This window comes from Kitasatospora sp. NPDC051984 (assembly GCF_044593455.1).
In the GTDB taxonomy this organism is placed as follows: domain Bacteria; phylum Actinomycetota; class Actinomycetes; order Streptomycetales; family Streptomycetaceae; genus Kitasatospora.
In genome coordinates this window covers 1-43916 of the sequence record NZ_JBIUCB010000038.1, presented here as the reverse complement: position 1 = coordinate 43916, position 43916 = coordinate 1, and the positions used below count along the sequence as shown (strand labels likewise).

Below are 43916 nucleotides of genomic sequence, written 5' to 3'. Positions count from 1 at the left end.
ACGGACACCACAGCCTCGCCGCAGTGACCCGCAACGGACCGAGCCCCGGTACCGCGACCCGCACGAAGCGGGTGGCGACACCGGGGCTCTCGCGTCCGGGCCGCCGCCCGCAGCGGAAGAACCGACCAGGACGGTCACCACAGCCTCGCCGCAGTGACCCGCAACGGACCGAGCCCCGGTACCGCGACCCGCACGAAGCGGGTGGCGACACCGGGGCTCTCGCGTCCGGGCCACCGACCGCGGCGGAAGAACGGACCAGGACCGTCACCACAGCCTCGCCGCAGTGACCCGCAACGGACCGAGCCCCGGCACCGCGACCCGCACGAAGCGGGTGGCGGCACCGGGGCTCTCGCGTCCGGGCCGGGATCAGTTGTGCGGGACGACCGCGACCGGCGCCTGGGCGTGGTGGATCACCGCGTGGGCGACCGGGCCGAGGTGGGCGCCGAGGCGGTGGCGGCGCCGGCGGCCGACCACCACGAGCGCGGCATCGCCGGAGGCGTCCACCACCGCGCCGGCGCCGCTGCCGATCCGGCTGTCCTCGACCACCTCGACGTCCGGGTACTTGGCGCGCCACGCGCCGAGCGCCTCGCGGAGCAGCCCGGCTTCCAGGGCGCGGAACTGCTCGGTCTCGAACTGCGGCGTCACCCAGCCCGCGTAGCCCCACACCGGCGGCGGGGTCCAGCCGTGGACGGCGCGCAGCACGGCGCCGCGGGCGGCGGCCTGCTGGAAGGCGAAGTCGACGACCTCGGCCGCCGGCTCCCGGGTGTCGACGGCGAGGACCACCTCGGCCCTGCGGCCGGCGCCGTCCGCCCGCTCGGCCCGGACCAGGACCACGGGCACCTCGCACCGGGCCGCGACCCCGAGGCCGATCGAGCCCACCAGCAGGCCCTCGAAGCCGCCGAGGCCCAGCGAGCCGAGCACGAGCAGCTCGGACTCGGCGGCGGCGGCGGCGGCGACCAACGACGCGACGGGTGCGTCGTCCGTCAGGAGACCGGTGCGCACCTCCAGCCCGGGGTGCGTCGCGCGCACCTGCTCGGCGGCGTCGGCGAGCATTCGTTCGGTCAGGGCCCGTACTTCCGCCGGCTGGCCGGGGGCGGCGTGGATGTCGTCCTCGAAGGTCCAGGCGTGGACGATGCGCAGCGCGTGGCCTTGGCGCACCGCTTCGTCGGCCGCCCACCGCGCCGCCGCGATGCTCTCGGCCGAGCCGTCGGTGCCGGCCAGGATGTACCTGCTCATGGAAGTGTCCTGCTCTCCGTCATTCGACAAGCCCCGGCGTCACCGCTCGGGATCGGGTACCAGCCTCGCCGAGGACGGCCCGGGGTTCCAGGGCCTGCCGGGCGCCGCGGGCGGGGCCCAAGGTCCCGGGATGCGCGGAGGCGTACCTCGGACGTCCCGGTGTCGGCGCGGCGCCGGCGGAGCGCGGCGGTGGCCCCGCCGTCCGCAGGACCTTCGGCTTCGCTTGTTGCCCCGGCAGGCCCCAGCGCACGCCGGTCCGGGGCGGTGGAATGGTGGCAGCACGAGTCCCGGACGGCAAGGTCGGTGCCCGTCTCGTGTTCGACCTGCGCGGCCTGCCCGCGCTCCAGGCACCACCCACCGAGGAGAAGGACGTGGACAGGATGAACGGCACAGGGAGGCCGCGCCTCGTGGTCGCGGCGGACGACCGGGATCCGTCCCGGGCCGCCCTGTGGCAGGCCGCAGCCGCCGATGGCCCGTCCGGCGCGGCCTCGTGACCGGGTCCGGAACTCGGCGGGAGCTCCGCCCGTCCGCGGCGCGGCCCGGCCCCGCCGCCGACCGGTCCGCGGGGGCGGCCGGGGTGCCCGTCGGCGAGGCCGCCGCCCAGGACGTCGCGCAGGTGCTGAGCCGGCTGGCCGCCACCCCGGCCGGCCTGACCGGGGCCGAGGCCGAACGCCGGCTCGCGGCGGGCGGCCCCAACGCGGTGCGCACACACCAGGTCAAGGCCCTGGCGGTGCTCGGCCGCCAGCTGCGCAGCGCCCTGCTGCTCCTGCTGCTGGCCGCCGCGCTGGTGTCCTTCTTCTTCGGTGAGCGCACCGATGCGGTGGTCATCGGCGTCATCCTGCTGCTGAGCGTCGTGCTGGGCTTCACCAACGAGTACCGGGCCGAGCGGGCCGCCCAGGCGCTGCACTCCCGGGTGCGGCACACCGCGGTCGTCCTGCGCGACGGCCACGAGCAGGACGTGGACGTCACCGCTCTGGTACCCGGCGACGTGGTCCGGCTGGCGCTCGGCCAGATCGTCCCGGCCGATGTCCGGTTGCTGGAGTGCACCGGGCTGCAGTGCGACGAGGGCGTTCTCACGGGCGAGTCCGCGCCGGTGGCCAAGGGCCTGGCGCGGGTGGAGGAGGGGGCCGAGCTGGCGGAGCTGTCGTCGTGTGCGCTGATGGGCACGGTGGTGCACGCGGGAAGCGGCACGGGGGCGGTCGTCGCCACCGGCGGCCGCGCCGCGTTCGGGCGGATCGCGCTCGGCCTCGGCGAACGGCAGCCGGAGACGGCGTTCCAGGTGGGCCTGCGCCGTTTCTCGATGCTCCTGCTGAGGGTCGCCGCGGTCCTCACCACCGGCATCTTCGTGGTCAACACGGTGCTGCACCGGCCGCTGCTGGAAGCGCTGCTGTTCTCGCTGGCGATCGCCGTCGGGATCACCCCGCAGCTGCTGCCGGCCGTGGTCAGCACCAGCCTGGCGGCCGGCTCCCGCCGCCTCGCGGCCCGGGACGTCCTGGTCAAGCGCCTGGTGTGCATCGAGGACCTCGGCGACCTGGACGTCCTGGTGACCGACAAGACCGGCACCCTCACCGAGGGCCGGATCACCTTCGAGAGCGCCCTCGATCCGGCCGGGACCGCCCGCGACGAGGTGCTGCTGCTCGGCCTGCTCGCCACCGAGGGGGACCTCGACGGCGACCACCTGGGGGACAACCCGCTGGACACCGCGCTGTGGCAGGCCCCCGGAGCCGCCCGGCTGGCAGCCGGGCACCGGCGGCTCGCCGCCCTCCCCTTCGACCACGAGCGCCAGCTCTCCTCCGCCCTCGTCCGGCGGCCCGACGGCAGCCCGGTGCTCGTCACCAAGGGCGCGCCGGAGCAGGTGCTGGCCAGGTGCGTGGACGTCCCCGCGACGGCCGCGCCCGTCCTGGACGGGCTGTTCGCCGCCGGTGACCGGGTCGTGGCGGTGGCCGCCAGGCCGGCCGGGGAGCTGCGCACGATCACGGGGGCCGACGAGACCGGGCTGCGGCTGGCCGGGTTCCTGGTCTTCCGCGACCCGCCCAAGCAGGATGCTGCGGAGTCGCTGCGCCGCCTCGCCGGCCTCGGCATCACCGTCAAGATCTGCACCGGCGACAACCCGGTCGTGGCCGAGAAGGTCTGCGCCGACCTGGGCCTGCCCGCCGGCGCCACGCTCACCGGCCGGGACATCGGCGCCCTGGACGACGAGCGGCTGGCCGCGGCCGCCGCAGACGCCACCGTGTTCGCCCGGGTGTCTCCGGAGGACAAGGCCCGGGTGGTGCGCGCGCTGCGCGGCAGCGGCCGGTCGGTGGGCTTCCTCGGCGACGGCGTCAACGACGCGCTGGCGCTGCATGCCGCCGACATCGGCATCTCGGTGGACAGCGCCACCGACGTGGCCAAGGACGCCGCGGACGCCGTCCTGCTGAAGAAGGACCTGGGGGTGCTCGCCGAGGGGGTCGCCGAGGGCAGGCGGATCTTCGCCAACACCATCAAGTACGTGCTGATGGGGACGTCCAGCAACTTCGGCAACATGTTCAGCGCGGCCGGGGCCTCGCTGGCGCTGTCGTTCCTGCCGATGCTGCCCTCGCAGATCCTGCTCAACAACCTGCTCTACGACACCGGCCAGCTCACCATCCCCACCGACCGGGTCGACGAGGAGCAGCTGCGCGCGCCCGCGCACTGGGACATCTCGTTCATCCGCCGCTTCATGCTGTGGTTCGGTCCGGCCAGCTCGCTCTTCGACTTCCTGACGTTCTGGGTGATGCTCGGTGTGTTCCACGCGGACGCGGCGCTGTTCCGCTCCGGCTGGTTCGTGGAGTCCCTCGCCACCCAGACCCTGGTGATCTTCGCCATCCGCACCCGGCGGATCCCGTTCCTGCGGAGCCGCCCGAGCATTCCGCTGCTGGTGGCCTCGCTGGGGGTGGTGGCGGTGGGCGTGGCGCTGCCGTTCTCGCCGGCCGCCGCGACGCTCGGCTTCACTCCCCTCCCGCCGGCCTTCTTCCTGGCCCTGGCCGGGATGGTGGTCACCTATCTGGTGCTGATCGAAGGCGTCAAGCGGTGGTTCTTCTCCCGCCCCGTCACCCCCGTGGCCGCGCTGCCCGCACCCCGCCGGCGGCAGCGCGAGCACCGCATCCACCGCCGGGCCGGGCGCTTCAGCCACCCCGGTCCGCTGCACTGAACCCGGCGCGGCGCGCCGCCCGGCGGGGCTGTACGGCCCCGCCGGGCGGCGTGTGCGTCGCGGACGGGCGGGGTCAGCCGGCCGCGGCGAGGCCGTACTGCCAGAGGCTGTTGACGCGGCTGCGCTCGGTGGCGTTCGGGTACGGGTTGGTGCACGAGGTGCCGGGGCCGCCGCCGGACATCAGCTCGCTGCACGGGCCGGAGTAGTGGTCGGGCAGGCCGAGCACGTGGCCGGTCTCGTGGGCGGTGACGCGCACCGAGCTGTACTGCCGGTTCTGCGCGTAGTCGAGGAAGATGTAGCCGCTGCCGTGGCCGTCGGTGGAGGCGTAGGAGCCGCGGGAGTCGTTGCCCTCGTAGTAGCGGAAGTCGGCGTTGGTGCCGGAGCGGAGCTGGACGTTGCTGACCGAGGAGTTCCAGATCTGCGCGGCCTGGGATATGACGGTGCGGAAGGTCGGGGCCGAGCTGGCGTCGTAGGTGACGGTGACGGCCATCAGGTAGGGGTTGGCGGCCTGCTTGGCCCGGGCCGACTTCATCACTGCCTCGTAGAACGCCTTGTTGTTGGCGTCCTCGGAGGACTTGGCGGCGATGCCCGCGGACGGGGTGTAGCCCTGGGTGGTGGTGGCCGCGGCGGCGGGCACGGCGGCGGTGCCGGCCGCGAGGACCAGTCCGAGGGCGGCGGCGAGCACGGTCATGGAGCGGTTCATGTGGGGACTCCATTTCGCGGGTCCCGGGGCCGTGGGGAGGGCGTGTCCGGGACGCGGTGACGAGTTGTTGCACCGAGCTTGGGGCAGGGCGGGCGGGGCGCGGAGATGGCAACCGGCGATAGGCGGGGGCAATACCCTTGCGGGGCCCTTGATTTGACGCTCCATGAGCGGAGCTTGACATGCCCTTGGCAGGCCGTGGACGCCTGGCTATGCTCCCGTGATGGAGCTCGACGTCCGACACCTGCGGGTGCTGTGCGCGATCGCGGACACCGGCAGCGTCCGAAAGGCCGCCCGTCGACTCGGCATGGCCCAGCCGTCGCTGACCACCCAACTGCACCGCATCGAACGGGCCATCGGCGGACGGCTGTTCACCCGCGAACAGACCGGCAGCCGCCCCACCGCCCTCGGCCACTCGGTGCTCTCCCGCGCCCGACCCGTGATCACCGGGATGGACGCCCTGGTCGCCGCCGCCCGCGCCGAAGCCGCCGGACCGGGCCGCCGCCGACTGCGGATCGGCAGCGTCGGCAGCCGCGCGGTCGCCGCCTGGCTGCGCCGCATCCACGACCGGCTCCCCGAGACCGACACCACCATCCACATCGACATCTCGGCGATCGCCCTGATCCACCTGGTCGCCGTCGAACAGCTCGACATCGCCTTCGTCCACGAGAGCGAGGGCTTTCCGCTACAGGTGCCGCCCGGCACCGAGCAGCGGGTGCTGGTCGCCCGCGAGCCCCAGTTCGTCGCCCTCGCCGAGACCCACCCCGCCGCCGGCCGGCCGGTCGTCACCCTCGCCGACCTCGCCCACGACACCTGGATGGTCGACCCGACCGCCGACCACGAATACGCCGCCCTGCGCCGGGTCTTCGCCGAGGCCGGACTCGACCCGCGCGTCGTCCAGGTCCGCGACAACGCCACCGCCGCCGAACTCGTCGCCTCCGGCGAAGCCGTCCGCCCCTGCCAGCCCACCTCACCGCCCGGACCCGGCACCGTCCTGCGCCCCGTCCACGGCGACCCCCTCGCCGTCCGGCTCCTCCTCACCTGGCGCCCCGACACCGTCGGCGGCCCCGCGCTCGACGGCCTCTGGATCGACCTCTGCCACGCCTACCTCGACCTGGCCAGCATCAACCCCGCCTACCGCGCCTGGCTCCGCCACCACAACCGCTCCCTGCACACCCTCCTCGCCCCGACAGCCTGATATCCGCGCCCGGCCGGGCCGGGGATCGGAGTGCGGGTCGGCGTGCGTCAGGCGAGGGCGCAGTCGAGCAGGCGACCGCACTCGGTGCCGACCAGCAACCGGCCGGGCCCGGTGACGGTGAGGGCTGTCGGCACCAGCGGGGCCCCGCGCAGGGTGAGGCGGACCCACTCGCGCAGGGTGCCGTCGGCCAGCGAGAGCGCCAGCAGATCGCCGTTCTCGTAGCCGGCGTACCCGGTCGTGTCGTCGGTGTCGAGGACGACGGCCGGTCGATCGGTGCGGAACACCCAGCGCGTTGCACCGTCGGTCGGGTCGCGGCGCGCCACGTAGCAGTCGCCGGGGCGGCGTCCTTCCCGGCGCCACCGCGCGCCGGCCTGCAGCAGATCGCCGCCGGGGAGTTCCACGCCCGGGCCGCCGTCGTGGTCCTCGCCGGGTGCGAGGGCGAGCGGGAACAGCGGGTGCGGCGGGGCCCAGACCGGCTCGAGCAACGTCCCCGGTTCACCGACCGGAGGTGACCCCGAGACGAACGGTTCCTCCGCGCCGGGCAGCGGGACAGGGGCCGTCGCGCCCACCCACCGCCCGCTCTCCCCACCGGGGCCCTCAGGTACGCGGAAAGTGGTGGTGAGCGTCCCGCCACCGCGCCGGACCCGGAGGCCGCCGCGCGGAACGAGGACCGGGAGCCCGTCGGGGCCGAGGTGCAGGCCGGCCGGGGCGGACAGCCGCACCCGGGCGGTCCGGGTGCCGTTCGACAGGTCGATTCGGCTGACCGAGTCGGGAACACCCGACACCTGCCACGGACCGGCATGCACCCACGCCGACCGCTGGTCGGGCGCCACCGCGAGCTGCATGCCGCCGCAGGCGATCACCGGGACCGACCAGGACAGCTCGCCGGACGGCAGCCGGCACTCCAGCAACACGCCGTCCAAGGAGGCCAACAGCCGCCCGTCGTCCAGCAGTTCGACCTCATGGACCAGGCTCCTGAGGTCGCGCCCGGGGCCGTACCGATCGAGCACCGCCGCCGGGTCCGGTGGCCGGTGCGCCGCCAGCGGGCGGGTCCTCGAGTTGCCCAGTTCCGCACCGCGCACCGAACGCGCCTCCAAGGCACGCCAATCGGTCCGGTGGAGGTCCACCAGGTGCTCCACCTGCGGTACCCGCGAATCCTTCATGACCGGCTCCAGGTACAGGCGCAGCGACTGCCCGTCCGACCACTCCACCTCGCGCACGGTGCGCCCGTTCGGATCGCGGAACGCCGACACGGCCGGCCCGGATTCGAGGTCCAGCAACAGGAGTTCACCCCTGTTGAGAAGCCCCCCGTCGTACTGGCCGGTGCCGACCGCGAGCAGCGGCAGCTCCGGATGGAACGCCAGCGCGTTGACGGGAAACCGCGAGCGCAGCACCGCGACGCACGTCAGATCGGAGGTGCGGTACACAGCCATGGGCGCGGGCCGACCGTGCCGGACGTAGCCGGCCACCGCGAGCAGGCCGCGCCGCTCGTCCACCACCGCCACCCGAGGCGTGCCGACCTCGGCGAACGGGCGGTCGGCGAGAACACGGTCGATGCGCAGGGCCACGGGGCTGATCGTCGCAGGCGCCGGACGGTTCGTCAGCCCATTATCAACTCGCCTGTCACCGCGGGTCCCGCCGCCCGCGACCGCCTCCAGCCGGCCGCCTGCCTGTCAGCGGGCCGGGGTGACGTCGGGGGCGCGTCGGGCACTCGGCGGCCGGTTGACGGCCGTCGGGCAGAACCTCGTCTTTCGTCCTGTGCAGCGCCATGCCCGGTGTCGTGGGGGGGGGGGGGGGGCGCGGGGGGGGGGGGGGGGGCGGCGGCCGCCCCCCCCCCCCGCCCCCCCGCGCCCGCCCCCCCCCCCCCCCCGGCGGCCCCCCCCCCCCCCCCCCCCCCCCCCCCCCCCGACGAGGATTACGGCAGGTTCCAGCGCTGGTTGGCGCCACCGTTGCAGGTCCAGACGATCAGTTGGGTGCCGTCGGTGGTGCTGGCGGCGGGGTCGTCCAGGCACAGGGCGGACTGGACGCCCTTGAGGCTGCCGTCGGGCTGCGGGGTCCACTGCTGATTGGTGCCGCCGTGGCAGGTCCACAGGTCGACCGGGGTGCCGGGCACGGTGCCCTGGCCGACCACGTCCAGGCACTTGCCGCCGAACAGGAGCCGGCCGTTGTCCCAGGTCCAGGTCTGGGCCGGGTCGGCGGTGTCGCAGGTCCGGATCATGGCCTTGGTGCCGTCGGTCGTGGAGCCGCCGGCGGCGTCGAGGCACTTGCCGGGGACGCCGGAGGTGACCGGGCCGGTGAAGGGGCCGCCGCCGGTGCCGGGGGTGAGGGCGAAGGAGTCGAACTGCTGGGTCTGGTAGCCGGTCACGGCCAGGCCGGCCATACCGGAGGTGAACGCGTGGTCGGTGGCGGTGCCGACGGTCTGCCCGTCGATCGCGGCGGTCAGCGTCGAGCCCTGCATGGTGAGGGCGAGGTGGTGCCAGGCGTTCAGACCGGGCGCGGGGACGGTGCCGGAGGCCAGGGTGGTGGAGTTCCAGGACAGGTCGGTGCGCAGGATCTCCCAGGCGCCGGTGTCACTGAGCCGCAGGTGATAGGCGTTCAGGCCGTTGTTGTTGCGGGCCTGCTGGTTGACCCGGCCGAGCACCTCGGTGGAGCCCGGCTGCTCGAACAGGGTGTCGGCGCCGACCGTGTAGTTCACCCAGCTGGTGTCGCCCACGATGCTGTAAGGCATGTTGTTCGGCTCGTCGGTCCAGCGGATCGGCGAGGTGGGGGCCATCTGGCGCAGGCACGCCCCGGTGCGGCCGCCGCCGCAGGGGCCGGTCCGGAAGGCGCCGTTCATGTCGGAGAAGTACTTCGGCGAGGTGGTCGCGGCCGGCCGGTCGAAGTCGTCCGTGTAGGGCAGGTTCAGTGGTGCGGCCGCCGGCGCGGTGGCGGTGCCCTTGCCCTGGCCGGTGGTGGTGGTCACGGTGTAGATGTGGCCGGGCTGCAGGGTGAGGGTGTACGTCCCGTGGGAGGGGAGGACGTCCTTCTGCTGGACGAAGTCGTCGGAGGTGTCGGTGGTCGACAGGTCGGTCGACCACACGTGCACCCGGCCGGTGGACAGGCCGCCGGTGATCGTGAGGGCGACGGTCTGCGCGGCGGTGGCGTCCATGGTCTCGAGCACGGTGGAGTAGTCGGCGCCGTTCGGTGACTTCAGGGTGACGTAGCTGCCGTTGGCCCGGTTGCCGCCGAGGTAGCCGCTGGCCGGGTCGAGGTACGTCCAGCCCGGCTTGGCGAACTGGGTGGTGTGTGCGGTGGCCCAAGTGGTCTGGCCGACCGAGTAGTTGCCGGACCAGGGCTGCGCCGCCAGTGACAGGCCGTCGGTGGAGAAGAACAGGTTCTGGTAGAGCGCGGCGACGACCGGCCAGTTCATGAAGGAGGTCATCCGGCCGTCGATGTAGTCGCGGTTGATCGCGCGCGCCACCGCCGGGGCTCCGGCGTTGTAGTCCTGCGAGCCGCTCTCGCTGGCCCAGATCGGCTTGCCCAGGGACTGTGCGGCCGCCGTGCTGTTGCAGGTGGACATCGAACCCAGGTAGCCGCACGGGTAGTGCATGCCGATGACGTCGATCGCGGAGTTCAGCGCCGGGTCGGCGGCCATCGCGGTGGCGAGGTTCCAGTCGTAGCTGTCCGCGCCGACCACCTTGGTGCCGGCGTGGCCGTTGGCGAGCAGCGCAGCCTTGAGCTTCTTGTACCAGGCGGCGTCGTACTCGCGCTCGTTCCAGCCGCCGAGGTAGTCGATCGGCAGGTGGTGCTGCGCGGCGCAGCCGAACCAGCCCATCAGGTAGTCGACCATGTCCTGGGACCAGAAGTACGGCTTGCCGGGCGCGGGGTTGGCGGGGTCGTCGACGCCGATCCAGCCGGGCGCGCCCCAGGCCAGGCCGTAGAGCTTGATGTCGGGGTTGCGGGCCTTGGCCTGCTCGGCCAGCCACCACTCGTAGCCCTGGTTGCAGTCGACCGCGCCCCGGGTGTGCTGGTAGCTGGGCTCCGCGCCGTCGGTGGAGTTGGTGTCGCCGCCGATCTCGATCTTCAGCGACTGGAGGGAGGCGCCGTACCCGGGCTTGAAGAGGTAGTCGAGGAGCTGGCTGCGCTGCGGCTCGGGGTAGTCGATCAGCAGGCGGGAGTTGCCGCCGCCGCCGGAGGCGGCGCCGATGCCGTCGAAGACCCGGCCGGACTTGCCGCCGTCCACGGTGATCGACGTTCCGGGGGCGGGGGCCTGGGCGGCGAGGGCGGGGGCGGTTGCCTGGGCCGCGACGAGCGCGCCGGACAGCAGGAGGGAGGCGGCGACGGCCGCCTTTCTGAGTGCGCGTCGGGAGACGGCCAGGACGTGGGGGGATCCGCGCATGGGTGGGCGCCCTTCGTGAGTACTCACAAACAAACGGACTCGAGCAGAACCGAACAGTAGGGCGGTGGTCGGCGTCGGTCAACGAGGCGCTCTGCGGATTTTTCCGGACAACTCCCGGGCTCGGCCGGATCGGCATCCGGTGGAATCGTCCTGAGCCTGGCGGCGGCACTCTGCGGAGCGGAGCGGATTACTCCGGGCGCGCCCGTGCGCGCGGGCGCGCGATGCGGCCCCTTCCACCCTAGATGGGCACTGAGCTGCGCATCCACCCTTCGAGGAAAGGATCCGGGTACTCAGTAAAAAGGTCCTCATTTCGTAGGTAGTGAATTGTCCGGAGACTTCTGCGAGGCCACTCTGTAACGGATGGATATCGCCCGCGATTCGAACGTTTGCGGCCTCTTGACGGGCGGGTGAACCGATGGTTTTCCTGTGATTCACCACGTTTGAAAGTGGTGAACTCTGATCGGTTGTGTTGCATCCGGTCGGCCTCCCTCAGCCACCCTGGAGCCGCTCCATGTCCCCCGCCCGTTCCCGCCTGCTCGCCTTCACCTCGCTCGGCATCACCGCCGCCCTCGGCCTCACCGCCTGCTCCACCGGCCAGGAGTCGACCTCCGGAGCCGCCCCGATCGCCCCGGTCAGCGGGAAGGTCTCGATCACGTACCTGCAGAAGCAGGGCGACCAGGAGTACTTCGTCGGTGAGGCGGGCGGCGCGAAGGCGAAGGCCGCCGAGCTCGGGGTCGACCTGAAGGTGGTCAACCTCGGCAACGACGCCAACAAGACCGTCAGCGAGGTGCAGGCCGCGATCGCGCAGAAGAGCAACGGCCTGATCGTCGTCGTCCCGGACCCGGCGGTCGGCCCGCAGGTCGTGCAGACCGCCAAGGACGGCAAGGTCGCGCTGCTCACCTCCGACGACCAGATCTGCACCACCGGCCCCGCCCCGGCCTCCTGCGGCAAGGACCAGCTGGTGCCGCGGATCGGCTTCTCCGGCGAGCAGATGGGCGGCGAGGTCGGCAAGCGCGCCGCCGAGGAGTACCGGAAGGCCGGCTGGAACCCGGCCGACACCCGGATCATCTCCGCCTGGAAGCAGGACGTCACGGTCTGCGGCGACCGGGTCAAGGCCGCCAAGGCCGCCTTCAACTCGACCGTCCAGGGCGTCCAGAACATCGACGTCGCCACCGACAACACTCCCACCGGCGCCCAGGACAAGGTCGCCGCCACCGTCACCGCCAACCCCGGCGTCAAGCACTGGGTGGTCTGGGGCTGCAACGACGAGAACGTCCAGGGCGCCGTCACCGCCCTGCAGAACGCCAACGTCAGCCCCGACGACATCGACGGCGTCGGCCTCGGCGCCTACCTCGCCTGCAAGGACTGGAAGTCCGGCAAGCCGTCCGGCATGAAGGCCGCGCTCTTCATCAACGGCAAGGACGTCGGCGCACTCGCCGTCCAGACCATGTACGACAAGCTCAAGAACGGCAAGGAGATGCCCGCCGAGGCGTTCGCCCCGACCAAGATGGTCGACGCCGCCACCTGGCAGACCGCCGGCGTCTCCTGCGGCTGACCCCCCGGCCCGGGCCGGCGCGGCGGACCTCCGCACCTGGCGCCGCACCGGCCCGTACCACGCTGCCCGCAGGGGCACCCCGCACTTGGAACTGCCTGATCCGCAACGCCAGTTGAGGCCACGATGACCACACCCAGCCGCTCGCCCGCCGCACCCGCCGGCCTGACCGCCGAGAACATCGGCAAGAACTTCGGCGCCGTCCAGGCGCTGAACGGCATCGACCTGGACTTCCCGCCCGGCCGGGTCACCGCCCTGATGGGCGAGAACGGCGCCGGAAAGTCCACCCTGCTGCGCATCCTGACGGGCGATCACCGGCCCAGCGAGGGCCGGGTGCTGCTGGACGGCGAGCCGCTCGAACTGAACTCGCCGACCGACGCCCGCCGCGCCGGAATCCGGATCATCCCGCAGGAACCCGAGATCGTCCCGCACGTGTCGGTCGCCGAGAACGTCTACGCCGGATCCCTGCCGCGCCGGGCCGGCCGCCGACTGGACCGCGCCGAACTGCGCCGCCGGATCACCGCCGACCTGGAGCGCCTGGGCTTTGCCAAGGTCCTCGACCCCGACCTCCTCGGCTCCGAACTCACCCCGGCCCAGCGGCAGTTGGTCGAGATCCTGCGCGCCCTCACCGGCCGCACCCCGCCCCGGGCGATCGCCTTCGACGAACCCACCTCCTCGCTGTCCGAACACGAGGTGGACGCGCTGTTCGCGCTCATCCGGCGGCTGCGCGAGGACGGCATCGCCGTCATCTACGTCTCGCACCGGATGAAGGAGATCTTCCAACTCGCCGACCGCATCGCCGTCCTGCGCGACGGCACGCTGGCCGGCGTGGTCGAGGCCGCCGACACCGACGAGAGCGAACTGGTCCGGCTGATGGTCGGCCGCGACCTGTCCGCGCTGTTCGTCCGGCAGAACGTCGCCACCGACCGGGTGGTGCTCGACGTGGACCGCCTGTGCACCGACGACGTCCAGGACGTCTCCCTCACCGTGCACGCCGGCGAGGTCGTCGCCCTGGCCGGCCTGATCGGCGCCGGGCGCTCCGAACTCGCCCTCGCCCTGGCCGGCGACGCCCCGATCCACTCCGGCACGGTCAGCCTCTCCGGCCAGGAGGTGCGCCTGAGCAGCCCGCGGGCCGCGATCCGGGCCGGCATCGGCCTCGCCCCCGAGGAGCGCAAGGCCCAGGCGCTGTTCCTGCACCGCACCATCCGCGACAACACCTCGCTGGTCAGCCTGGACAGGCTGCGCCGCCGACGCTTCGTCAAGACCCGTGCGGAGAAGGAACTCGCCCAGCGCTATGCCGACCGGCTGCGGGTGCGCGCCCCCTCGATCGAGACCGAGGTCCGCACCCTGTCCGGCGGCAACCAGCAGAAGGTGGTGCTGGCCCGCTGGCTGGCCCGACGACCCGACCTGCTGATCCTGGACGAACCCACCCGCGGCGTGGACATCGGCGCCAAGGCCGAGATCTACCGGATCATCGCGGACCTCGCCCGCGAGGGCGTCGCGGTGCTGGTCATCTCCTCCGAACTCCCCGAGGTCCTCGGCCTCGCCGACCGCGTCGTCGTCATGCAGAACGGCCGGGTGACCGGCCGGCTGACCCGCGACGAAGCCTCCGAGGAGGCCATCCTCGCCCTCGCCATGGCCGAGGACCTGTCCACCGACGACCCGACCGACGTCCCCGCCAACACCGGAGCAACCGCATGACCACCAGCACCGCCCCCACCACCGCACCGCAGCAGCGCACCGGCGGCGCGCGTGCGCTCCTCGGCGCCGTCGGCGGGCAGAACCTCAGCCTGATCGGCGCGCTCGTCGCCGTCGTCGCGCTGTTCGGCTCGCTCAACGCCAACTTCCTCGGCTGGGACAACATCCAGGTGATCGCCGAGGCCGCCACCATCGCCGGCCTGCTGGCCGTCGTGCAGACCGTCGTCATCATCTGCGGCGGCCTGGACATCTCGGTCGGCTCGCAGGCCGGCCTCGCCTCCGTGGTCTCCGCGATGGTGTTCACCGCCGCCGGCTCCAGCGCCCCCGCCGGCATCGGCGCCGCGCTCGCGCTCGGCGCGGCCGTCGGCCTGCTCAACGGCGCGGTGATCATCTACGGCCGGGTCAACCCGACCATCGCCACCCTGGCCGGCCTCGCCGCGTACAAGGGCGTGGCCCAACTCGTCTCCGACGGACGGGCGCAGGGCTACGTGCTCGGCGACCCGGTGTTCGTCTTCCTCAGCCGCGGCAAGATCGCCGGCCTGCCGACCATGGTGTGGATCCTGATCCTGGTCGCCGCCGCCGTCCACGTGCTGCTCACGTACACCGACATCGGCCGCAACATCTACGCCATCGGCGGCAACGACACCGCCGCCCGGCTGGCCGGCATCAACCTCAACAAGTACCTGATCGCGGCCTACGCGCTCAGCGGCGCCGTCGCCGCCCTCGCCGGCGTGCTGCTCACCGCCCGCACCGGAAGCGGCCAGCCGGTCTCCGGCAGCGAGGGCCTGGAACTCCAGTCCATCACCGCCGCCGCCCTCGGCGGCTGCGCCCTCAAGGGCGGCAAAGGCAGCATCGGCGGCACCCTGCTGGCCGTCGCCCTGCTCGGCGCCCTGCAGAACGGACTCACCGTCCAGGGCATCAACACCTTCTGGCAGAACGTCGCCCAGGGCACCCTGCTGGTCGCCGCCGTGGTCATCCAGCAGCGCCGCACCCGCGAACGCGCAGTCGGCCTCCCCGCCTGACGCTTCCCCCCTCCCGCCGACAGACAGGAAGCACCCCGTGAAACGCCTTCCCGCGCCGCTGCGCCGTGCAGCCACCGGCGCAGCGGCACTCGGCCTCGCCCTCGCCGCCGCCGTCCTGCCCCCGATCTCCGCACCGGCCGCCGCCGCGACCGCCCCCGCCGGCCAGACCGTGACGATCGACGGGACCTCCGCCGGGCGGACCTTCGACGGCATGGGCGCGATCAGCGGCGGCGGCGCCACCTCCCGTCTGCTGGTCGACTACCCGGAACCGCAGCGCTCCCAGATCCTGGACTACCTGTTCAAGCCCGGCTACGGCGCCAACCTGCAGATACTCAAGGTGGAGATCGGTGCCGACGCCAACTCCAGCGACGGCCCCGAGCCCAGCCACATGCGCAGCCGCACCGACCTCGACTGCAACCGCGGCTACGAGTGGTGGCTGATGGCGCAGGCCAAGCAGCGCAACCCCGCCATCACGTTCTACGGACTGGAGTGGGCCGGCCCCGGCTGGTTCGACGGCGGCATGTGGTCCAAGGACAACATCGACTACCTGACCAAGTGGCTCGGCTGCGCCGACAGCCACGGGCTCTCCGTCGGCTACCTCGGCGGCTGGAACGAGATCGGGTACGACAAGGCCTGGTTCGTCAACCTGCGCTCCGCCCTCGACGGCAGCGGCCACAGCGGCACCAAGCTGGTGGCCGCAGACACCGACGACCCCAGTTGGGCGGTCGCCACCGACCTCGCCACCGACCAGGCCTTCAACCGGGCCGTCGCGGTGATCGGCGCGCACGGCGTCTGCTGGCACTCCACCCCGGTGTACACCGGCTGCCCGGGCAACAGCACCGCCCTCGGCCTGAACAAGCCGATCTGGCAGTCCGAGGACGACAACGACAGCTACGGCGCCAACCCGACGGCGCTGGCCCGCAACCTGAACCGCGAGTACATCGACGCGCGGGTCACCGCCGACATCAAGTGGGCGCTGGTCAGCTCCTGGCCCGCCCACCTGCCGTACTACGGCGCGGGCCTGATGACCGCGGACCAGCCGTGGTCGGGCTCCTACACGGTGGGCCGCGACATCTGGGCGATGGCCCACACCACGCAGTTCGCCCAGCCCGGCTGGCAGTACCTCGACAGCGCGAGCGGCTACCTGCCCGGCACCGGCCTCAACGGCGATGCGCACAGCGGCAGTTACGTGACGCTCAAGTCCGGCAAGGACTACAGCACGATCATCGAGACCACCGACGCGTCGGCCGCGGCCACCGTCAGTCTGAAGGTGACCGGCGGCCTGTCCGGCAAGTCCGTCCACGTGTGGGCGACCGACATGGCCTCCACCGACCCCGGCCGGTGGTTCCAGCACACCCAGGACATCACGCCGAAGAACGGCGCGTACTCCTTCACCGCGCAGCCCGGCTACCTCTACACCCTGACCACCACCACCGGACAGGGCAAGGGCACCGCCGTGCCGCCCGCCGGAAGCGCCTTCCCGCTGCCCTACGCCGCCGACCTGAGCACCGCCAGGGCCGGCGCGGCCGTCCCGTACTTCCACGACTGGGCGGGCGCGTTCGAGACCGCCCCGTGCCCGGCCGGCGCCGGCACCGCCGGCTGCGCGCGCCAGGTGCTCACCACCGCGCCCATCCCGTGGCACACCGACATGGGGTACACCCCGCTGACCCTGGTCGGCGACCCGAACTGGACCAGCTACCAGGCCGACGTGGACGTGCAGTTGGAGCAGTCCGGCTCCGCGGAGCTGCTGGGCCGGCTCGACCACATCGACCACGACCACTCCGCCTACCACCTGCAGATCACCAGCACCGGCAGCTGGACGCTGTTCACCGAGAGCGCCTCCGGCACCGACACCACCCTCGCCACCGGCAGCTACTCCGGCGGCGGCGCGGGCACCTGGCACCACCTGTCACTGGCCATGCAGGGACCGTCGATCACCGCGTCCGTCGACCACGTCCAGGTCGCCTCGGTCACCGACTACAGCCACCTCACCGGGCAGCTCGGCCTGGGCGTCGGCGGCTTCCAGAACGCCGATTTCGCCAACCTCGCCGTCACCCCGCTGGCCGGCCCGGCCATCAACAAGCTGATCAACGTCAACAGTTCGATGTGCCTGGACGTCGCCGGGGCCTCCACCGCCGACGACGCCCAGATCGTCCAGTGGACCTGCGGCACCCAGGCCAACCAGCAGTGGCAGCTCGTCCCGGTCGCCGCCGACACCTACCAGCTGGTCTCCGCGAACAGCGGGAAGTGCCTGGACGTCACCGGCGCCTCCACCGCGGACGGCGCGCAGGTCGTCCAGTGGACCTGCGGCACCGGCAAGCCCAACCAGCAGTGGCGCATGGCGCCGGTCACCGGCAGCGGCGCGCACCAGCTGGTGTCCGTGAACAGCGGGAAGTGCCTGGACGTCACCGCCAACTCGCAGTCCGCCGGCGCCCTGGTCGTCCAGTGGACCTGCGGCGGCAGCGACAAGCTCAACCAGCAGTGGACCACCGCCTGAGCGGAGACCGACGGGCCGTCACCGATTCCCGGCACCGGATGGCTGGAGGGGGCCACCCGGTGCCGGGCCACCGCTGCGAACGGGCGATGCTCGCCTCCACTCGCAGCGGACGCCGCCGCCCGTACCCCGGGCGGCGGCTTCGTCGTGGCAGGGCCGGTTCACCCGGCGTCCGGGCGCTCCGAATACACCTCCGCGACCTGCCGGCGGCCCGTACCGAGCTTGCGCAGCACCTTGGCCACGTGGTTCTCCACCGTGCGCGGCGACAGGAACAGGGCCTCGGCGACCCGCTGGTTGGTGGCGCCGGCGGCGAGCAGCGCGGCGACCTCGTGCTCGCGCGGCGAGAGACTGCCCCCGTACCCACGCCGGCCCGGCCCTCGGCGGACGACGCCGAGATCGCGCAGGACCTGCCCGCAGCGTGCGGCGTCGCCGACGGCCCCCAGGTCCGTGAAGAGGTCGAGCGCCTCGGTGATCGGCGCCGCCGCCGCGCCGGGATCTGCCGGCAGCAGCGCGCCACCCTGCCGCTCCAGCGTGCGGGCCCGCTCGTACGGCCGCCCGATCTCCCGCCACCGGTCCGCCGCCCCGGCGAAGCACCGCGCGGCGGCTTCCGGTTCCGCCTCCCGGCGCAGCAGACCGTGCACGACCTGGAGGTCGGCCGCCGCGGCCGGGGCGTCGCACCCCTCCAGCCCGCGCCCGGTCTCGGCGGCCAGCCGCTCGGCGTCCGCACGGTCGCCGGAGGCCAGCGCCGCCTCGACCGCGGCCGACAGCAGCCCGGCCGCCCGCGGCCAGGCCTCGGCCCGCCGGACGGTGGCGACGGCCCGCTCGGCGGCCGTCCGGGCCCGCAGGGCGTCGCCCTTGAGCAGGTGGACGGTGGCCAGCCCGGCGGCGGCCCGCAGCTCGTGACCCACCATTTGCAGGTCCGCGCCGATCCGGGCGGCCTCGCCGAGCAGTTCGAGTGCCCTGGCGTACTGCCCCCGGGCCGCCGCAAGGTTGCCGGTCAGCAGAGCCCGCTCGACGTGCACCGCCAGCGCCGTGGGGTACTCCTCGACGAGCGCGTCCAGGCGCTCCGCCAACCCCTCCCACCGCCCGGCGAGGACGTCCAGCCGCAACAGCGAACCGCGCGACAGGAACGCCGTGATCGGGCTGGGAACCCGCGCGGCCACCTGCCCGGCCTCGGCCATCAACGCGGCGGCTCGCCGGTCATGGCCCAGGTACGTGGCGACGTTGCCGACGTTGTGCAGGGTGCGTGCCGTCTGAAGCAGCACCTCCCGGTCGCCCGTCCCGCGCGGCAGTCGATCCACGAACTCCCACAGCGAGGGGTCTGCCCGACCGGCCATCAGGGTGATCCGGGTGCCCTGCACAGCGGTCTTCATCGCCTCGGTCCCGTTCACCTGGACGGCCTCCTCGGCCCGCTCCAGCCAGGAGCGGGCATACGCCGGGCCGTTGCCGTCTCTGAGTACCAGCGCAACCATCGCCCGGACGGCGAGCCCGGGGCGGCTGGACACCAGCTCGGCGGTGGCGCGCTCCACCTCGTCGAACCCTGCGGGATCCGCAGTCTCGTTCAGCATGCCCAGGCCCAGGCCGAGCCGGATCTCCCCGCGCACTCCTTCGGGCAGCTGGGGGTCGACGACCAGGCGGCGCAGTAGCCGGGCGTCCGTGGGGAAGTCCACACTGCACGCGGCGATCCCGGCCAGCGCCAGGGCCGCCCGGGAGCGGCTCTCGGCCACCAGCTCGGGACGGTCGAGCATTCGGCGCAGCAGCTCCGCGGCCGTGCCGCCGTCGTTGACGGCGATCGCCTCGTCCGCGGCCTCCTGCGCCCGAAGGAGCCACTCCGTCCGGTCACCGGCGGCGAGCGTGTGGTGGGCGATCTGAACCAGCGGTGCGGGGGTGCGTCCCCGAAGTACCTCAACGGCCCGGCGGTGCAGGCGGCCCCGGGCCGGGGCCGGGATGCGCCGGTGGACGACCTGCTGGGCGAGCACGTGCCGGAACGCGTACTCAGCCTGGTCCACCTCGTGCAGCAGCGACGCCCGGAGCAGCTCGGTGACCGCGTCTGCGCCTTCCTCCGGGCCCAGCCCGGTGAGGCCGACCAGCACGTCCTCCGGTGCCGGCGCCGCGAGGACGGCCGCCGCCTCGGCGACCGCCACGGCGCCGGGGGACAGCCTGTCGAGCCGCTCGGTGACCGCGGCCCGCAGTCCGTGCGCGACGTCGGCGTCCTGCAGGCGCTGCACGGCCCCGGCACAGCCGTGCGTACCAATGTGCCCGGCGAGGGTGATCAGGTCCTCCTCGGCGGCCAGCGGCAGTCCCTCGCTGCGCCGGTACAGCGCGGTGCCGAGCGCGGCGGTGGCATGCGGGCCTAGCGCGGCGGCCGTCAGCTCCTGGACGTCCGGCTCCAGGAGGGAGCCGAGCCGGATCACCGAGCCCCCGGTGCCGGGCGGCTGGCGGTAGGCGGCGCCGAGTACGGAGGTCCCGGGAGGCAGGTCCTCGGCCCGATAGGTGAGTACCAGGCTGAGCTGCGGCGGCAGGTCGCGGGCGAGCAGCAGGAGCAGTTCGCGGGTACCGTCGTCCGCCCAGTGCAGGTCCTCGACGACCAGGGTGGTCGGCCCGAGTGCGGTGAGGAACGAGCGTACGGCGCGGCGCAATTGGAAGCGCTGCCCGGCAGCGTCGGCCGGCCGGGAGGGAGCACTCGGCAGCCGGTCGGCCAGGTCGGGCAGCAGCGGCGCCAGCGCGCCGACGCTGGGCGGGAAGACGGTGTCCGCCGGGTCGGCCCCGCTGAGGGCGTCCACCACGGGGCCGTACGGAAACGGCTCACGCAGCGGATGGCAGCTGCCGTTCAGGACCCGCAGCCCGTCCGCCCGCAGCGCGGCGCACGCCTCCCGGACCAGGCGGGACTTGCCGATCCCCGCCTCGCCCTCGACCAGCACGACCGCGGGCGGCCGGCGCAGCGCGGCCATCAACTCCCCGAGCTCGCGTCGCCGTCCCACGAAACGGAACCGTCCGCCCCGGCCCACCGCCCCGCCGTCGGGGTCTGCCATCCCTGTCACCATCCGCGCCACCCTAGAGCCTGGCTCCGAACAGCGGCAAAGCCTCCCCCGACCCGCGCATGACTTGGGCGTTCCACCCTCGTCTTTGAAAACCGACGGTTCAGCGGTGCTCGGGGTTCTCGAAGTCGAAGCGGCAGCCCGCGTCCCACTCCGAACGCTGGTTGCCGTGCGCCGGAATGCCGCCCACGTCCTTGAGCATCCGCGCCAGGTGCAGCTGGTTCCACGTCATGAACGTGGTGTTGCGGTTGGTGAAGTCGTTCTCCGGCCCGCCCGATCCCTCGTCCAGGTAGGACGGCCCGGGCCCGGCCTCCCCCACCCAGCCCGCGTCGGCCTGGGGCGGAATCACGAACCCCAGGTGCTGGAGGCTGTAGAGGACGTTCATCGCGCAGTGCTTGGCGCCGTCCTCGTTGCCGGTGATCAGGCAGCCGCCGACGCGGCCGTAATAGGCGTACTGGCCATGGGAGTTGAGGATGGAGGAGCAGGCGTACAGCCGCTCGACGACCTGCTTCATCACCGAAGAGTTGTCGCCGAGCCAGATCGGGCCGGCGAGGGTGAGGATGTCGGCGTTCATGATCTGGGAGTAGAGGATGGGCCAGTCGTCGGTGTCCCAGCCGTGTTCGGTCATGTCGGGCCAGACGCCGGTGGCGATGTCGTGGTCGATGGCGCGGATCTGTTCGACCTGGACGCCCTGGCGGTGCAGGATGTCGGCGCTGATGTCGATGAGGCCTTGGGTGTGGCTGCGTTCGGGGGAGCGCTTGAGGGTGCAGTTGAGGAAGACCGCCCGCAGGTCGGTGTAGGTGGTCATCGCTGTCCGTTTCGGGAGCGGGGCAGGGGGGCCTCATCGCACCATGCGTCCGCACACCGGCCCGGGACCGTCCGCCGTTCGACGGACGGTCCGGCGTGCCGTAGCGACAAGAAGACAATCCGTCAGGCGGCGCTCAGTGAGAAGTAGTTCTCCTCCTCCTGCGCGAAGTGCAGTTGCAGGACGGAGTGCAGGCCGTAGAGGCAGGCGCGCAGGTCGTCGTGCTGTTCGGGGGCGAGGGCGCCGGTGGGTTCGGCGTGGGTGAGGTGGGTGGTGATGCGGTGGGCGAGGCGGTGGATCTCGGTGTGGGTGCGGCTCATGGTGGCGGTGGTTTCGGGGCCGCCGAGGGCGTCGGCGAGGGCGGGGTAGAGCTCGTGTTCCTCGGCCTCCTCGTGCGGGAGGAGCCGGGTGGTGAGCAGGTGGTCGACGTGCCGGACGGCGGCGAGGGCGTCGGCGGAGCCGGGGTCGGCGGCGGTGAGCCGGTCGGCGGCGTCGCGGACGGCTTCCAGGACATCGCGCAGGTCGTCGTGTTCGGCGGCGAAGCGGCGGACCAGTTCTTCGGTGTCGGCGGTGATCTCCGGTCCGACGCCGGGCCCGGGGCGCAGGGCGCGCAGGGCGTTGAGGATGACGGCGATGTCGATGAGTTCCTGGAGCAGGGCGCCGGCGGCGGGCGGTAGCAGGCCGAATCCGGCGAAGCCCATGGCGACGAGGGAGAGCAGCATGCCGCCGAGCGCGGACTGGACGGCGATCCGGCGGGAGCGGGTGGCGATCTGGGCGGCGTCGGCGAGGCGGTCGACGCGGTCGGCGGTGAGGACGATGTCGGCGGCTTCGGAGGAGGCGCTGGCGCCGCGGGCGCCCATGGCGACGCCGACGTCGGCGGCGGCGAGCGCGGGGGCGTCGTTGACGCCGTCGCCGACCATGACGGTGACGGCGCGTTCGCGTTCGGCGCGGACGGCGGCGACCTTGTCGGTGGGCGACTGGCGGGCGCGGACCTCGTCGAGGCCGACCACGGCGGCGATTTCGCGGGCGGGTTCGGGGCGGTCGCCGGTGATCATGACCAGCCGGGTGACGCCGGCTCCGCGCAGGCGGCGGACGGTGCGCGGGGCGTCGTGCCGGACGGGGTCGCGGAGCAGGACGGCGCCGATCGGCCGGTCGTCGACGGCGACCCAGGCGACGGCGGCGCCGTCGAGCGCGGCGCGGTTGTCGGCGGCGCGGGCCCAGGCAGGCAGCTGCGAGGTGTCGCGTTGTCCGACGGTGGCGGTGCTGCCGTCGGCGAGGGTGGCGCGGGCGCCGTGGCCGGGCTGTTCGGTGACCTCGTGGACGGGGGGCAGGGTGAGGCCGCGTTCGGAGGCGGCGGCGGTGATGGCTTCGGCGAGGACGTGCGGCGAGTACTGGTCGACGGCGGCGGCGAGCGCGAGGACCTCGGCGGGGGTGCGGCCGGGGGCGGTGGCGATGTCGAAGGCGCGGGGGCGTCCGGTGGTGAGGGTGCCGGTCTTGTCGAGGCAGACGGTGCGCGCCCGGCCGAGGGTTTCCAGCGCGGCTCCGTCGCGGACCACGACGCCCTTGCGGGCGGCGCGCGAGATGCCGGAGACGATGGCGACGGGTGCGGCGAGCAGCAGCGGGCAGGGGGTGGCGACGACCAGGACGGCGACGGCGCGGACCGCGTCACCGGAGATCAGCCAGGCCAGGCCGGCGGCGGCGAGGGCGAGCGGCAGGAACCAGGCGGCGTAGCGGTCGGCGAGGCGGATGACGGGGGCGCGTTCGGCGCCGGCCTGCTGGGTGAGGCGGACGATTTCGGCGTAGGTGCTGTGTTCCTCGGTGGCGGTGGCGCGCAGCTCGAAGGCGCTGCCGGCGTTGACGGCGCCGCTGCGGACGGGGTCGCCGGCCGCGCGGGCGACCTGGGCGGATTCGCCGGTGAGCACGGACTCGTCGAGGACGGCGCGGCTGCCGGTGATCCGGCCGTCCACGGGGACGGTTTCGCCGGGGCCGACGATCAGCCGGTCGCCGATCCGGATGTCGGCGAGCGGGACGGTCTCGGTGGTGTCGCCGGTGCGCCGGCGGGCGGTGCGGGGGGCGTGCCGGAGCAGTTCGCGCAGGTCGCGGGTGGCGCGGCGTTCGGCGGCTGCGTCGAGCCAGCGGCCGCCGGAGAGCATCAGGGCGATCAGCGCGCCGGCCAGGTACTCGCCGGTGGCGAGGGTGCCGACCAGCGCGAGGACGGCGATCAGGTCGACGCCCGCCCGGCCGCGCCGCAGGGCCTGGACGACCCACATCAGGGCGGGGGCGATCGCGGCGGCGGTGGCGACGATCCAGCACTGGTCGGCGAAGCCGTGGGCGCCGGCGGCCCAGGCGATCAGGCCGACGGCGGTGGCGACGGCGACCGCGCCGAGCAGGACGGGTTCGATGCCGCCGCCGCTGAGCAGCTGTCGGGCGCCGCCATGTTCGCTCGGCGCGGTGTGCGGTGCCATGGGGGGTCTCCTCCGTCGGCCTGCGGGTTTCCCTTCCAGTGCACCTCGCTCCACCCGGTCCGGCCAGGGGCCGATCGGCCCGGGCGGCCGGGCCACAAGATCCCGAGATCCTGAGGCGGGTGGGCCGGGCGGGGTAGGTTCGGGGTGTTGGTGTTCCCGTCCGGTGTCCCGGGGTGTCCGGGGGCCGGCGTACAGAGGGCAGGTGGGTATGGAGTCGCTGTTCGAGCTTCCGATCCGGACGCTGGCGGGCGAGCCGTCGTCGCTGGCGGACTACCGGGGCAAGGTGCTGCTGCTGGTGAACGTGGCGTCGAAGTGCGGGCTGACGCCGCAGTACTCGGGTCTGGAGCGGTTGCAGCAGACGTACGGGGAGCGCGGGTTCACCGTGCTCGGCTTCCCGTGCAACCAGTTCGCGGGGCAGGAGCCGGGGTCGGCGGAGGAGATCCAGGAGTTCTGCTCGACCACGTACGGGGTGTCGTTCCCGCTGTTCGAGAAGGTCGACGTGAACGGGGACGGCCGGCACCCGATCTACGCGCGGCTGACGGAGCTGGCGGACGCCTCGGGCGAGGCCGGGGACGTCCAGTGGAACTTCGAGAAGTTCCTGGTGGGTGCGGACGGCGAGCCGGTCGGCCGGTTCCGGCCGCGGACCGAGCCGGAGTCGGCGGAGCTGGTGGCGGCGATCGAGGCGCAGCTGCGCGGCTGACGTGCGGAACCCGCCGGGCGGTCGAAACGGCCGGCGGGTTCCTGGGCAAGTCCGTTCAGGCCTCGCCGGGGTGCCAGGCGGGCCACTGCCAGGGGCGGTCGTCCCAGTGCACCCGGACGGGGTCGTGCGGGTCGAGGTCGGGGAAGTGGTGTTTCACCTCCGGTTCGAACTCCTCGGGGGCGAGCGGTTTCCATCCGGCGTCCTTGAAGTGGACGAGGCGGTAGCGGCTGTCGGTGCGGAACTCCGCGACCCGCACCAGGGGCTCGTCGGCCGTCCCGGTCCCGTTTCCGGTGTTGCTTTTGGTCGTCATGCCGCCAGCTTCGGCCGCGTCCCGGTGCCGCGCGCGCTCGCACCGCCGATGCCGCCGCAGGTGTCACCGTTCGGCCCCGATCGCACCGGGGGTGTCACGGACGGGCCCCGGTCCGGCACGGACGGTGGGAAAAGTGGGCAGTCCCGTACCGTGGAGGGGAGTTCGCAGGGTTCCTCGGGAGGACCGCATGGGCAAGGGCAAGGCGGCGGCGCGGGTGCGCGGGCTGGACGGCCTGGCGGTGACGCGCTCCGCGTGGGGGCTGTACCGGGAAACCCGGCAGCCGGGCGCGCCCGGGTTGGCGGCGCGGGTGTGGGCGCTGCCGCGCCTGGTCCGGGACGTGCTGCTGCGCCGCTACTCGGGGGTCGGGCCGGGCAAGCTGCTGCTGTTGACCTTCGTGGTGGCGGTGTACCTGGTCAGCCCGATCGACGCGATCCCGGACTTCATCCCGGTGCTCGGCTGGAGCGACGACACCGGTCTGCTGCTGTGGTTCCTGGTGGGCCTGACGCGGGAGTCCGGCCGGTACGTGGAGTGGACGCGGCGCGCCGCGTCCGGCGAGCGGCCCGCCGGCGGCTGACCACTGCTTCCGTTACAGCGACTTGATCAGCTTCTCGAAGCGCAGGTCGGGCCTGCGCGGGAGGCCGAAGCGCTCGTCGCCGTACGGGAACGGCTCGTACACGCCGGTGCGGGTGTAGCCGCGCCGCTCGTACCAGGCGATCAGGTCGGGGCGCTGTTCGATGACGGTCATCTCCATCGTCGTGACGCCCCAGGCGTCCCGGGCCCATCCCTCGGCGCGGGCCAGTACCTGGCGGCCGAGGCCGCCGCCCTGGGCGGCCGGGGAGACCGAGAACATGCCGAAGTAGCCGGTGGCGCCCCGCCGTTCGACGTGGCAGCAGGCCAGCAGCCGGCCGTCCTGTTCGGCCAGCAGCACCACCGATTCGGGGTGGGTGAGCAGTTCGGCCACGGCGGCCTCGTCGGTGCGCTGGCCGTCCAGCAGGTCCGCCTCGGTGGTCCAGCCGGCCCGGCTGGCGTCGCCCCGGTACGCGGACTCGACCAGTGCGACCACCTCCGGCACGTCCTGCGCCCCGGCCGGTCGGAAGGCCGGCCCGGAGACGGCGTCGAGGTCGGCGGGACGGGAGGCGGTCGGCTCGGCGATCATGTGGTGCGCTCCTTACAGGTGCTGGAACGGCCATCGTGCCACAGCGCCCTGCCCGGCCCCGGGGGCCGTCCGACGACCGGACGTACGCGTGAAACGCGGGCCTGTCCGGCCGCTTCCAGGCGGGATGATCCGGCGGCGCGCGCCCGGCAAGATCGGCCGGACAGGCCCTGGCTCAGGCCGGCTCGCTCGCGGGGACGGGCTGCTCGGCGGGGCCGGGGTAGGGCAGGATCTGGCGGAGCAGTCCGCGCGGGTGGCCGCGGCGGCGCCACTCGCGGGGGTAGCCGAGGGAGACCTCTTCGAAGCGGACGCCCTCGTACCAGGTGGTGCGCGGGATGTGCAGGTGGCCGTAGACCACGGCGGCGACGTTGAAGCGGCGGTGCCAGTCGGCGGTGAGTTCGGTGCCGCACCACTGGGCGAAGTCGGGGTAGTACAGGACGTCGGTGGGGCGGCGGTCCAGTGGCCAGTGGCTGACGAGTACCAGCGGCAGTTCCGGGTCGTGTGCGGAGAGCGCTTTCTCGGTGGCTTCGACGCGTTCCCGGCACCAGTCCTCGACGCCCGCGTACGGTGCGGGGCCGAGCCGGTACTCGTCGGTGCAGACCACTCCGTTCTCGCGGGCGCGGGCCAGCGACTCGGCCTTGGTGTGCACGCCGGGCACCCGGAAGCTGTAGTCGTAGAGCGTGAACACGGGGGCGATGGCGCAGGGGCCGCCGGGGCCGGTCCAGACGGGGTACGGGTCCTCGGGGGTGACGACGCCGATCTCCCGGCAGCGCTCGACGAGTTGGCGGTAGCGCTCGGGGGCGTCGATGGGGACGGGATCGCGGGTGGTGCTCCACAGTTCGTGGTTGCCGGGCGTCCAGATGACCTTGGCGAAACGTCCGGCGAGGAAGCGCAGGGTGCCTTCGACGGCGTCGACCTGTTCGGCGACGTCACCGGCGACAATCAGCCAGTCGTCCGGGCCTGTTGGTCGGAGTGCGTCGAGGACCGGCCGGTTCTCGGCGACGCCGACGTGGAGGTCGCTCACTGCGAGCAGGCGTCCGTCCGCCACCGCTCCCCCAGTTCGTGTCCACCGGCGCACCGGTTCCGCTTCGCCGGCGCATCCCGGCAGTGGAACGCGCGTTGACACGCTACCGCCGGGGGGTCGGCTACGCCAGCAGGAAGGGGTCTCTGTCGTAGTGTCAACATCCAGTGGAACCGCCGGTGTTCAGCAGTGACACCTATGTCTGTCCGCTCTACATACGTTCTGACGATGTGTGGCTTCTACACTCTGTTGACTGACGGGTCCATGACTATATGCTCCGCAGCGGCCGAAAATCGGCCTCCCCCTTCACCCCACTGAGGACTCGTCATGCCCGCTTCCGGCACCAGCCGCACGTTCCGTCGCGCCGCCACCGCGGTCGCGTCCGCCGCCCTGCTGGTCGGCGCGGTCGCCGCCGCCTCCCCGGCCCAGGCCGCCAAGCCGAGCACTCCCGCCAACTTCCACCCCGAGCTCGACTACGCGGGTTCCACCGTCGCCGCCCACGAGGGCAAGGACACTTCCGCCTCCACCGCGAACTCCGTCGCCGCACTGGCCGCCACCCAGACCAAGGGCATGGACGTCTCCAACTGGCAGGGCAGCGTCGCCTGGAGCACCGCGTACGCCAACGGCGGCCGGTTCGCCTACGTCAAGGCCACCGAGGGCACCACCTACACCAACCCCTCGTTCGCCCAGCAGTACAACGGCTCCTACAACGCCGGAATGATCCGCGGCGCCTACCACTTCGCGCTGCCGAACGTCTCCTCCGGCGCCACCCAGGCCGCGTACTTCGTCGCGCACGGCGGCGGCTGGTCCAAGGACGGCAAGACCCTGCCGCCCGCGCTGGACATCGAGTACAACCCGTACGGCGCGACCTGCTACGGCCTGAGCCAGGCCGGCATGGTCAACTGGATCCGGGACTTCTCCAACACCGTGCACACCAAGACCGGCCGCTACCCGGTGATCTACACCACCACCGACTGGTGGACCACCTGCACCGGCAACAACAGCTCCTTCGGCGCCACCAACCCGCTGTGGGTGGCCCGTTACGCCTCCACCGTCGGCACCCTGCCGGCCGGCTGGTCCTACCAGACCATCTGGCAGTACGCCGACTCCGGCACCCTGCCCGGCGACCAGAACTGGTTCAACGGCGCCCTGGACCGCGTCCAGGCCCTCGCCAACGGCTGACGGTCCGTCAATACACCTGCCTGCGACCGGACTTCGCCCCGCTCCGGTCGCGGGCAGGGCCTTGCTCTTACGTGGTGGGGACGGTCAACTCCCAGGTGTCGACGGCGAAATCGAGCACCATACCGGCGTTGCGGTACAGCGCGGGCGCGCCGGTGGCGTTGTCGGTGTCGACACCGAGGCCGACCCGGGTGCGGCCGCGGTCGGCGTAGAACGCGAAGTAGTACCGCAGCAGGTAGCTGCCGAGGCCCCGGCCACGCAACTCGGAGCGCACGCCGATCTGGGTGGCCCAGGCCATGTCGGACCGGTCGTCGCGGGTGCGCAGCACGGCGACGTCGCCGTGGCCGTCGAGCTCGGCGATCCACACCAGCGACCAGTCGGCGGTGTCCGCGCCGGTGTCCGCGCACCACTTCTCGTAGCTGCGGGGCTGGAAGTCGAAGTGCTCGGCGAAGGTCTCGTGGATCAGCCGGTGCGCGGTGCGCCGGTCGTCCTCGGTGGCGCAGGCGCGCAGCCGCAGGCCCGCCGGGGCATCCGGGAACGGGTCGGTCTTCGGGTCGACGGTGCGGTTGAGCGCGTGGTGGCGGCGGACGTGCTGCCAGCCGCGACCGGCCAACGCGCCGGTGTCCAGGGTGGGTTGGGAGTTGAGCATCAGGTGCAGGACGGCGCGGTCGGCGCCGTTGCCGCGGGCGAGTTCGGCGCCGCGGGCCTCCATCAGCGCGAACAGGTACAGTCCGGCATCGGTGTACCCGGGCAGCAGGTACTGGTCGAGGTTGATCCGCTCCCCCGCCGAACGGTCCCGGACCAGGCCGTAACCGACCAGCCGGCCGTCGGCGTCGTGCAGCAGCCAGGAGTCACGCTCCAGGTCCACCGAAGGGTGGCCGAGATCCTCCTCGACCTCGTGCAACTCGGTGAAGGCGCGGCCCACTTCGATCTCGTCCACCTGATTGAGCAGCGCACACACGGCCTCGGCATCGTCAACTACCGCCGGGCGCACCGTCATTCCCTCCGGGAGTGCCACAGTCCCGCTCCTTCGCTCTCGCTCCGCTGGCAAACCCCGCCTTTCTACCGGCTCCAACGGCCTTGCCCCAAGCGGTTTTTGAGCGAGATACGGGGGCCGGACACGACGACGGGCGGCCCGGTCCGCTGCTCCGCGCCGCCCAGTTGCGCCGTCGGCGGGTGCTACCAGCTCAGGTCCTTCCGGTCGGTAATCACCTTCCCGGCGATGTACAGGTTCCCGCTGGCGTCGAGGATCCCGGCGATCTGCTTTCGACCGCAGGCGGCTTGATCTGTACCTGCGCATCCACCGCCACAATCCGACGAATCGTCAAAAACTCTCACTCAGGCGCGGAACAGCCGCCAGAACGCCGCCGCCAACTCGGAGGCGGGAGCGGGGCGTTCACCGGTGATCCAGTGCGTGACGACGCCCAGCAGGGCACCGGCCAGGTAGGCGGCGTGCACGTCCACCGGGACGTCGTCGAACCCGGTGGGGCGCTTGCCCTCGTGGAAGCGTTCCGCCAGGGCGGCGGTCACCTGTTCGCGCATCCGGCCGGCGAAGCCGGCGCTGCCCTGGTCTCCCAGGGCGCACCGGTAGACGGCGGCCCGGGCCGCGATGTGCTCGAACAGCCCGGCCAGGGCCTCGGGGGCCCGGTCGGGCGGCGCGTCGGCCGGGCACACGCGCACCGCCCGGGCGACCTCGGCGATCGGGCCGTCCATCGCGTCCACCACCAGCGCGTGCACGTCCGGGTAGTGCTGGTAGACCGTGGCCCGGTTGATCCCGGCGCACTTGGCAACGGCGGAGATGGTGATCGCGTCCAGGTCCTGCTCGGCGACCAGCTCCAGGATCGCCTCCCGGAGCCGGGCTCGGGTGCGCTGCGCGCGCGGGTCGTCCAGGTTCATGCGGCTCACTGTACGACGTCCGTCGCGTAACCGACGAGTGTTGCTTAAACGACAGGCGTCGCTTACTGTCACGAGTATGCGAATCGAGATCTGGGCCGACCCGGTCTGCCCCTGGGCGTACATCGGCAAGCGACGGCTGGACAAGGCCCTCGCCGACTGGGACGGCGAACCGGTCGAGGTGCTGTGGCAGCCGTTCCGCATCGACCCGACCGCGCCCGTTCCCGCCACGCCGTTCGAGGGCTCGGCGGCGGACGAACTGCTCAGCGACCTCGGCATCCTGGGCAACCGGGACTACGCCGGAGCCGCTTGCGCCATCGGGCCCGGCCCGGTCACGCAGGCGCCTCCGATCGCCGAGATCGCCGCCGCCGAAGGGCTCGGACCGAACTGGGGTGCCGCCTGGCGCGCCAGCAGCCACGACGCACATCGGCTGCTCGCCCTCGCCCACCGGCACGGCGGCGCCGAACTCCAGCACACCCTCGCCGAAGCCGTCATGAAGGCGCACTTCACCGAGGGCCGCGACATCAGCCACCCCGAGACACTGGCGCAGCTCGCGACCGACGCCGGATTCCCCGAAGCCGCCGCGCTGCTGGCCGACGGCGCCGCCGACCAGCAGGTCAAGGAGCTGCTGCTGATCGGCAAGGCCCGCGGTGTCGCCACTTCGCCGACCCTGGTGGTGGGCGGACAGGCCCTGGCCGGCGCCCAGTCGCCGGAGACCATCACCCGCTTCCTCCGCGACGCCGCCGGCCAGCAGCCCCGGCAGCTCCCCGCCGAGGTCGAGCGTCTCCGCTACGCCGAAGCCCTGATGGACAAGCGCGACCCGCTCGGCGCCCTGACCCTCCTCCGCCCCCTGCTCGACGAGTACGGCGACGAGCCCAGCGTCCGCCTGCTGGCCGCCCGCGCCTACTTCGCCTCCGCCCAACTCGGCCGCGCGGCCGCCATGTTGGAGGAACTCGTCGCCCAGTCCCCCGACGACTCCTACGCCCGCCTCCTGCTCGGCCGCACCCTCACCCGCCAGGGCCGCACGGAGGAGGCCGCCGTGCACCTCGCCCTGGCAGGGGCGATGACCCCCGAGTACGCGAAGTGACCTGCGGCCGACGCGTCAGCTGACGCCCGGCTCCGGCCGGGGCAGCTCGTCCAGGTCGAGCGTGTAAGTCCGCCCATCGGCCAGCTCGATGGGCAGCTTGCCCGAGCCGTACTTGTGCGTGAACGCCGCGATGTAGCCGGAGCCGGTGGGGCGGGTGTGGACGACGACCTCACCGGCATACGGGTCCACGACCACGTAGACCGGGATGCCGTAGCGGCCATACTTCGCGGTGCAGTCGTCGTAGTCCTTGCGCGCCGAGGAGACCGACACCACCTCGGCGATCAGCAGCACGTCCTCGAAGCTGTAGCGCTTGCCCTGCCGTTCCGCGTCCTCCCGAAGGATCGCGAAGTCCGGGGCGGAGTTTTCGTCGGCCGGGAATTCCAGGTACACGTAGGAGGCGGTCTTCGCGCGCCTGCCCAGCGAGAGCGAGTCGATCTGCATCGACTTGATCGTGCTGGAGTGCTCAAAGCTCTGCGGAGTCATAACCACCTTCCCGTCCGTGCCGAAAAAGACCACATGCCCCGGAGGGAACTCGGTGCGCATGACCGCGTCCACGCTCATCAACTGCTCCTTTCCGTCGCTCTCAGGGTATGGCGCCCCAGCCCCGCATGGGGCGCCGCGGGGGCGCGCTACGGGCTGGCGGGCGCCCCGGTCTCTCGCCACCACTGGCGGCCGCCGGTGTCGTGGACGACCAGGCCGAGTCTGGCCAGTTCGCGGCGGAGTTCGCCGATCTCCTTCTCCTCGCTCTTCTTCAGCGCCTCGGCCCGGGCCTTGAACAGCACGTTGCCGCCGGGCGGCAGGCCCGGCATGTCGGCGACCCAGCGGCGGTAGGTGTCCTGGTACGGGTCGCCGTCCGGCAGCCACGGGTAGCCGTGGGTGCGGAAGGCCTCCGCGAGGCGTTCGATCGACGGCAGGTCGGCGCCCTCGTTCTTGTACTCGGCGATCAGCTCCTCGCCCTGCGCGCCGAGCACCACCAGCCGCTTGCGGTCGGCGAATACGCCGCTGACCGCCGCCCGGGGGGCGCTCTGGGTGGAGTCGCCGCGATCCGTGGTGATCCGGTCCCTCTCGATGGTGACGGTGACGTAGCCGCGCTCGGCCAGTACCACGACGGCGACGCCGGCCAGGGCGCCGAGCACGAGACTCCCGATGGTGGCGGCCGGTTCGGGCGCCTTGGCAATGAGATCGACCGGCCCCTTCCACGGGATCCACGGCCAGGTGGACGCCCAGTGCGCCAGGAGTTTCAGCAGGAATCCGGCCCCGGCGCCCAGGACCGGAAATCCGGCCGCCACCAGAACGCGGTCCGAGGTTTTCTGTCGAACCCTGATCGCCGCATCTTGGTCGGTCTTGCTCATACGCCCCTCCCCGAAGTACAAATCTATCGAACGCGAAACGACCGTTCTCAGAACGAGCGTACTACGGCTGTCGTGGACGACGAGCAGCGGAGGAAGCCATGGGCGCACCGAACGAACCGGCGGCACCCGGTCCTGAGCTTCGGCGAGGTGTCCCCGAAGGGGCCGAAGGGCAGGTCGCCGCCCTGTACTGGGAGGCGTTCGGGCGCAAGCTCGGCCCGGCGCTCGGCCCGCCCGAGACCGGCCGGGCGTTCCTCGCCGCCCACCTGCGGCACGACCGCGGCATCGTCGCGCTCGACAGCACGGGCGCGGTGGTCGGTGTCGCCGGCTACCAGCTCGCGGGGCGCGGCCTGACCGGCGGCTCGGCGCGCGACGTGCTGTCCGTGTTCGGCCCGTGGGCGGGGCCGCCGCGGCTCGCCCTGCTCGCGCTGCTCTCCCGGAAGCCCGCCGAGGGCGAACTCGTCATGGACGGCATCTGCGTGGCGGCGGCGCAGCGAGGCGCCGGTGTCGGCAGCCTGCTGCTGGACGAGATCGCGGCCGTCGCGGCCGAGAGCGGCTGCACCCGGATCCGGCTGGACGTCATCGACACCAACCCGCGTGCCCAGGCCCTGTACACGCGTCACGGTTTCCGCGCCCTGCGTACCCAACGGACGCCGTTCCTGCGGACGTTGATGGGGTTCGGGGCCGTCACCACCATGCACCGGGCTGTCGGCCCACTCGGAAGGGCGCACCTGTGAACCTTTCCCGGCCGGAGATCACCACCCGGCTGCTCGTGCACGCGCTGGTCCGTGAGGACGGGACTGTCGATGCCGGTGAGCTCTACACCGTCGCCGGACTGCTCGGGATGACCGATCAGCAGGTCCGACTGTGTGTCAAACGCCTGGTCGGCGAGGAGAAGTTCCGCCAGGACGGGCGCGGGCGCCGGGCCGTCCTGCGGAGCGTGTCCGACGCGGCGGGCGGCGCCCTCGCCCCCGACGCCGACCACATCCGGTACGCGTACCGGCAGGACGCGGGGCTGGCGCCCTGGGACGGCGTCTGGCACCTGTTCGCGTTCGCCGTGCCGGAGGCCCGCCGCGCCGTCCGCGACGCGCTGCGCGAGACCCTCCTGCACCTGGGCGCGGCACCCGTCCAGGGCGGGCTGTACGTCGCGGCCAACCCGATCGGCGAGCTGGTCGAGGCCCGGGCCCGGCAGCTCGACGCGCTCGACTCGGTCACCTTCCTCACCAGCACCGACCTGCGCATCGGGGACGTCACCGACCCAGCCCAACTGGCCGCCCACGCCTGGCCGTTGGAGGCCATCGCCGCCCGCTACGAACACCTGGCGGCCTTTGCCGCGGCCGGCACCGAGCGGGCCACCGGTTCGGCCCTGCCCGCCGCCGAGCGGCTCACCATGGCCGTGGAACTCGCCGCCGAGTTCAGCGCCGCCATGACCCCGGACCCGCTCCTCCCCCCGGAACTCCTGCCCCCGCACTGGCCGGGCCGCCACGCCCGCCACCTCGCCCGACAGTGCTGGGCCACGCTGGGCGCCCTCCCCGCCCCCGCCACCCCACTGCCTCGCCTGTTCCGCCTCTACGAGGACGCGTTCGCCGCACCCCGGTGAACGCGGGCGCCGACGGCCCGTCCAGCTGAGTCGAGTCCGGCGCCGGTCGCGAGCGCCTCTGCGAAGTGCGGGCACGTCTCGGCGTCGGGGACGGGCGGGGGCGCCCGGCGTGCGGGCGAGCTCCGCCCGGGTGTGGCCGACCGTGACCGTCGTCGCGGCGCTCAGGACGTCCATGGCGAGGTCGAGCGGCACGCCCTGATGGACGCCATGCTCCGCGGCTGGATCGCCGACGCCCAAGCCACCGGCGTCCGCCCCCGGCTGCGTCCGTGCTGCTGACGGCGGGTCGGATCTGAGGAGACCTCAAGGGAACGAGAAAGCCCCGCAGATCCGAAGATCTGCGGGGCTTCGCTGTGCGCGAGGGGGGAGTTGAACCCCCACGCCCTTTCGGGCACTGGAACCTGAATCCAGCGCGTCTGCCTATTCCGCCACCCGCGCAAGGGTGTAGTCGTTGGTGGCTCGTTTGCTCCGTTCGACCTGCTGAGAAGCTTACCCCATCTCCGGGGGCCGTTCTGACCGGCCCGGAGCCGTCGCGGACCGGGCGGGGGTGGTGGGGCGTCACAATGGCCGGATGAGAGTGATCTTCACCGTGGCCGGAGTCGCGTTGCTGGTCTGGACGGCGGCCAGCATCCTGCGGACGCTGGTGGTGCCGCGCGGGCTGTACTCGGCGATGGCGATCCGGCTGTGGTCCTCGCTGCGGGTGGTGGTGCGGGTGGTGGCGGCGCCGTTCGGTGGGTACCGGGCGATCGACCGGGCGCAGACCTGGCTGGCGCCGCTGACCCTGCTCGGGATGCTGGGCTGCTGGCTGCTGTTCACGTTGACCGCGTACACCCTGCTGTTGATAGGGACGTCCGAACTGCCGTGGCACGTGGCGTTCCGGGAGGCCGGGTCGAGCCTGTTCACGCTCGGCTTCGCCAGCGGCGACCGGCTGCACCTGTCGGTGCTCGACTTCCTCGCGGCGGCCAACGGCCCGCTGATCATCGCGCTGCTGATCGCCTACCTGCCGACGCTGTACTCGGCGTACAACCGGCGGGAGTTGGAGGTCACGCTGCTCCAGTCGCGGGCGGGCGAGCCGGCCTGGGGGCCGGAACTGCTGGCCCGGCAGACGCTGGTGGGGACGGAGGCCGGGCTGCCGGAGCTGTACCGGGACTGGGAGCGGCTGGCGGCGGATCTCGGCGAGGGGCACTCCAACTACCCGGTGCTGATCGCGTTCCGCTCCCCGCAGCCGTACCGCAGCTGGATCGTGGGCCTGATCGCGGTGATGGACGCGGCCGCGATGCAGTTGGCGCTGAACCCGCGCTCGGCCCCGCCGGAGGCCCGGCTGATGCTGCGGGCCGGGTTCACGGCGCTGCGCGACATCGCGACCGCGCTGCGGATCCCGTTCGAACCGGACCCGGAGCCGGAGGAGCCGATCCGGCTGACCTTCGCGGAGTTCGACGCGGCGGTGGCGATGGTGACGGCCGCCGGGGTGCGGCTGGAGCGGCCGATCGTGGACGCCTGGCCGCACTTCCGCGGCTGGCGGGTCAACTACGAGTCGATCGCCTACGAGTTGGCCCGCCGCGCGGACGCGGTGCCGGCACTGTGGACGGGGCCGCGGGACTTCCCCGCCACCCCGATCCCACCGCGCCGCCCGGCGGACCGCCGCCCGGCCAACCCCTGACGGCCCCTCGGCTACTGCTACGTGACCAGCTGCTCCTCGGCCTGTGCCAGCACCTCCACCACCCGCCGCCCGAACCGGACGTCGCACGGGTGCGGGGTGCCGGTCGCGGCGGACGCCAGCAGCGCGTCCAGGGCGCGGCCGTACGCGGTGGTGGGCGGGCCGTCCCGGTCGGGGAGGCGGGTGACGCCGGAGGCGCCGCGCAGTTCGGCGCCCGCGCCGAGCGCGGAGGCCTCGGGCGGGGCGGTCAGGCTGAGCGTGACGGTGCTGGACGCGCCGCCCTCGTGCCGCAGGATCAGGTGCGCGGTGTCGCCGGGGCCGGGCGCGGCGGTGACGTGTTCGACGTCGCCGAGGGCGGGCATCAGCACCGACAGGGCGTGCGGGCCGACGTCCCACAGCGCGCCCTTCTGCTGCCGCCACGGCGAGACCGCGTAGGGGCTGTCGGTGGTGAACACCGAGCCGATCCAGTGGCAGTGCGCGGTGAACCAGCCGCCCCGCTCGGCCTGTTCGTCGATCCAGGGGCCCTGCACACCGTCGAACCGGACGGTGAAGAACACCACCGAGGCGACACCGGCCGCGGCGGCCGCGTCCTCGACGGCGCGGGCGGCGTCCACCGTCGCGGCGACCGGCTTGTCGAGCAGCAGGTGCTTGCCGGCCGCGGCGGCGCGCACCGCGTACTCGGCCTGCACGTCCGGCGGCAGCGCGATGGCGACGGCGTCCACCGCCGCCAGCAGGTCGTCCACCGCCGTGTACCCGGGAACGCCGTGTGCGGCGGCGAGTTCGGCGGCGGCCTCGGGGCGGCGGCCCCACACGCCGGCGAACTCGACGTCGGGGTGGGCGGCCAGCGCCGGGGCGTGCACCAGGCCCGCCCAGGGGCCGGTGCCGAGCAGTCCGATCCGCACGGTGCTCAGCCCTCCACCCGGATCAGGGTGAAACCGTCGTAGCCCTTGCGGCCTACGGTCTGCACGGTGGTGGCGTCCAACCGCTTGTCCCCGGCGAGCAGTTCGTGCAGCCGCTGGACGCCGCGCACGGCCTCGTCGCTGCTCTGCTCGTCGGCGAGCCTGCCGCCGCGCACCACGTTGTCGACCACGATCACCGAGCCGGGCCGGGTGAGCGCCAGCGACGCCTCCAGGTAGTGCGGGATGTTCGGCTTGTCGGCGTCCACGAACACCAGGTCGTAGGGCTCGACGCCCTCCTCGGTGAGCTGCCGCAGGGTGTCGCGGGCCGCGCCGAGCCGGACCTCGACCCGGTCGGCGAGGCCGGCCCGGCGCAGGTTGGCGGTGGCGACCTCGGCGTGCGCCGGGTCGATCTCCAGCGTGGTCAGGGTGCCGCCGGCGGGCAGCGCGCGGGCCAGCCAGATCGCGCTGTAGCCGGCCAGCGTGCCGATCTCCAGGATCCGCCGGGCGCCCTGCATCCGGGCCAGCAGGTGCAGCAGCTTGCCCTGGTTGGCGGCCACCGCGATCTGCGGCAGCCCGGCCCGGTCGGCGGCCTCGAGCGCCGCGTCCAGCACCTCGTCCTCACCGATCAGCCGGGCGGCGGCCCAGTCGTCCACCGCCGTCCAGAGCTGCTGCGGGTTGTCCTGCGGGCTCATTCCCCACCTCCGTGATCGCTTCGCGGTGCGACCCTACTCCCTGCCCTTTGGGTCGCGACGCCGGACGCGACGAGGCCACCACCGCTTTGGGCCCGGACGCGACGAGGCCGCCGCGTCCGGTGCGGACGGGGCGGCCTCGGTCGGGCGGTGCCGGTAGTTCAGTCGACGAGCGTCTCGGAGAGCGGCTCGCCGCTCTTGCCGCCGGACTGCTCGGGGTGCGCGGCCCGGGACTTCTTCGCCCGCCACTTGAGCACCAGCGCCGAGCCGACGCCGAACACCGCGGCGGCGGCGAGGCCGATGTACGAGGCGCCCTTCAGGTACTGCTCGGCGACCTTGCCGACCTGGTAGACCAGCAGCGTCGTGCCGCCCGCCCAGACCACGCCGCCCAGCACGTTGGCGATCAGGAACTTCCAGTACGGCATCCGCAGGGTGCCGGCCAGCGGGCCCGCGAAGATGCGCAGCAGAGCGATGAAACGGCCGAAGAAGACCGCCCACATGCCCCAGCGGTGGAACGCGCGCTCGGCGGTGGCGAGATGATCGGGCCCGAAGTGCTTGGGGAACCTGCGGCCGAGTTTCTCGAACAGCGGCCGGCCGCCCTTGTGGCCGATCGCGTAGCCGATCGAGTCACCGATGATCGCGCCGGCGATCGCGCAGCCCGCGACGCCCCACGGGCTGACGATGCCCTTGGCGGCGAGGAGGGCGGAGGAGACCAGGGCGATCTCTCCGGGCAGCGGAATGCCCAGACTCTCCAGTCCGATGATCAGGCCGATGATCACGTACACCGAGGTCGGTGGAACGCTCTCGATCCACTGGTCGAGGTGCAAGGCGGAGTACCTCCGTCGGGGCAGGGACAGGCGGCCGACACGCGGCGGCACACGGGAAAAGCTTCGGTAAAGGCCCGAACCGGGCCAGCCTAGCCGCTCCCGGGCCGCAGGCCGAGCGGCTGCCTGCACCGCACGTCAGCGACCGTCCGGGGTGCTCCCCACCCGCTCACCCACACCCGGTCCAACTCCCGGCCCCGGCCGATTCGTTCCCGCTCTGCGGGTGACATTCCGCGCACCCGCCGGGCCTGTTCCCGGCTCCTCCCAGCACCCCATACTCCGTCTCCGAACAGCAGCAATCCCGGGGAGGACGCATGACGATGGCAGCGGCGGCAGGCACCTGGCAGCTCGGCGATCTGGAAGTGAACCGGATCGGCTACGGCGCGATGCGGCTGACCGGCAACGGCATGATGGGAAACTCCGACGGCGCCCCGATCGACCGCGGGCACGCCGTCCGGCTCCTGCACACCGCGTTCGAGCAGGGCGTCAACCACGTCGACACGGCCTCCTTCTACTTCTCGCCGCTGCGCTCCGCCAACGAGTTGATCAACCGGGCGCTCGACTCCTGGCGGGGCCACGAGGTGGTGGTGGTCACCAAGGTCGGCCCCGGGCGCACCCCGTCCGGCGAGTGGCAGACCATGGCGCGGCCGGACGAGCTGCGCGGCCAGGTCGAGGAGAACCTGCGCCAGCTCGGCCGCGACCACCTGGATGTCGACTGCGCCTCGGTCGCCGAGCACTGGGGCGCGCTGGCCGAACTGCGCGAGGCCGGGCTGATCCGGCACCTCGGGCTGTCCAACGTCCGCCCCGAGCACATCCGGGAGGCACGGACGATCGCCCCCGTGGTGTGCGTGCAGAACTCCTTCGGACTGGACTGGCGGCGGGCCGAGGACACCGGCGTACTCGGGCTCTGCGCCGAACTGGGCATCGCCTTCGTCCCGTTCTTCGCCATCGCCGGCCTGCACCGGGAGGCCGCCGCGGCCGCCGAACAGGACCGCCGGGTCGCCGCCGTCGCCACCGAACTCGACGCCACCCCCGCCCAGGTCCGCCTCGCCTGGACCCTGCACCGCGGCCCCCACGTCCTCGCCATCCCGGGCACCACCAACCCCGCCCACCTCGCCGAGAACCTCGCCGCCGCGACGCTTCGCCTGACCCCCGCCCAACTCGCCGCGCTGGACGCCGACCCGGCCGCCTGAGCTCAGCCTTCCGCCACCCAGGCCGGCAGGCCCTCGCGGCGCTGGAGCCACGCGGGCGGGACGTCGGCCAGGCCGGTGCGGGCGGCGACCACGCCGCCGGTGATGGCGCAGGTGGTGTCGACGTCGCCGAGGCCCTCCGCGGTGGTCCAGAGCGCGTCGGGGAGGCTGTCGAGGTGGTGGGCGGCGGACCAGAGGGCGAACGGGACGGTGTCGGAGGCGCGGATCCGCCGGCCGTTGCCGAGCAGGTCGGCCGCCCGCCGGGGCTCGGTGTCGGCGGGCAGTGCGGCGGCGGCCGCGACGCCGTCGCGGATCAGCCCGTCGGGGGTGCGGGCGGCGACCTCGTGCAGCAGGTCCGCCCCGGCCGGGCCGTCCCCCAGCACCCGGCCGCGGGCGGCGAACGCGGCGGCCAGGGCGACGGCGACGGCCCCGGCGATGCCCTCGGGGTGGGCGTGGGTGACCTCGGCGGAGTACTCGGCCTGTTCGACGACCTCGTCGAGGTCCTCGGCGAACCAGGCGCCGAGCGGGGCGACCCGCATCGCCGCGCCGTTGCCGAGGCTGCCCTGCCCGTCGAACAGTTCGCGGGCCTCCGTCGCCCACCGCTCGGGGTGTTCGGCGAGGACGGGCAGCAGCCGCGTCATGCCGTAGCCGTAGCGGCGGCCCGGGTCGGCGACGTACGCCGCGCCGAACATCGCGGCGAGCTGGGTGCGGTTGACGCCGTCCTGGTCGATCAGCGCGCGGTGGACGGCCAGTGCCATCGCGGTGTCGTCCGTCCACTCCCAGGGCGACTCCTCGGGCGTCCGGCGGGCCCTGATCTGCTCGACCGCCTCGGCGGGCGCGCGGAACCGCTTGAACCAGCGCTCGCCGAACGCGTCGCCGAGGGCCACCCCCTCCAGGGCGTCGCGCGCAGCCTGCCGGGCGGTGATGGTGGTGGTGGTCGTCATGGCCGGTCATCCTGGCAGCCGCTCCCCCGCCTGCCCACCGCATTTCCCGCCCGCCCGTCAGGACTTCAGGAACTCGAGCAGGTCCTGGTTGAAGCGCTCCTTGTCGCCGGTCACCATCGCCAGGCCGTGCGACCCGCCCTCGTACACCTTGAGCACCGCGCCGCGGACGAGGGCGGCGGTCTTGCGGCCGGTCGCGTCGATCGGGACGACCTGGTCGTCGTCGCCGTGCACCACCAGCAGCGGGATGTCGAACTTCTTCAGGTCGGCGTGGAAGTCCGTGTAGCCGAACGCGTCCACGCATTCGACGGCGCCCTTGATGGTCTCCGCCATCCCCATGAACCAGAACGCGTCCAGGTTGCCCTGGGTGGCCTTGGTGTGGACGCGGTTGGCGCCGAAGAAGGGGACGGCGGTGTCCTTCCAGAACTGGGCGCGGTCGCGCAGGATGCCGGCCTTGAGCGAGTCGAGGACGCTGCCGGGCACGCCGTCGGGGTTGTCCGGTCCCTGCGCCAGAAGTGGGGTGACGGCGGAGAGCAGGACGGCGGACTTCACCCGGGAGGTGCCGTGCCGGCCGATGTAGCGGGCGAGTTCGCCGCCGCCCATGGAGTGCGCGACCAGGGTGACGTCCCGCAGGTCGAGGCTGGTGAGCAGGTCGTTGAGGTCGTCGGCGAAGGTGTCGAAGTCGTAGCCGTCCCACACGGGGGTGGAGCGGCCGTGGCCGCGGCGGTCGTGGGCGATGCCGCGGAATCCGGCGTCGGCGACGGCCTTCAGCTGGTCCTGCCAGGCGTCGCCGTTGAGCGGCCAGCCGTGCAGGAAGACGACGGGGCGGCCGTGGCCCCAGTCCTTGTAGAAGAGCTCCACACCGTCGCGGGTCGTGCAGTGGGGCATGTGCGTTCTCCGATCCTGGGCCGGTGCCCGCTCCCGTACGGAACGGCGGGCACCTCGCCCATTCAAGGCAGAACCGGGCCGGGCCCGCACGGCGGCTCAGCTCAACGGCCGCACCCGCGCGGTCACGACGGCTCGACGCAGAACACCGCCTGCCGCACCTCCTCGGCGCTCGGGGTGCCCGCGCCGTGCACCCGGATGGTCACCTGCTCGCCGGGGAGCAGCGTGGTCAGGCCCCGGTCGGCGGTGGCGGCGGGGTGCAGGCGGTCGGGCTGGAGCAGCAGGTCGCGGAGCAGCGTGCGGGCGGTGATCCGGACGTCCACCGCGCCGTCCCCGGCGTCCGTCACGTCGAGGTCGAACTCGGGCTGCGGGTACGCGAATTGCTTGTCGGGGACGGGAATGTGCACGGCGCGCAGGCCGTCCGCGTCCGCCACCAGGTACTCCTTGGTCGCCCCTTCGTCCGTCAACATGCCTTCCGGCAGCGGAAGTTCGTGGACGGCGCGGGGCGCGACGGTGACCTGTTCGGTGTGCTCGGTGAGCAGCCGGCCGGCGGTGTCGAGGCGGCGCAGGTGGAGGGTGGTGGTCCACGGCTCGGCGGACTGGTTGACCAGGGCGGTGCGGGGTGCGCCGTCGCGGTCGGCGGGCTGGAGGGTGAGCAGCCGGTCGGCGTACAGGCGGCGCAGTTCGTGGTGCAGGGGCTTGAGCCGGCCGTCGCCGTCGATGGCGGCCCAGGAGGAGACCGGCCAGCAGTCGTTGAGCTGCCAGACGATGGTGCCGGCGCAGTGCGGCCAGTGGGAGCGCCAGTGTTCGATGCCGGTGGCGATGGCGCGGGCCTGGGTCACCTGGGTGAGGTAGTGCCAGCGGTCGAAGTCGGTGGGGACGTCGAAGTGCCGTTCCAGGCCGCGGCGGAGTTTGCCGTTGCCGTCGCCGGCCTTCTGGTGGTGCAGCATGCCGGGCGAGTCGGCGGCGAGGGTTTCGCCGGGCAGGGCACGGCGCAGGGTGGCGTGGGCGGGTGGGGCCTGCCAGCCGAATTCGGCGACGAACCGGGGGACGGTGGCGCGGTATTCGGCGTAGTCCTCGCGGTTCCAGACGTCCCAGGAGTGGTGGGTGCCGTGGTCCACGTCGTTGGGATGGTGGTCCCAACTGCCGGACCAGGGGCTGCCGGCGGAGTAGGGGCGGGTGGGGTCGAGTTCGGCGACGATCCGGGGCAGCAGGCCGAGGTAGTAGCCCTCGCCCCAGGAGTCGCCGTTCAGCTTCTCCTCCCAGCCCCAGTCGCGGAAGCCCCACTGGTTCTCGTTGTTGCCGTTCCACAGCACCAGCGAGGGGTGCGGCATCAGGCGGACCACGTTGTCGCGGGCCTCGGCCTCGATCTCGCCGCGCAGGGGCTGCTCCTCGGGGTAGGCGGCGCAGGCGAACGGGAAGTCCTGCCAGACCAGCAGGCCGAGTTCGTCGCAGAGGTCGTAGAACGCGTCCTGCTCGTAGATGCCGCCGCCCCAGACCCGGATCAGGTCGACGTTGGCATCGACGGCCTGCAGCAGGCGGGTGCGGTAGCGGGCGGGGGTGACGCGGGTGATCAGGGTGTCGTCGGGGATCCAGTTGGCGCCCCGGACGAACAGCGGCTCACCGTTGACGGCCAGCGTGAAGGGGGTGCCGGCGGCGTCGGGGGTGCGGTGCAGCTCGACGGTGCGGAAGCCGATCTGCCGCTTCCAGGTGTCGAGTTGGCCCTCGCCGTCGCTGAGGGTGAGGGCGAGTTCGTAGCGGGGCTGGTCGCCGTAGCCGCGCGGCCACCATCGTTCGACGTTTGCGGCTTCGAGCACGAGCACGGCGGTGTCGCCGTCGAAGGTCGCGTCTGCCTGCGCACCCGCGACGGTGGCGCGGGCGGTGAGCGGACGGCCGGCGCCGGTGGCCGTGCGCTCGACGGTGAGGTGCAGTTCGACCCGGCCGGTGGTGCCGTCGGCGGTGATCAGCGGGCGGACGGTCGCGATCCGGGCGGTGGACCACCGCTCGAACCGGACGGGCTTCCAGATGCCGGCGGTGGGCAGCGTCGGGCCCCAGTCCCAGCCGAAGCTGCTGGCCATCTTGCGGATGTACTGGAACGGCTCCGGGTACTCGTTGGGCCGCTCCCCGACCAGTCCGCGGACCCGCTCGGCCTCCGTGTAGGCGCTGGTGAAACGCACCGTCAACTCGCCCGCCAGGCCGGTGGCGTCGAAGCGGTGGCTGCGGTGCATGTTGCGGGTGGTGCCGAGTTCGACGCCGCCGAGGGTGACGGTGGCGACGGTGTCCAGGCCCTCGAAGACCAGGTCGGTGCGCTCGTGGGCGCCGCCGTCGGCGGGCACGTCGAGGCTGTACGTCCAGTCGCGGCGGCCGACCCAGGCCACGGCCAGCTCGTTGTCGCCCAGGTACGGGTCGGGGATCAGCCCCGCCGCCAGCAGGTCGGTGTGGACGCAGCCGGGTACCGCAGCGGGCAGCAACTCCCCTTCGTGGTGCAGGTTCCAGCCCTGGTCGAGCGGGGTGGTGTCCATCATCGGGGCGGCTCCTCGATCGCAGATGTGCAGCGCGAGCAGCACGGTAACCCCGCCCCGTCAGGCCTGTCCACGAACCGGTCGGGCCGTCGAGCGCGGCCTGGCCGCGACGCCGTCCCGGTCGCGCTACGGCGAGACCTCCGGGTCGTCCGGGAGCGGCCACGGCCACTTCAGAGGACGGTATGTGACGTGATGTCGCTTCTGTCATCACCAGAACGTGTGGTGCCGATGCGTCCGCGCTGATCGGGGTGTCCGGCCGTGCTGG

At 73.0% G+C, this 43916-nt stretch carries 37 protein-coding genes and 1 tRNA gene; 16 read left to right on the top strand and 22 right to left on the bottom strand.

Translation table 11 applies throughout. The annotated features are described in order from the left end of the window. Positions 1-366: 366 nt before the first annotated feature. Positions 367-1236 (bottom strand): universal stress protein, encoded by an 870-nt coding sequence (locus tag ACIHEI_RS35445; RefSeq protein ID WP_396609667.1) that lies wholly within the window; start codon positions 1234-1236, stop codon positions 367-369. A gap of 269 nt (positions 1237-1505) precedes the next feature. Between ACIHEI_RS35445 and ACIHEI_RS35440 the strand changes: the two genes are divergently transcribed. After that, entirely contained in the window at positions 1506-1730 is a 225-nt protein-coding gene (locus ACIHEI_RS35440; RefSeq protein ID WP_396609666.1) for a hypothetical protein, read from the top strand. Beyond that, positions 1727-4405 carry a magnesium-translocating P-type ATPase gene (gene mgtA, locus ACIHEI_RS35435; RefSeq protein ID WP_396609665.1) on the top strand — a complete coding sequence of 893 codons (2679 nt, stop codon included), beginning with the start codon at positions 1727-1729 and terminating at the stop codon, positions 4403-4405. The genes ACIHEI_RS35440 and mgtA overlap by 4 nt, the downstream gene beginning before the upstream one ends. A 73-nt stretch (positions 4406-4478) precedes the next feature. Here the strand turns inward: mgtA and snpA are convergent, their stop codons facing one another. Beyond that, positions 4479-5108: a snapalysin gene (gene snpA / locus ACIHEI_RS35430; RefSeq protein WP_392956989.1), complete on the bottom strand. Its 630-nt coding sequence runs from the start codon at positions 5106-5108 to the stop codon at positions 4479-4481. A 220-nt stretch (positions 5109-5328) separates the two neighbouring features. Between snpA and ACIHEI_RS35425 the strand changes: the two genes are divergently transcribed. Beyond that, on the top strand, positions 5329-6303 hold the full coding sequence (locus ACIHEI_RS35425; RefSeq protein WP_387642625.1) for a LysR family transcriptional regulator: 975 nt from the start codon (positions 5329-5331) through the stop codon (positions 6301-6303). A 47-nt stretch (positions 6304-6350) separates the two neighbouring features. Here the strand turns inward: ACIHEI_RS35425 and ACIHEI_RS35420 are convergent, their stop codons facing one another. Next, positions 6351-7871, bottom strand: a complete 1521-nt coding sequence (locus ACIHEI_RS35420) for a hypothetical protein (RefSeq protein ID WP_396609664.1) — start codon at positions 7869-7871, stop codon at positions 6351-6353. A gap of 347 nt (positions 7872-8218) precedes the next feature. Further along, entirely contained in the window at positions 8219-10681 is a 2463-nt protein-coding gene (locus ACIHEI_RS35415; RefSeq protein ID WP_396609663.1) for a ricin-type beta-trefoil lectin domain protein, read from the bottom strand. A 511-nt stretch (positions 10682-11192) separates the two neighbouring features. On the opposite strand from ACIHEI_RS35415, the gene ACIHEI_RS35410 reads away from it, so the two are divergent. From ACIHEI_RS35410 to ACIHEI_RS35395, 4 genes are all read left to right on the top strand, one after another. Then, on the top strand, positions 11193-12236 hold the full coding sequence (locus tag ACIHEI_RS35410) for a substrate-binding domain-containing protein (protein ID WP_396609662.1): 1044 nt from the start codon (positions 11193-11195) through the stop codon (positions 12234-12236). A gap of 123 nt (positions 12237-12359) precedes the next feature. Next, positions 12360-13934 carry a sugar ABC transporter ATP-binding protein gene (locus ACIHEI_RS35405; protein WP_396609661.1) on the top strand — a complete coding sequence of 525 codons (1575 nt, stop codon included), beginning with the start codon at positions 12360-12362 and terminating at the stop codon, positions 13932-13934. After that, complete coding sequence (locus ACIHEI_RS35400) at positions 13931-14953, top strand: ABC transporter permease (protein WP_396609660.1); 1023 nt, start codon at positions 13931-13933, stop codon at positions 14951-14953. Before ACIHEI_RS35405 ends, ACIHEI_RS35400 begins: the two co-directional genes overlap by 4 nt. 37 nt (positions 14954-14990) lie before the next feature. Continuing rightward, on the top strand, positions 14991-17450 hold the full coding sequence (locus ACIHEI_RS35395) for an RICIN domain-containing protein (RefSeq protein WP_396609659.1): 2460 nt from the start codon (positions 14991-14993) through the stop codon (positions 17448-17450). A gap of 158 nt (positions 17451-17608) precedes the next feature. On the opposite strand, the gene ACIHEI_RS35390 is transcribed toward ACIHEI_RS35395, so the two are convergent. From ACIHEI_RS35390 to ACIHEI_RS35380, 3 genes are all read right to left on the bottom strand, one after another. Continuing rightward, complete coding sequence (locus ACIHEI_RS35390; protein ID WP_396609658.1) at positions 17609-20479, bottom strand: ATP-binding protein; 2871 nt, start codon at positions 20477-20479, stop codon at positions 17609-17611. 109 nt (positions 20480-20588) lie between these two features. Further along, positions 20589-21293, bottom strand: a complete 705-nt coding sequence (locus ACIHEI_RS35385) for a flavodoxin family protein (RefSeq protein ID WP_396609657.1) — start codon at positions 21291-21293, stop codon at positions 20589-20591. Between the two features lie 122 nt (positions 21294-21415). Then, complete coding sequence (locus ACIHEI_RS35380) at positions 21416-23755, bottom strand: heavy metal translocating P-type ATPase (RefSeq protein ID WP_396609656.1); 2340 nt, start codon at positions 23753-23755, stop codon at positions 21416-21418. 208 nt (positions 23756-23963) lie between these two features. Here ACIHEI_RS35380 and ACIHEI_RS35375 point away from each other — a divergent pair, with 208 nt between their 5' ends. Continuing rightward, positions 23964-24455: a glutathione peroxidase gene (locus tag ACIHEI_RS35375; RefSeq protein WP_387643029.1), complete on the top strand. Its 492-nt coding sequence runs from the start codon at positions 23964-23966 to the stop codon at positions 24453-24455. Between the two features lie 55 nt (positions 24456-24510). Here ACIHEI_RS35375 and ACIHEI_RS35370 read toward each other — a convergent pair whose 3' ends face one another. Continuing rightward, positions 24511-24765 (bottom strand): hypothetical protein, encoded by a 255-nt coding sequence (locus ACIHEI_RS35370; protein ID WP_387642634.1) that lies wholly within the window; start codon positions 24763-24765, stop codon positions 24511-24513. A gap of 187 nt (positions 24766-24952) precedes the next feature. Here ACIHEI_RS35370 and ACIHEI_RS35365 point away from each other — a divergent pair, with 187 nt between their 5' ends. Continuing rightward, positions 24953-25339, top strand: a complete 387-nt coding sequence (locus ACIHEI_RS35365) for a YkvA family protein (RefSeq protein WP_396609655.1) — start codon at positions 24953-24955, stop codon at positions 25337-25339. Positions 25340-25351: 12 nt separating this feature from the next. Here ACIHEI_RS35365 and ACIHEI_RS35360 read toward each other — a convergent pair whose 3' ends face one another. Together ACIHEI_RS35360 and ACIHEI_RS35355 are read right to left on the bottom strand one after the other, a co-directional pair. Further along, positions 25352-25921: a GNAT family N-acetyltransferase gene (locus ACIHEI_RS35360; RefSeq protein WP_396609654.1), complete on the bottom strand. Its 570-nt coding sequence runs from the start codon at positions 25919-25921 to the stop codon at positions 25352-25354. A gap of 172 nt (positions 25922-26093) precedes the next feature. Next, positions 26094-26996 carry a metallophosphoesterase family protein gene (locus ACIHEI_RS35355; protein WP_396609653.1) on the bottom strand — a complete coding sequence of 301 codons (903 nt, stop codon included), beginning with the start codon at positions 26994-26996 and terminating at the stop codon, positions 26094-26096. A 270-nt stretch (positions 26997-27266) separates the two neighbouring features. On the opposite strand from ACIHEI_RS35355, the gene ACIHEI_RS35350 reads away from it, so the two are divergent. Continuing rightward, a complete protein-coding gene (locus ACIHEI_RS35350) occupies positions 27267-28121 on the top strand; it encodes a lysozyme (protein WP_396609652.1) in 855 nt (284 codons plus the stop codon). 67 nt (positions 28122-28188) lie between these two features. Here ACIHEI_RS35350 and ACIHEI_RS35345 read toward each other — a convergent pair whose 3' ends face one another. The 3 genes from ACIHEI_RS35345 to ACIHEI_RS35335 form a co-directional block, all read right to left on the bottom strand. Then, positions 28189-29118 (bottom strand): GNAT family N-acetyltransferase, encoded by a 930-nt coding sequence (locus ACIHEI_RS35345; protein ID WP_396609669.1) that lies wholly within the window; start codon positions 29116-29118, stop codon positions 28189-28191. Positions 29119-29297: 179 nt separating this feature from the next. Beyond that, positions 29298-29456: a DUF6342 family protein gene (locus ACIHEI_RS35340; protein WP_396609651.1), complete on the bottom strand. Its 159-nt coding sequence runs from the start codon at positions 29454-29456 to the stop codon at positions 29298-29300. Beyond that, positions 29457-30014, bottom strand: coding sequence for a TetR/AcrR family transcriptional regulator (locus ACIHEI_RS35335; RefSeq protein WP_396609650.1), 558 nt, complete (start codon positions 30012-30014; stop codon positions 29457-29459). 76 nt (positions 30015-30090) lie between these two features. Here ACIHEI_RS35335 and ACIHEI_RS35330 point away from each other — a divergent pair, with 76 nt between their 5' ends. Then, positions 30091-31098, top strand: coding sequence for a DsbA family protein (locus ACIHEI_RS35330; RefSeq protein ID WP_396609649.1), 1008 nt, complete (start codon positions 30091-30093; stop codon positions 31096-31098). A gap of 15 nt (positions 31099-31113) precedes the next feature. On the opposite strand, the gene ACIHEI_RS35325 is transcribed toward ACIHEI_RS35330, so the two are convergent. Both ACIHEI_RS35325 and ACIHEI_RS35320 read right to left on the bottom strand, forming a co-directional pair. Continuing rightward, positions 31114-31659: a Uma2 family endonuclease gene (locus tag ACIHEI_RS35325; protein ID WP_396609648.1), complete on the bottom strand. Its 546-nt coding sequence runs from the start codon at positions 31657-31659 to the stop codon at positions 31114-31116. Positions 31660-31727: 68 nt separating this feature from the next. After that, a complete protein-coding gene (locus ACIHEI_RS35320; RefSeq protein WP_396609647.1) occupies positions 31728-32450 on the bottom strand; it encodes a hypothetical protein in 723 nt (240 codons plus the stop codon). Between the two features lie 98 nt (positions 32451-32548). On the opposite strand from ACIHEI_RS35320, the gene ACIHEI_RS35315 reads away from it, so the two are divergent. From ACIHEI_RS35315 to ACIHEI_RS35305, 3 genes are all read left to right on the top strand, one after another. Next, positions 32549-33184, top strand: coding sequence for a GNAT family N-acetyltransferase (locus tag ACIHEI_RS35315; protein ID WP_396609646.1), 636 nt, complete (start codon positions 32549-32551; stop codon positions 33182-33184). Further along, positions 33181-34047 carry a PaaX family transcriptional regulator C-terminal domain-containing protein gene (locus ACIHEI_RS35310; RefSeq protein WP_396609645.1) on the top strand — a complete coding sequence of 289 codons (867 nt, stop codon included), beginning with the start codon at positions 33181-33183 and terminating at the stop codon, positions 34045-34047. The genes ACIHEI_RS35315 and ACIHEI_RS35310 overlap by 4 nt, the downstream gene beginning before the upstream one ends. Before the next feature lie 132 nt (positions 34048-34179). Continuing rightward, positions 34180-34323 (top strand): hypothetical protein, encoded by a 144-nt coding sequence (locus ACIHEI_RS35305; protein ID WP_396609644.1) that lies wholly within the window; start codon positions 34180-34182, stop codon positions 34321-34323. A gap of 75 nt (positions 34324-34398) precedes the next feature. On the opposite strand, the gene ACIHEI_RS35300 is transcribed toward ACIHEI_RS35305, so the two are convergent. Continuing rightward, positions 34399-34482, bottom strand: a tRNA-Leu gene (locus ACIHEI_RS35300). Positions 34483-34615: 133 nt separating this feature from the next. On the opposite strand from ACIHEI_RS35300, the gene ACIHEI_RS35295 reads away from it, so the two are divergent. Then, positions 34616-35704: a hypothetical protein gene (locus tag ACIHEI_RS35295; protein WP_387642647.1), complete on the top strand. Its 1089-nt coding sequence runs from the start codon at positions 34616-34618 to the stop codon at positions 35702-35704. 17 nt (positions 35705-35721) lie between these two features. Here ACIHEI_RS35295 and ACIHEI_RS35290 read toward each other — a convergent pair whose 3' ends face one another. The 3 genes from ACIHEI_RS35290 to ACIHEI_RS35280 all read right to left on the bottom strand — a co-directional run bounded on the left by ACIHEI_RS35290 (position 35722) and on the right by ACIHEI_RS35280 (position 38116). Continuing rightward, on the bottom strand, positions 35722-36603 hold the full coding sequence (locus tag ACIHEI_RS35290; protein WP_396609643.1) for a Gfo/Idh/MocA family protein: 882 nt from the start codon (positions 36601-36603) through the stop codon (positions 35722-35724). Between the two features lie 5 nt (positions 36604-36608). Then, positions 36609-37292 (bottom strand): O-methyltransferase, encoded by a 684-nt coding sequence (locus tag ACIHEI_RS35285; protein ID WP_396609642.1) that lies wholly within the window; start codon positions 37290-37292, stop codon positions 36609-36611. A 158-nt stretch (positions 37293-37450) separates the two neighbouring features. Beyond that, the gene (locus ACIHEI_RS35280; protein ID WP_387642650.1) at positions 37451-38116 is read right to left on the bottom strand and encodes a DedA family protein; all 666 of its coding nucleotides are present in this window, start codon (positions 38114-38116) and stop codon (positions 37451-37453) included. 311 nt (positions 38117-38427) lie between these two features. On the opposite strand from ACIHEI_RS35280, the gene ACIHEI_RS35275 reads away from it, so the two are divergent. Further along, positions 38428-39306, top strand: coding sequence for an aldo/keto reductase (locus ACIHEI_RS35275; protein ID WP_396609641.1), 879 nt, complete (start codon positions 38428-38430; stop codon positions 39304-39306). A 2-nt stretch (positions 39307-39308) separates the two neighbouring features. On the opposite strand, the gene ACIHEI_RS35270 is transcribed toward ACIHEI_RS35275, so the two are convergent. The 3 genes from ACIHEI_RS35270 to ACIHEI_RS35260 all read right to left on the bottom strand — a co-directional run bounded on the left by ACIHEI_RS35270 (position 39309) and on the right by ACIHEI_RS35260 (position 43654). Next, a complete protein-coding gene (locus tag ACIHEI_RS35270; RefSeq protein WP_396609640.1) occupies positions 39309-40247 on the bottom strand; it encodes an ADP-ribosylglycohydrolase family protein in 939 nt (312 codons plus the stop codon). A gap of 57 nt (positions 40248-40304) precedes the next feature. Then, positions 40305-41132 (bottom strand): alpha/beta fold hydrolase, encoded by an 828-nt coding sequence (locus ACIHEI_RS35265; protein WP_396609639.1) that lies wholly within the window; start codon positions 41130-41132, stop codon positions 40305-40307. A 122-nt stretch (positions 41133-41254) separates the two neighbouring features. Next, the gene (locus ACIHEI_RS35260) at positions 41255-43654 is read right to left on the bottom strand and encodes a glycoside hydrolase family 2 protein (RefSeq protein WP_396609638.1); all 2400 of its coding nucleotides are present in this window, start codon (positions 43652-43654) and stop codon (positions 41255-41257) included. Positions 43655-43916 lie beyond the last annotated feature (262 nt).

What these genes read in the sequence shown, in the direction of transcription:
- ACIHEI_RS35445 (WP_396609667.1), bottom strand. Translation starts at nt 1,236, where the DNA reads ATGAGCAGGTACATCCTGGCCGGCACCGACGGCTCGGCCGAGAGCATC.
- ACIHEI_RS35440 (WP_396609666.1), top strand. Translation starts at nt 1,506, where the DNA reads ATGGTGGCAGCACGAGTCCCGGACGGCAAGGTCGGTGCCCGTCTCGTG.
- snpA (WP_392956989.1), bottom strand. Translation starts at nt 5,108, where the DNA reads ATGAACCGCTCCATGACCGTGCTCGCCGCCGCCCTCGGACTGGTCCTC.
- ACIHEI_RS35425 (WP_387642625.1), top strand. Translation starts at nt 5,329, where the DNA reads ATGGAGCTCGACGTCCGACACCTGCGGGTGCTGTGCGCGATCGCGGAC.
- ACIHEI_RS35415 (WP_396609663.1), bottom strand. Translation starts at nt 10,681, where the DNA reads ATGCGCGGATCCCCCCACGTCCTGGCCGTCTCCCGACGCGCACTCAGA.
- ACIHEI_RS35410 (WP_396609662.1), top strand. Translation starts at nt 11,193, where the DNA reads ATGTCCCCCGCCCGTTCCCGCCTGCTCGCCTTCACCTCGCTCGGCATC.
- ACIHEI_RS35405 (WP_396609661.1), top strand. Translation starts at nt 12,360, where the DNA reads ATGACCACACCCAGCCGCTCGCCCGCCGCACCCGCCGGCCTGACCGCC.
- ACIHEI_RS35400 (WP_396609660.1), top strand. Translation starts at nt 13,931, where the DNA reads ATGACCACCAGCACCGCCCCCACCACCGCACCGCAGCAGCGCACCGGC.
- ACIHEI_RS35390 (WP_396609658.1), bottom strand. Translation starts at nt 20,479, where the DNA reads ATGGCAGACCCCGACGGCGGGGCGGTGGGCCGGGGCGGACGGTTCCGT.
- ACIHEI_RS35385 (WP_396609657.1), bottom strand. Translation starts at nt 21,293, where the DNA reads ATGACCACCTACACCGACCTGCGGGCGGTCTTCCTCAACTGCACCCTC.
- ACIHEI_RS35380 (WP_396609656.1), bottom strand. Translation starts at nt 23,755, where the DNA reads ATGGCACCGCACACCGCGCCGAGCGAACATGGCGGCGCCCGACAGCTG.
- ACIHEI_RS35375 (WP_387643029.1), top strand. Translation starts at nt 23,964, where the DNA reads ATGGAGTCGCTGTTCGAGCTTCCGATCCGGACGCTGGCGGGCGAGCCG.
- ACIHEI_RS35370 (WP_387642634.1), bottom strand. Translation starts at nt 24,765, where the DNA reads ATGACGACCAAAAGCAACACCGGAAACGGGACCGGGACGGCCGACGAG.
- ACIHEI_RS35365 (WP_396609655.1), top strand. Translation starts at nt 24,953, where the DNA reads ATGGGCAAGGGCAAGGCGGCGGCGCGGGTGCGCGGGCTGGACGGCCTG.
- ACIHEI_RS35360 (WP_396609654.1), bottom strand. Translation starts at nt 25,921, where the DNA reads ATGATCGCCGAGCCGACCGCCTCCCGTCCCGCCGACCTCGACGCCGTC.
- ACIHEI_RS35350 (WP_396609652.1), top strand. Translation starts at nt 27,267, where the DNA reads ATGCCCGCTTCCGGCACCAGCCGCACGTTCCGTCGCGCCGCCACCGCG.
- ACIHEI_RS35345 (WP_396609669.1), bottom strand. Translation starts at nt 29,118, where the DNA reads ATGACGGTGCGCCCGGCGGTAGTTGACGATGCCGAGGCCGTGTGTGCG.
- ACIHEI_RS35335 (WP_396609650.1), bottom strand. Translation starts at nt 30,014, where the DNA reads ATGAACCTGGACGACCCGCGCGCGCAGCGCACCCGAGCCCGGCTCCGG.
- ACIHEI_RS35330 (WP_396609649.1), top strand. Translation starts at nt 30,091, where the DNA reads ATGCGAATCGAGATCTGGGCCGACCCGGTCTGCCCCTGGGCGTACATC.
- ACIHEI_RS35325 (WP_396609648.1), bottom strand. Translation starts at nt 31,659, where the DNA reads ATGAGCGTGGACGCGGTCATGCGCACCGAGTTCCCTCCGGGGCATGTG.
- ACIHEI_RS35320 (WP_396609647.1), bottom strand. Translation starts at nt 32,450, where the DNA reads ATGAGCAAGACCGACCAAGATGCGGCGATCAGGGTTCGACAGAAAACC.
- ACIHEI_RS35315 (WP_396609646.1), top strand. Translation starts at nt 32,549, where the DNA reads ATGGGCGCACCGAACGAACCGGCGGCACCCGGTCCTGAGCTTCGGCGA.
- ACIHEI_RS35295 (WP_387642647.1), top strand. Translation starts at nt 34,616, where the DNA reads ATGAGAGTGATCTTCACCGTGGCCGGAGTCGCGTTGCTGGTCTGGACG.
- ACIHEI_RS35285 (WP_396609642.1), bottom strand. Translation starts at nt 37,292, where the DNA reads ATGAGCCCGCAGGACAACCCGCAGCAGCTCTGGACGGCGGTGGACGAC.
- ACIHEI_RS35275 (WP_396609641.1), top strand. Translation starts at nt 38,428, where the DNA reads ATGACGATGGCAGCGGCGGCAGGCACCTGGCAGCTCGGCGATCTGGAA.
- ACIHEI_RS35270 (WP_396609640.1), bottom strand. Translation starts at nt 40,247, where the DNA reads ATGACGACCACCACCACCATCACCGCCCGGCAGGCTGCGCGCGACGCC.
- ACIHEI_RS35265 (WP_396609639.1), bottom strand. Translation starts at nt 41,132, where the DNA reads ATGCCCCACTGCACGACCCGCGACGGTGTGGAGCTCTTCTACAAGGAC.
- ACIHEI_RS35260 (WP_396609638.1), bottom strand. Translation starts at nt 43,654, where the DNA reads ATGATGGACACCACCCCGCTCGACCAGGGCTGGAACCTGCACCACGAA.